54 protein-coding genes, 1 tRNA gene and 1 pseudogene are annotated in these 56,564 nt (G+C 57.9%); 26 read left to right on the top strand and 30 right to left on the bottom strand.

Annotated elements, in window-relative coordinates; all coding sequences use genetic code 11:
• Positions 1–62: 62 nt before the first annotated feature.
• On the top strand, positions 63–1,613 hold the full coding sequence (locus E1180_RS17775) for a DUF2235 domain-containing protein (RefSeq protein ID WP_155193218.1): 1,551 nt from the start codon (positions 63–65) through the stop codon (positions 1,611–1,613).
• 365 nt (positions 1,614–1,978) lie between these two features.
• On the opposite strand, the gene E1180_RS17770 is transcribed toward E1180_RS17775, so the two are convergent.
• The 5 genes from E1180_RS17770 to queC all read right to left on the bottom strand — a co-directional run bounded on the left by E1180_RS17770 (position 1,979) and on the right by queC (position 4,980).
• Positions 1,979–2,536 carry a thioredoxin family protein gene (locus E1180_RS17770; RefSeq protein WP_155193216.1) on the bottom strand — a complete coding sequence of 186 codons (558 nt, stop codon included), beginning with the start codon at positions 2,534–2,536 and terminating at the stop codon, positions 1,979–1,981.
• Between the two features lie 169 nt (positions 2,537–2,705).
• A complete protein-coding gene (gene queF, locus E1180_RS17765; RefSeq protein WP_155193214.1) occupies positions 2,706–3,173 on the bottom strand; it encodes a preQ(1) synthase in 468 nt (155 codons plus the stop codon).
• Between the two features lie 13 nt (positions 3,174–3,186).
• Positions 3,187–3,915, bottom strand: coding sequence for a 7-carboxy-7-deazaguanine synthase QueE (queE, locus tag E1180_RS17760; RefSeq protein WP_155193212.1), 729 nt, complete (start codon positions 3,913–3,915; stop codon positions 3,187–3,189).
• Complete coding sequence (gene queD / locus E1180_RS17755) at positions 3,912–4,298, bottom strand: 6-carboxytetrahydropterin synthase QueD (RefSeq protein WP_155193209.1); 387 nt, start codon at positions 4,296–4,298, stop codon at positions 3,912–3,914. The genes queE and queD overlap by 4 nt, the downstream gene beginning before the upstream one ends.
• Positions 4,291–4,980: a 7-cyano-7-deazaguanine synthase QueC gene (queC, locus tag E1180_RS17750; protein ID WP_155193206.1), complete on the bottom strand. Its 690-nt coding sequence runs from the start codon at positions 4,978–4,980 to the stop codon at positions 4,291–4,293. The genes queD and queC overlap by 8 nt, the downstream gene beginning before the upstream one ends.
• Positions 4,981–5,293: 313 nt before the next feature.
• Between queC and E1180_RS17745 the strand changes: the two genes are divergently transcribed.
• Positions 5,294–6,430, top strand: a complete 1,137-nt coding sequence (locus E1180_RS17745) for a hypothetical protein (RefSeq protein ID WP_155193203.1) — start codon at positions 5,294–5,296, stop codon at positions 6,428–6,430.
• Here the strand turns inward: E1180_RS17745 and E1180_RS17740 are convergent.
• Genes E1180_RS17740 through ispG form a run of 3 tightly spaced genes read right to left on the bottom strand, consistent with a single transcriptional unit; the run spans position 6,427 to position 9,339 of the window.
• On the bottom strand, positions 6,427–7,164 hold the full coding sequence (locus E1180_RS17740; RefSeq protein WP_283404570.1) for a DUF429 domain-containing protein: 738 nt from the start codon (positions 7,162–7,164) through the stop codon (positions 6,427–6,429). The two genes, E1180_RS17745 and E1180_RS17740, sit on opposite strands and share 4 nt — an antisense overlap.
• Complete coding sequence (gene pdxY / locus E1180_RS17735; RefSeq protein WP_155193200.1) at positions 7,157–8,059, bottom strand: pyridoxal kinase; 903 nt, start codon at positions 8,057–8,059, stop codon at positions 7,157–7,159. The genes E1180_RS17740 and pdxY overlap by 8 nt, the downstream gene beginning before the upstream one ends.
• A gap of 14 nt (positions 8,060–8,073) precedes the next feature.
• Positions 8,074–9,339 carry a flavodoxin-dependent (E)-4-hydroxy-3-methylbut-2-enyl-diphosphate synthase gene (gene ispG / locus E1180_RS17730; protein ID WP_155193198.1) on the bottom strand — a complete coding sequence of 422 codons (1,266 nt, stop codon included), beginning with the start codon at positions 9,337–9,339 and terminating at the stop codon, positions 8,074–8,076.
• Between the two features lie 213 nt (positions 9,340–9,552).
• Here ispG and E1180_RS17725 point away from each other — a divergent pair, with 213 nt between their 5' ends.
• From E1180_RS17725 to E1180_RS17700, 6 genes are all read left to right on the top strand, one after another.
• Positions 9,553–10,323, top strand: a complete 771-nt coding sequence (locus E1180_RS17725; protein ID WP_155193195.1) for a hypothetical protein — start codon at positions 9,553–9,555, stop codon at positions 10,321–10,323.
• A 215-nt stretch (positions 10,324–10,538) separates the two neighbouring features.
• Complete coding sequence (locus E1180_RS17720) at positions 10,539–11,327, top strand: hypothetical protein (RefSeq protein WP_155193192.1); 789 nt, start codon at positions 10,539–10,541, stop codon at positions 11,325–11,327.
• Between the two features lie 44 nt (positions 11,328–11,371).
• Positions 11,372–12,259 carry a 4-hydroxy-3-methylbut-2-en-1-yl diphosphate synthase gene (locus E1180_RS17715; RefSeq protein ID WP_155193190.1) on the top strand — a complete coding sequence of 296 codons (888 nt, stop codon included), beginning with the start codon at positions 11,372–11,374 and terminating at the stop codon, positions 12,257–12,259.
• A 107-nt stretch (positions 12,260–12,366) separates the two neighbouring features.
• Positions 12,367–13,149, top strand: coding sequence for a 3-hydroxybutyrate dehydrogenase (locus tag E1180_RS17710; RefSeq protein WP_155193188.1), 783 nt, complete (start codon positions 12,367–12,369; stop codon positions 13,147–13,149).
• 122 nt (positions 13,150–13,271) lie between these two features.
• On the top strand, positions 13,272–14,285 hold the full coding sequence (locus E1180_RS17705; protein WP_155193186.1) for a patatin-like phospholipase family protein: 1,014 nt from the start codon (positions 13,272–13,274) through the stop codon (positions 14,283–14,285).
• 431 nt (positions 14,286–14,716) lie between these two features.
• On the top strand, positions 14,717–15,547 hold the full coding sequence (locus E1180_RS17700) for a pentapeptide repeat-containing protein (protein ID WP_208997218.1): 831 nt from the start codon (positions 14,717–14,719) through the stop codon (positions 15,545–15,547).
• A gap of 164 nt (positions 15,548–15,711) precedes the next feature.
• Here E1180_RS17700 and E1180_RS17695 read toward each other — a convergent pair whose 3' ends face one another.
• Positions 15,712–16,512, bottom strand: coding sequence for a MipA/OmpV family protein (locus E1180_RS17695; protein ID WP_155193184.1), 801 nt, complete (start codon positions 16,510–16,512; stop codon positions 15,712–15,714).
• Between the two features lie 227 nt (positions 16,513–16,739).
• Here E1180_RS17695 and E1180_RS17690 point away from each other — a divergent pair, with 227 nt between their 5' ends.
• A complete protein-coding gene (locus E1180_RS17690) occupies positions 16,740–17,036 on the top strand; it encodes a YggT family protein (protein ID WP_155193181.1) in 297 nt (98 codons plus the stop codon).
• 75 nt (positions 17,037–17,111) lie between these two features.
• Here the strand turns inward: E1180_RS17690 and E1180_RS17685 are convergent, their stop codons facing one another.
• The 4 genes from E1180_RS17685 to E1180_RS17670 form a co-directional block, all read right to left on the bottom strand.
• Positions 17,112–17,303, bottom strand: coding sequence for a Trm112 family protein (locus E1180_RS17685; protein WP_155193179.1), 192 nt, complete (start codon positions 17,301–17,303; stop codon positions 17,112–17,114).
• Positions 17,304–17,328: 25 nt separating this feature from the next.
• A complete protein-coding gene (locus tag E1180_RS17680) occupies positions 17,329–18,006 on the bottom strand; it encodes an LON peptidase substrate-binding domain-containing protein (RefSeq protein WP_155193177.1) in 678 nt (225 codons plus the stop codon).
• An 83-nt stretch (positions 18,007–18,089) separates the two neighbouring features.
• Complete coding sequence (trxA, locus tag E1180_RS17675; protein ID WP_155193175.1) at positions 18,090–19,085, bottom strand: thioredoxin; 996 nt, start codon at positions 19,083–19,085, stop codon at positions 18,090–18,092.
• Between the two features lie 130 nt (positions 19,086–19,215).
• On the bottom strand, positions 19,216–19,737 hold the full coding sequence (locus E1180_RS17670; protein ID WP_155193173.1) for a prolyl-tRNA synthetase associated domain-containing protein: 522 nt from the start codon (positions 19,735–19,737) through the stop codon (positions 19,216–19,218).
• 243 nt (positions 19,738–19,980) lie between these two features.
• Between E1180_RS17670 and E1180_RS17665 the strand changes: the two genes are divergently transcribed.
• Positions 19,981–20,055: transfer RNA gene (locus E1180_RS17665), tRNA-Gly, on the top strand.
• Positions 20,056–20,401: 346 nt separating this feature from the next.
• Here E1180_RS17665 and E1180_RS17660 read toward each other — a convergent pair.
• The 3 genes and pseudogenes from E1180_RS17660 to ggt all read right to left on the bottom strand — a co-directional run bounded on the left by E1180_RS17660 (position 20,402) and on the right by ggt (position 24,183).
• On the bottom strand, positions 20,402–21,487 hold the full coding sequence (locus E1180_RS17660; protein ID WP_155193171.1) for a Gfo/Idh/MocA family protein: 1,086 nt from the start codon (positions 21,485–21,487) through the stop codon (positions 20,402–20,404).
• Between the two features lie 78 nt (positions 21,488–21,565).
• Positions 21,566–22,351, bottom strand: coding sequence for a ThuA domain-containing protein (locus E1180_RS17655; protein ID WP_155193168.1), 786 nt, complete (start codon positions 22,349–22,351; stop codon positions 21,566–21,568).
• Between the two features lie 111 nt (positions 22,352–22,462).
• A pseudogene (gene ggt, locus E1180_RS17650) lies at positions 22,463–24,183 on the bottom strand (gamma-glutamyltransferase).
• Positions 24,184–24,402: 219 nt separating this feature from the next.
• Here ggt and E1180_RS17645 point away from each other — a divergent pair.
• Complete coding sequence (locus tag E1180_RS17645) at positions 24,403–24,765, top strand: c-type cytochrome (protein ID WP_244314110.1); 363 nt, start codon at positions 24,403–24,405, stop codon at positions 24,763–24,765.
• Between the two features lie 16 nt (positions 24,766–24,781).
• On the opposite strand, the gene E1180_RS17640 is transcribed toward E1180_RS17645, so the two are convergent.
• Positions 24,782–25,756, bottom strand: a complete 975-nt coding sequence (locus E1180_RS17640) for an endonuclease/exonuclease/phosphatase family protein (protein ID WP_155193165.1) — start codon at positions 25,754–25,756, stop codon at positions 24,782–24,784.
• Positions 25,757–25,861: 105 nt separating this feature from the next.
• On the opposite strand from E1180_RS17640, the gene E1180_RS17635 reads away from it, so the two are divergent.
• Positions 25,862–26,251: a YchJ family protein gene (locus E1180_RS17635; protein ID WP_155193162.1), complete on the top strand. Its 390-nt coding sequence runs from the start codon at positions 25,862–25,864 to the stop codon at positions 26,249–26,251.
• Between the two features lie 125 nt (positions 26,252–26,376).
• Positions 26,377–26,937 (top strand): TetR/AcrR family transcriptional regulator, encoded by a 561-nt coding sequence (locus E1180_RS17630; RefSeq protein ID WP_155193160.1) that lies wholly within the window; start codon positions 26,377–26,379, stop codon positions 26,935–26,937.
• A 60-nt stretch (positions 26,938–26,997) separates the two neighbouring features.
• Here the strand turns inward: E1180_RS17630 and E1180_RS17625 are convergent, their stop codons facing one another.
• The 3 genes from E1180_RS17625 to E1180_RS17615 are packed head-to-tail and all read right to left on the bottom strand — an operon-like array spanning position 26,998 to position 32,916.
• Entirely contained in the window at positions 26,998–30,381 is a 3,384-nt protein-coding gene (locus E1180_RS17625; protein WP_155193157.1) for an error-prone DNA polymerase, read from the bottom strand.
• Positions 30,378–32,069, bottom strand: a complete 1,692-nt coding sequence (locus tag E1180_RS17620; protein WP_155193155.1) for a Y-family DNA polymerase — start codon at positions 32,067–32,069, stop codon at positions 30,378–30,380. Before E1180_RS17620 ends, E1180_RS17625 begins: the two co-directional genes overlap by 4 nt.
• Positions 31,951–32,916, bottom strand: coding sequence for an ImuA family protein (locus E1180_RS17615; RefSeq protein ID WP_155193153.1), 966 nt, complete (start codon positions 32,914–32,916; stop codon positions 31,951–31,953). Before E1180_RS17615 ends, E1180_RS17620 begins: the two co-directional genes overlap by 119 nt.
• Positions 32,917–33,232: 316 nt before the next feature.
• On the opposite strand from E1180_RS17615, the gene E1180_RS17610 reads away from it, so the two are divergent.
• Together E1180_RS17610 and E1180_RS17605 are read left to right on the top strand one after the other, a co-directional pair.
• On the top strand, positions 33,233–34,591 hold the full coding sequence (locus E1180_RS17610; RefSeq protein ID WP_208997217.1) for an oligosaccharide flippase family protein: 1,359 nt from the start codon (positions 33,233–33,235) through the stop codon (positions 34,589–34,591).
• Between the two features lie 441 nt (positions 34,592–35,032).
• Complete coding sequence (locus E1180_RS17605; protein WP_280115261.1) at positions 35,033–35,710, top strand: GNAT family N-acetyltransferase; 678 nt, start codon at positions 35,033–35,035, stop codon at positions 35,708–35,710.
• A gap of 19 nt (positions 35,711–35,729) precedes the next feature.
• Here the strand turns inward: E1180_RS17605 and E1180_RS17600 are convergent, their stop codons facing one another.
• The 3 genes from E1180_RS17600 to E1180_RS17590 form a co-directional block, all read right to left on the bottom strand.
• Positions 35,730–37,358, bottom strand: coding sequence for an AMP-binding protein (locus E1180_RS17600; protein ID WP_155193148.1), 1,629 nt, complete (start codon positions 37,356–37,358; stop codon positions 35,730–35,732).
• Between the two features lie 81 nt (positions 37,359–37,439).
• Positions 37,440–38,363: a site-specific tyrosine recombinase XerD gene (gene xerD / locus E1180_RS17595; RefSeq protein ID WP_155193146.1), complete on the bottom strand. Its 924-nt coding sequence runs from the start codon at positions 38,361–38,363 to the stop codon at positions 37,440–37,442.
• Complete coding sequence (locus E1180_RS17590; protein WP_155193143.1) at positions 38,363–38,506, bottom strand: hypothetical protein; 144 nt, start codon at positions 38,504–38,506, stop codon at positions 38,363–38,365. Before E1180_RS17590 ends, xerD begins: the two co-directional genes overlap by 1 nt.
• 130 nt (positions 38,507–38,636) lie before the next feature.
• Between E1180_RS17590 and E1180_RS17585 the strand changes: the two genes are divergently transcribed.
• The 3 genes from E1180_RS17585 to E1180_RS17575 are packed head-to-tail and all read left to right on the top strand — an operon-like array spanning position 38,637 to position 41,751.
• Positions 38,637–39,284: a shikimate kinase gene (locus E1180_RS17585; RefSeq protein WP_155193141.1), complete on the top strand. Its 648-nt coding sequence runs from the start codon at positions 38,637–38,639 to the stop codon at positions 39,282–39,284.
• Between the two features lie 5 nt (positions 39,285–39,289).
• Positions 39,290–40,432: a 3-dehydroquinate synthase gene (aroB, locus tag E1180_RS17580; protein WP_155193139.1), complete on the top strand. Its 1,143-nt coding sequence runs from the start codon at positions 39,290–39,292 to the stop codon at positions 40,430–40,432.
• Complete coding sequence (locus E1180_RS17575) at positions 40,429–41,751, top strand: HlyC/CorC family transporter (protein ID WP_155193137.1); 1,323 nt, start codon at positions 40,429–40,431, stop codon at positions 41,749–41,751. The genes aroB and E1180_RS17575 overlap by 4 nt, the downstream gene beginning before the upstream one ends.
• Positions 41,752–41,792: 41 nt before the next feature.
• Here the strand turns inward: E1180_RS17575 and E1180_RS17570 are convergent, their stop codons facing one another.
• On the bottom strand, positions 41,793–42,062 hold the full coding sequence (locus E1180_RS17570) for a BolA family protein (protein ID WP_155193134.1): 270 nt from the start codon (positions 42,060–42,062) through the stop codon (positions 41,793–41,795).
• 193 nt (positions 42,063–42,255) lie between these two features.
• On the opposite strand from E1180_RS17570, the gene E1180_RS17565 reads away from it, so the two are divergent.
• The 4 genes from E1180_RS17565 (at position 42,256) to E1180_RS17550 (ending at position 46,897) form a co-directional block, all read left to right on the top strand.
• The gene (locus E1180_RS17565; protein WP_155193132.1) at positions 42,256–42,846 is read left to right on the top strand and encodes a J domain-containing protein; all 591 of its coding nucleotides are present in this window, start codon (positions 42,256–42,258) and stop codon (positions 42,844–42,846) included.
• A gap of 66 nt (positions 42,847–42,912) precedes the next feature.
• A complete protein-coding gene (cobS, locus tag E1180_RS17560) occupies positions 42,913–43,899 on the top strand; it encodes a cobaltochelatase subunit CobS (protein ID WP_155193129.1) in 987 nt (328 codons plus the stop codon).
• Between the two features lie 7 nt (positions 43,900–43,906).
• Entirely contained in the window at positions 43,907–45,826 is a 1,920-nt protein-coding gene (gene cobT, locus E1180_RS17555) for a cobaltochelatase subunit CobT (protein WP_155193122.1), read from the top strand.
• A 27-nt stretch (positions 45,827–45,853) separates the two neighbouring features.
• Complete coding sequence (locus tag E1180_RS17550) at positions 45,854–46,897, top strand: esterase-like activity of phytase family protein (RefSeq protein WP_208997216.1); 1,044 nt, start codon at positions 45,854–45,856, stop codon at positions 46,895–46,897.
• 12 nt (positions 46,898–46,909) lie between these two features.
• Here the strand turns inward: E1180_RS17550 and E1180_RS17545 are convergent, their stop codons facing one another.
• Together E1180_RS17545 and rpmB are read right to left on the bottom strand one after the other, a co-directional pair.
• On the bottom strand, positions 46,910–47,593 hold the full coding sequence (locus E1180_RS17545; RefSeq protein WP_155193119.1) for a queuosine precursor transporter: 684 nt from the start codon (positions 47,591–47,593) through the stop codon (positions 46,910–46,912).
• A gap of 17 nt (positions 47,594–47,610) precedes the next feature.
• Positions 47,611–47,907, bottom strand: coding sequence for a 50S ribosomal protein L28 (gene rpmB / locus E1180_RS17540; protein ID WP_155193117.1), 297 nt, complete (start codon positions 47,905–47,907; stop codon positions 47,611–47,613).
• A gap of 347 nt (positions 47,908–48,254) precedes the next feature.
• On the opposite strand from rpmB, the gene E1180_RS17535 reads away from it, so the two are divergent.
• The 3 genes from E1180_RS17535 (at position 48,255) to E1180_RS17525 (ending at position 51,825) form a co-directional block, all read left to right on the top strand.
• The gene (locus E1180_RS17535; protein ID WP_208997215.1) at positions 48,255–49,085 is read left to right on the top strand and encodes a DUF3108 domain-containing protein; all 831 of its coding nucleotides are present in this window, start codon (positions 48,255–48,257) and stop codon (positions 49,083–49,085) included.
• Positions 49,086–49,291: 206 nt separating this feature from the next.
• The gene (locus tag E1180_RS17530; RefSeq protein ID WP_155193116.1) at positions 49,292–50,251 is read left to right on the top strand and encodes an acetyl-CoA carboxylase carboxyltransferase subunit alpha; all 960 of its coding nucleotides are present in this window, start codon (positions 49,292–49,294) and stop codon (positions 50,249–50,251) included.
• Positions 50,252–50,580: 329 nt separating this feature from the next.
• Positions 50,581–51,825, top strand: coding sequence for a L,D-transpeptidase family protein (locus tag E1180_RS17525; RefSeq protein ID WP_208997214.1), 1,245 nt, complete (start codon positions 50,581–50,583; stop codon positions 51,823–51,825).
• 14 nt (positions 51,826–51,839) lie between these two features.
• On the opposite strand, the gene E1180_RS17520 is transcribed toward E1180_RS17525, so the two are convergent.
• The 4 genes from E1180_RS17520 to E1180_RS17505 form a co-directional block, all read right to left on the bottom strand.
• Complete coding sequence (locus tag E1180_RS17520; RefSeq protein WP_208997213.1) at positions 51,840–52,448, bottom strand: HD domain-containing protein; 609 nt, start codon at positions 52,446–52,448, stop codon at positions 51,840–51,842.
• Positions 52,449–52,485: 37 nt separating this feature from the next.
• The gene (locus E1180_RS17515; protein ID WP_283404567.1) at positions 52,486–53,538 is read right to left on the bottom strand and encodes a MaoC family dehydratase; all 1,053 of its coding nucleotides are present in this window, start codon (positions 53,536–53,538) and stop codon (positions 52,486–52,488) included.
• A gap of 252 nt (positions 53,539–53,790) precedes the next feature.
• Positions 53,791–54,144 (bottom strand): hypothetical protein, encoded by a 354-nt coding sequence (locus E1180_RS17510; protein WP_155193113.1) that lies wholly within the window; start codon positions 54,142–54,144, stop codon positions 53,791–53,793.
• Positions 54,145–54,284: 140 nt separating this feature from the next.
• Positions 54,285–55,238 (bottom strand): LysR family transcriptional regulator, encoded by a 954-nt coding sequence (locus E1180_RS17505; protein ID WP_155193111.1) that lies wholly within the window; start codon positions 55,236–55,238, stop codon positions 54,285–54,287.
• Between the two features lie 71 nt (positions 55,239–55,309).
• On the opposite strand from E1180_RS17505, the gene E1180_RS17500 reads away from it, so the two are divergent.
• Positions 55,310–56,173: an NmrA family NAD(P)-binding protein gene (locus E1180_RS17500; protein WP_196220635.1), complete on the top strand. Its 864-nt coding sequence runs from the start codon at positions 55,310–55,312 to the stop codon at positions 56,171–56,173.
• The last annotated feature ends 391 nt before the right edge of the window (positions 56,174–56,564 follow it).

Here is a 56,564-nt window from a genome sequence, read left to right as displayed (position 1 = left end):
TTTAGGTTGCGAAAAATATTTTTGTTACATTTGATTGAGTTTTGAGGTGGGGAGGACGTCTCATGGCAAATCTGATTGTGTGCTGTGACGGCACTTGGGCAACTTATGACAAGACTGAAGGTGGCATTCCAACACCAACCAATGTCGCCAAGATCCATGGAGCGGTGGCGGATGCCGACGGCAACGGCATCGAACAGCAGGCTTATTATCACCCCGGTGTCGGTACGGATGGCGGCTGGTGGAACAAGATTGTCGGCGGCGGCATGGGCGCGGGCCTCGATGACAACATCAAAAGCGCCTATCGCTGGCTCGGGAGCCGGTACCGTGACGGTGACCAGATCTTTCTTTTCGGCTTCAGCCGCGGCGCCTACACCGTGCGGAGCCTCGCTGGCATGATTTCGGCATGCGGTCTTTTGGACCTAACGGCTGCCAACCTGTCCGACGATACCTTGTGGGAACGGGTGGAAAAGGTCTTTGAGAACTACCGCAAGAAACCTGAAGAGCGGAAAAGGCTGAAATCTCTCAGGTATCACAACACGGACAGCGGAAAGTCAGGCGCAGGCAAGACCCAAGTCCACTTCCTGGGCGTTTGGGACACCGTCGGAGCCCTTGGAATTCCGGATGAAGCGGAGCTGCTCAATCTCTTCGATGACCCGTCGAAGCACAGCTTCCATGATACAGAACTCGGGCCGATTATCCGGTACGCACGCCATGCCGTGGCGATGGACGAAACCCGTCAAACGTTTGCGCCGACGCTTTGGACAAAGACGTCGAATACTACCGATGAAAAACAGATCTGGTTTCCGGGCAACCACTCCGACGTCGGTGGCGGACATCTACAGACCGGCCTTTCCGACGGGGCGCTGGGCTGGATGATGGCCGAAGCCGCAGCCTGCGGCCTCGCTTTCCGGTCCGGTGCCGCGGAACAGGTGAAACCGGATCCACGGGGTGTCTTGCACAACTCGGTATCCGGCATTTATGCGAGCCTTAAAACCCGCCCACGCCCGGTGCCGTTTCTTTCCTTCGATGAACAGGCAACCAAGACATTCCACGCGTCTTCAATCGAGCGGGCCAAAAATCCGCCTTTGGCGCAACCTCATTTCTGGCCTTCCCGTCATCTTGATGTGTCTAAGCGGTATGAAACCGATGTGTTTGCCCAGGAAAAATGGAACCCGACGGGGTTGTTTCTGAAAAAGGGCGAGACCTACAGGCTTGCGGCCTCGGGTCAATGGAAGGATGCCTCTATCAAATGCGGTCCGGGCGGAACGGATGATGGAAAATTCAATCCTGCCGAACTCTTTCAAATGGCGGCATCTGCCTGGGGATCGGTCGAGAATTTCTACAAGCGCCTGACCGGCAATGAGCACGCCGATTTCGTGATGACCCGCCGTCACGAGGACTGGCCGTGGTTTGCATTGATCGGCGTGATATCAGACGGTTTTGGTGTCGGAAAGGATGGCCGTACGATCGAGCATACCGCTTTCCTGATCGGCGACGGCGTCGAGATCGACGTGAAGAGCGACGGCTATCTCTATTGTTATGCCAATGACGCCTGGCAGATGTACTTCAACAACCGGGGCAGCGTGCGTTTGACGGTTGAGCGCAAGAGCTAGGCTCAGGACCTATTAATTTGATCGAAATGGCGCAGCAAACGGCAATGAGCTGCAAGGAAAAGCGTGACAAGCGGGCTTCCTGCCCGGTTGAGCGGTTTGACGCAGCAGATCGACGCCGTTTTTGCGTCCCTTTGGGATAGGGCGTGTTTGCCCGGCAACGTTGTTGCAAACCTTTGCAAACCGGACGGTTTGCTGCAGTTTTGCGCCTTGTATCCGAACAAACCCATCCCTACCATTACTGTCAAATTAATAGGTCCTGAGCCTAGAGCATCGGGCGTCTTGTCAGAAACGCCCAAAGATGCTCGATCAATTCATACTCGATCAGCTTTGGGCGGTAAATCGAGTCCGATTTGGCGCCCGCTGATCTAGGCCGAAGCCCATTTGATAGAGCAGCCCATGGACGGGACCTGATGCGTGGGGCCTTGGCCGGTTTCCGCAATTTGCCGCATGGCGTTGACCAGTTCGGCCGTCCGATTGGAGGCATCGCCCATGCGCGCGTCATCGAGGCGGCCGCGATACTGGAGTTCCAAGTCCTTGTTGAGGCCGAAGAAGTCGGGCGTGCAGACCGCATCATATGCCTTTGCGACGCTTTGATCCTCGTCGATCAGATAAGGAAACGGGAATTTGTGCGCTTTCGCAAAGGCCGTCATGTTGTCGGGGCTATCGGCCGGGTAGGCCCGGTAGTCGTTCGACATGACCGCGATGACGGCGATCCCAGCCTCCTGAAGTACTCTTGCATCGTCTGCCAACCGATCCGCAATTGCTTTGACATAGGGGCAATGATTGCAGATGAAGGCAATGAGAACCGCCTTCTTTCCACTTGCCGTTTCTGACAAGGTCACAGCCCGGCCTTGCGGGTCCTTCAGTGTGAAGTCTGGTGCTTTCCAGCCGAAATCGCAGATCGGTGTATCAAGAGCTGGCATGACGTCCTCTGTGCTTGAACCGTTTCGATTGGCCTATCCTGTAGTTGGCGCCACGAAGATGATGCGCTTTTACCGTATCGCGATCATCCCTCTGCGCAAAGGCTGAGCGTATATCGCGCTTGGGCACTTTTCCGGGAGCATTTCTTCACAGATTTGCAGTTCGGCAGGCCTATCCGCGTCCACGATAGGGCTGAACGCCCTGATCCGGAATCCAGACACCGTCCGGCGCCGGGCCTGTCTGATAAAACACATCAATCGGAATGCCGCCGCGCGGATACCAGTAGCCGCCGATCCGGAGCCATTCCGGGTCAAGCAGGTCCACAAGACGCTTGCCGATGGAAACCGTGCAGTCTTCGTGGAAGGCGCCGTGGTTTCGGAACGATCCGAGAAATAGTTTCAAGGACTTGGATTCCACTAGATAGTCCTTCGGCACATAGTCGATCACCAGGTGCGCAAAATCCGGCGCGCTGGTCAGCGGGCATAGCGAGGTGAATTCAGGTGCCACGAACCGGACCATGTATTTGGTACCGGCTTGCGGGTTCGGGACTTTTTCCAGGACCGCTTCTTCAGGGCTTTGCGGTAGATCCGTTGCAGAGCCAAGTTGGGTTAGATTTTCATAGATACTCTTGTCGGACATGTTTTTCATAACCTCAAACGCCGCGCAGATTGCCCCACAAGAGGGTGTGCAGCTGCGGCAGGACAGTGGCGGAGTACCAGCGGTCGCCCGACACTTTGTCGGTTAGCCAGCGCATGCGCTCCAGGATTCCGGCCATATCAATAGGCGCATCAGCGGCCTCAGGCGACGGGGGAGTGTGGTTACCCGGTTGTAGATAGAGCGGCAGATCCGGATAGCGGCCCGAAAGATCGCGGGCATAAGCATAGTCGTCTTCGTCGAAGATGACCGTTTTCAGCACCGTTCTTGTCTCAGGGCCGGCCGCTTCGACACATTCGGCCAGCCTCTGCCAATTGGTGTCCATGCCGGAGGAGGGGGGTTTCGGGCTGAGGGTCAGAACGTCAAGCCGGGCAAACCAGTCTTTCGCAATTGAACCCTGTGTTTCGAGGGCAAACCGGTAGCCTTCTTGCGCGCCCAGATCGATAAGATGACCCAGAGGCTGTATGGCAGGGTTCCCGCCGGATAGGGAGATCATCAGCGGGACGCCGCCGGACAGAACCTCGATCTGCATCAAGATGGCCTGCGGCGTCATTGGCAGCCACTCGTCGCGATACGCGCTGTCCACGGCGTGGAGTGTGTCACACCAGGAGCATCGGTAGTCGCAGCCGCCTGTACGGACGAAGATTGTGGGTTGCCCAATCAGGGCTCCTTCGCCCTGAATGGTCGGCCCGAAGATTTCATTGACGCGGATGGTTTCCAGTGTCATTGGCGCGCCTCCACCGGGATATAGGTCAGTGGGCGGTATTCCGCGCAAGTCTTCGGAGTTTCCTTGACCCGCACTGCCGTGGTCTCCGCCCACTTTTCGATGCACCAGTCAAACAGGTGCTTGGCGAGCCGCTCCGCAGTCACGCAGTCGTCGCCCAAAACATCGTTGAGATGGCGATGATCGAGCGTGTCATCGATGTAAGTCTTCAGGGCTTTGAGCTCATTGTAGTCCCGGACAAAGCCGACCGAATTCAGTTCTGATGAGGCGAGTTCGACTTCCACAACGTAGTTGTGGCCGTGGAATCGTGCGCAAGGATGGTCGTCCGGAAGGCCGATCAGCTGATGTGAGGCGGAAAAGTGGAACTCCTTGGTGATCCTAAACATTGCAGGCCTCTTTCCAGAAATCAGGGTCTGCGTAAGTCGTCGGATCGTCCACGCCAGCCAGGTGGAAGGCTTCCCGCCGTTCCACACAGGTGCCACAGCGTCCGCAATGAATGTCGCCGCCTTTATAGCAGGACCAGGATTTGGTGTGGTCTACGCCCAGCCGTGCCCCCTCGGCTGCAATATCGGCTTTGCTGACATGTACATACGGTGTGTAGAGCTTGATCTCGCCCATGCCTTCCAGGGCGTGGCGCTGCATTTCTTCAAAGCTTTCCGTAAAGGCCGGTCGGCAGTCCGGGTATATAAAGTGATCGCCGCCATGAACAGCGGTTGCGACCGCCTCTGCACCGCGCGCAGACGCAATGCCGTAGGCGATGGTCAGCATGATCGCATTCCGGTTCGGAACCACGGTGATCTTCATGGTGTCTTCGGCATAGTGGCCGTCGGGCACATCGATGCTGTCGGTCAGCGCCGAGCCGGTCAGCTGGCGGCCGATATTCGTGATGTCGATCAGGATGTGCTCGGTTTTGAGCGTCTCGGCACAGGCTTTCGCATAGTCCAGCTCCTTATTGTGGCGCTGGCCATAGTCGAAGGAGATGAGGCCGATCAGTTCGTTTTCCTGCGCGATTTTATGCGCAAGGGTGACGGAATCCATTCCGCCGGAACAGATAACAAGTGTTTTCAACGTATTGGTCCCTTGTTTTCGCTGTGGACGTTCGTTGAAACGCCCGTCACCGGGTAGGCTGCGACCGGTGGCTTACCTTCACGGCAAGCGGCGCGCCTTATAACAGGCTTTAGCGAAAAGGGAAGTGGTGCTCATTGTCTCCCTGTACTGAATTCCCACTATTGCCCAAATTGGTCGAGGCTGCTTTACTTGGGGTTGTTGACAGCTTTCATGCACTTGTGGAGTCTATGTGATTGGGAGCAATCCGGAGCGAAGCCAGCCAAAGGGCGCTGCAACAAGGCGAGCGATTATCTTTGTGCCCGGCTTTCAGCGCGTGGAGCAGCTGGAAGGCAGAGATCTTTTGGTGGATTCGGTTTGTCACTACAGCGACGGCTTCATAACCAATGCAAAATCAAGCAAGATCGACAGTGACGGCTACAATTCCGTTGATATCGACACCGAGAGCCGGGAAACCGGCACGAAGCGAACGCTCACTATTTTTGAAGCCTATTGGTCGGACTTGATCCCGGATCGGGTTCAGGAAACGCCACTGACCAAATTCTGGCGGGCGACCAAGTTGCTTTTTTATTGGTTTACAGGCGGGCTTGCCCGCAATGTGTTTCGCTGGCCACCACGGTTCCCCTACCAGACGTCCATCGCCATGATCTGCATCGGGATTATGCTGGTTCTTTGGTATTTGTCGGTCGCCGCAATGTTGGCTGCTGCGATCGCGTCTGGAGACACAGTGGTCGCAGACTGGTTTACACAGCTCGCCAAATGGGTTGGCATTCCAGATAACTGGGCCTCCCAATTGGACGTCATCTTAAATTCTGCCTTTGTAGTGTTTTTGATCGGCCTGTTTGGTGTTGGGCGTTTGCAAGCCATCGCCGACATTTCCGATTTCGTGAAGAACTACCTCAGGGATGAACCGGGTGCGGCAAGTGGTGTTGGCTTACGAGCAAAACTCCGCAAGCGGGTCTTGGACCTTCTTGATCATGTGCACAGCGTTGATGAACCCTATGACGAAGTGTTTGTGGTTGCGCATTCCATCGGCGGGATTATCGCTTTGGATGCGCTGGCCGAATATGGTTCCCGTTTGGAGAAAATCAGTTTCCATACTTGGGGGTCGGCAATGGGGGCCTTGGCCAGCCAAGAGCCGTTGGTCGAAGCAGAGGTTCTAAAGGTCTATGACAACAAGACCCGGTTGAAGAGCTGGACGGATATTGTGTTTCGTGGAGACTTTATGGCTAGCCGCATTCCGGTTCCTGCCGGGCGAGACCCAATCTTTGCTCCAACTATCTATCCGCAAATGCCCGAAGGTGGGTTTATGCGCCAGCAGAAGCTGCATATGGATTACTTCCGCTGCGAGGAAGCAATCTTGCCTCTGCTGCAAGAAGTTAAGGTCCATGATATGGAGGCTGCAGCGGTACAGTCGGGTGAAGTATCGGGCGATAAGCCATTGACTGCCTAGGCCCAGATTGCCATGCGCAAGCCTTTGCCGTCCCGTTGATAGTCCTGTGGGAAGGGCGTCGCGTTGCCGAAGTGAATGCGTTCGGCAATCAGGCTGTTGGCAGCCGCGTCCAGCAGGTCGTCGCGGCCACAGCCCTTTGGCGGTTTTTGATCGAGAAGTTCCCGCGGTAATCCCTTGGTCAAAAGTAGATCACGGCGTTGATCCAGGCCGTCCGGGTTGGCGCGGCCTTTTACTTTTTTGGGAAGGTCTATTTCCCGTTCACCGTTGAGCCGCCAGAAGGCGAGTTCAGGATGCACCTCGTAGATCCGGTCCTCCAAAGACGGGGACATCAGGCCATCAATCTCGCGGATCTTTGGAAACAGGTAAAAGCACTGCTTTGAGACTTTGCGGGGAGGTTCTGACGATTTGAGCGAGGTCTCGCAGGCGGCCCAATAATCGACTTCATAAACGGACGCCCGGGAAGGGACGGAAAACACCGAAGACTGGCGCATGCCGAGATGCTTGCGCGCGGCTTTTTCTGCGCCGCGCCCGTCTGGTCCAAGGAGATCCGGGAGGCCAATCGGCATGTCGACTGCTATGATCTTCAGGATCGGAATATGGGACAGCAGATCCGAAAACCTGGGGAACAGCTTCAGCGTGATACCGGCCGGATCGTTGAGGTTCCGTAAGACAGCAATCCAACCCGCCTTGCAACCGTCAACACCGGCCACCCAGGTTCCTGCGCTCTCAGGCACGAGCCCTTGCTTCCATCACCCGGCGGGATGTGACAAGCGCCATGGCACGAACAACGGACTGCTGTTCTTCTGAAAACAGCAGTTCGTCCGCGCCTTTCTTGACGCTTCTGGCAACCAGCTCGAACACCGACGCAGACGCCCGCTTCAAGGCTTCCTCATCGGTGAGGCCTGCCAGGCTGTTTGCCAGGTAAAGGCCGGCCATCAAGTCGCCGGTTCCATGCGGTGGGCTTTCAATTGCCGCATGCTCCGCGGCAACGGCACCATTTGGTGTTACCAGAAGATTGGCAATGGCATTGCGCCGCAGGGCAGGGGAAGAGGTGACCAGAACCCGGTCATTGCCCAGTGCCCGCGCTGCAGCCAAGGCGTCGGGTTCGCTGGAGATCTCCATATCGGTGATCCAGCCAAGTTCGAAGGCGTTTGGCGTCACGATATCGGCCAGCGGCACCAGTTCGTCGCGAATGGCTTTGGCATTGATCTCCGGAATATAAAGACCGCCGCCTGAAGCTGAAAAGTGATCCCCCATAACAGGGTCGCAAAGATATGGAACCTCCGGGTTTACTGCCTTGATCGCCTTGACGAGTTGTGAGATGGCCGCAGCCTGGTCCGCATCACCCAGATATCCGGAAACGATGCCGCCAATCCCATCCAGTTTGGCGGATTGTGCCAGGTCGCCGGCAATTGCCGCGAAATCCGAAGACGATGAAACGATGCGTGTGCCTTTGCCGTGTCCCGGGTGCCAAGGCAGAAGGATGGTCGGCAAGAACCAGACATCATGACCGAGCCGTTGCAACGTGAAAGTCAGGCCGCGGCCACTGATACCGCCGCGCACGACCTGAGAGGTGATCACGAGGATTGACTTTTTTGCGTGTTCAGGTGCGCCCTGCGGCTGCGTCATGGGGAAAATCCGGATCAGGCGGCATCAGAGGACGACGGTGATTTTGCGCCGGTGCCGTAACGTTTTTCAATATAGTCAAGAACCATTTTCATGAATTCATCCGCGATGCCCTCACCGCGTAGCGTTGTCGCCTTTTCGCCGTCGATAAAGACAGGTGCCGACGGCGTTTCGCCGGTTCCGGGAAGCGAAATGCCAATGTCCGCGTGTTTGGATTCCCCTGGGCCATTCACAATGCAGCCCATCACGGCCACATTCAGACTTTCAACACCTGGATACTGCTCCCGCCATTTCGGCATGGAGACCTTGATATGGTCCTGGATGTCCTGTGCCAATTCCTGAAATGTCGTTGAGGTGGTCCGGCCGCAGCCTGGGCAGGCCGCCACGACCGGGACAAAGGCGCGGAATCCCATGACCTGAAGCAGCTCCTGGGCGACTTGCACTTCACGGGTCCGGTCTCCGCCCGGCTCTGGCGTCAGGGACACGCGGATCGTGTCGCCAATACCCTGCTGCAGCAAAATGCCCATGGACGCGGCCGACGATACAATTCCTTTTGTGCCCATACCAGCCTCGGTCAGGCCCAGATGAAGGGCATAGTCGCAGCGGCGCGCAAGGTCGGCATAGACGGCGATCAGGTCCTGAACCTGGCTCACTTTTGCTGACAAGAGGATCTTGTTCCGGGCCATGCCCAGATCTTCCGCACGTTCTGCGGATAACAGAGCCGATTGAATGATGGCCTCCCGCATGACCGCGTTTGCCGAGACCGGCACGTCGCTTTCCGCGTTCTCGTCCATCAGTTTTGTCAGCAGTTCCTGGTCAAGCGATCCCCAATTCACACCGATCCGAACGGGCTTGTCGTGTTTTTGCGCAATGTCGATGATCTGGGAGAACTGCGTGTCCCGCTTTGCCTTAAAGCCGACATTGCCGGGGTTGATGCGGTATTTGTCGAGAGCTGCCGCGCAGTCCGGATAATCGGCCAGAAGCTTGTGGCCAATATAGTGAAAGTCGCCCACCAACGGCACGTCGATGCCGATCCGGTCCAGCCGTTCCTTGATATGTGGAACCTGCTCTGCCGCTTCTGCCCGGTCCACAGTGATGCGCACCACCTCGGAGCCCGCACGGGCAAGTGCGGATACCTGGGCAACGGTGGCATCGGCATCCGCCGTGTCCGTATTTGTCATGGACTGAACGACAATGGGGGCGCCTCCGCCCACTTGCACATTGCCAACCATCACGCCGACGGAATTTCTGCGGGGCAAGGGCTTGGCAAAATCATCGATCATGGCGAACCAACCGTTAGGAGGACTGTCTGCGTCCTCATATGAGGGATATTCTGTCGTCTTTCCAGCATGTGAATAGGATTTTGCAGTCAAAAGGGCAATGGGGTCCAGCTCGCATTGCCAAGCATGCCGCCGCAGATTAATACCAACTTCAGTAAAAAAGAACTGATCTGATGGCGCTTCAGAGCGCAACTCCATAAACTTCAAAGGCAACCCATGCTGACACGATTGCTGACAGATTCCCTTTCACTCGTGTTCGGCCATCTGGAGACCGTCTTCAAGGTCTGCGGTGCCTGGTTCGGGCTGCAGTTCGTCCTTTCAATTCTGCTGCTCCTATCGACCGGTGGTCAGGCGTTTGACGGCGAAAACGATGTGATTTCACCGGCCACCGGGGTTCTGCTGATGGTGAACACAATTCTTGCCTTTGTCTCGGCAGCTTCAATCGCGGTCGCCTGGCACAGGTTCGGTCTTCGGGGTGATGATGTCGGGCCGATCCACTTGCGTTTTGGCCTCGTTGAATTGCTGTTCCTGCTGAAAATGGCTGTCATTGGAATTGTCAGTTCTGTTTTGCTCATCCCAATGATCTTCGTTGCCTTCATTCCCAGTGACACGCTGATGAGTGGTGTGCTGCTGGTTGCGATCCTTGCAGGTTTCTTCCTTTTGTTTTCCCTGGTCATGCGGTTCAACCTGGTGCTGCCCGCCACCGCAGTTGAACAGCCTCTTGGGTTCATGGAAGCCTTTCAGATGGGCAAGGGGCTCGGGTGGCGCATGCTGCTGGCCATTATCGCCCTGTCTTTGCCTTTGATTTTTGTCGCGCTCGGCCTTCAATATGTTTTGTCTCAGTTCTCGTTTGGTCTGCCCGCTCTGCTTATTCAACTGAAACTCATGGTGTTGAATGTCTTGTTGCAGATCATTCTCACGGTTCTTGGAATTTCGGTGATCACCTCGGCCTACCGGATGGCGCTGGAGCGCGCTGCGCGCCCCTGAGGGCGTCCGGGCGGGTAGCGTTTTTATATGACGGCCAAGTCTTGCTGCCGTCCCGATACACGCGGCGACTTGCTGACAGCCTGTCTTCAGCAGCTTTCAGGAGAGAGCCGCACAAGGCGCATAAGCGATTGAATTGCCTCGTCAGATCCAGGAATAGTTGCAGCCTGTCTGGGCAGCGGAGACCTTATCCTGATCCTTGAAGAGATTTTGACATCATGTTTATGACCCTTATCAAATCATCCCTATCGCTTGTTTTTGAAAACTTCAGCACCGTGATCCAGACCACATTGGCCTGGCTGCTCATTCAGCTTGTGGTGGCGGTTGCACTCATCTTTGGCATTGCCTTCTTCGCGACATCCGGTGCTGGCGGACCGCTCCTGATCACGGTGCTGCCGCTTCTTTCGGCCGTCATCGGATTGATAGCCATGTCCTCGATTGCCGTCACATGGCACCGGTTCGGCTTGCTTGGAGAGGGCGTGAACGGTGTAAACCTGAAATTCGGCGGCTTGGAGCTGCAATATCTCTGGCGGGCGCTTGTTCTTGGGCTGGGCTTCGGCCTTGTGGTCGCGGTGCCGGGCATCATCGGTACAGTGCTTGGCTCTCAGATTATTATGGCGGCCCTCACGCTGGCAGCAATTCTTCTGGCGTCGCCTATCCTTGCTCGGACCGGACTGGTGCTCCCAGCCGTTGCGGCCGGCGAGCCCTTGAGCTTCAAGGCGGCATATGATCTGGGCAAGGGATTGGGCTGGTGGATCATCCTGGCGTCTGTTGCCATTGCAATTCCATTTGCGATAGCCGGGGCCATTCTCCAGTTCGGCATCGGTGCAGTGACAGCAATTCTCCCGTCATTTGTTGGTCTGGTGCTGGGCGGTGCCGTGAATGTTGTGGTCCAGATGGTCGTCACGGTCCTCGCCCTATCGGTGGTCACAAACGCCTACCGCATGGCCAAATCGGGCGCAGCGGAAACAGCCGCGATGGCAGGCAACGCTGGCGCTGCAGCCTAAAATCAGTATTCTGCCCCGGATCGGGAGATGATCTGGGGCAGAGTATGTTTTTCACGGTTCTGGAACGGTCGCTGTCTCTGGCGCAACACAATATCGGGACGCTTTTCAAGACCGGCTGGGCTTTTATTCTAATCCTTGTTGCGATCAACTTCGCCATTGGCGCCAGTTTGATGCCGGAAACGGGTTTTCGCACGGTCTCCTATCTGACTGAGCCCGTCCAGACCGTTGATCAGGGCGCGCTCAGGGCACTGTCCAGTCTTTTGAACCTGGTTATCGGGTTTTCAATCGCGATTGCTTATGTGCGGCGTATCTTGATTGACGCGAATGATTTTCCGGTTGTGTTCGGAAGCCGCACGCTGAAAGTCCTGATCAATCAGATCGTTCTGGCGCTTATCGGCATTCTGTCTCTCATTCCACTTCTGATTGTCGCATTGCTTCTGGCGGCCGTTACCGGCGGTCTGGGACTGGTGCTGCTGTTCGCTGCCCCCTTTGTTGCCTTGATGGTGGTGCAGAAGTTCTCGGTTGTGCTGCCGGCCGCTGCCGTTGATGATCCGCTGACCTTCCGCGACAGCTGGCGGGCGACCCGCGGGCTAGGCTGGGCCATGTCCTTTTCTGCTCTGGTGATGAGCCTGCTGGCCGCTGTTCTCATCGGCTTATGGGCGCTCTTGCTCTATATCAGCGATGGTCTTCTGCCCGGAAACCTGATGTGGCAGCAAATCCGGTCCGCGGTTTTCCCGATGGGGACGATGCTGCTGTCGGTTTGGGTGTTTGCGAGCCTGCATGCAACGTTCTACGGCTTGATCCGAGAACGATTTGCAGCGCGGATCGGCTTGCGCGAACAAGACCTCGCCCAGGTCGAGGAAAGCCGCCAGGCTGTGAGGGACAAAGCCCGCAAGGCGCTGTCGGGGGTGCGCAATCTCAATCGGCGGTAACCCCGGTTTGATCTGCTTTCCAAATTTATCATCAGTGTCATGTTGCAGTGCAAAGAGAACTGGTGAAAAGTCCGTCCGGATATTTTTCCCGTTTTGAGGAGGTCTTCATGCTTGCCAATAAAACCGCCGTCGTCACCGGATCAACGTCAGGGATCGGGCTTGGATGCGCCCGCGCGCTTGCCGAACATGGGGCCAACATTGTCATAAACGGCCTTGGCGATACCGACGCGATTGAGAAAGAGCGGGCGGCAATCGAAGCGGACTTCAAGGTACGCTGCGTCTATTCACCGGCCAACATGCTCAAGGGCGATGAAATCGCGAACATGATTTCCTCGGCGGAAAAAGAGTTCGGCTCGGTCGATGTTCTGATCAATAATGCCGGCATTCAACACGTTTCGCCGGTTGATGAATTCCCCATCGAAAAGTGGGACGCGATTATTGCGATCAACCTGTCCTCTGCCTTTCATTCCATCCGCGCTGCACTTCCTGGAATGAAACAGCGTGGCTGGGGCCGCATCATCAATACGGCATCCGCCCATGCCCTGGTTGCCTCGCCCTATAAGTCTGCATACGTGGCAGCGAAACACGGAATTGCCGGCCTGACAAAAACCGTCGCCCTTGAGGTTGCCGAACAGGGCATCACGGTCAACGCGATTTGTCCGGGCTATGTGTGGACGCCTCTGGTTGAAGCGCAGATCCCCGATACCATGAAAGCCCGGAACATGACCGAGGAAGAGGTCAAGAAAGACGTTCTCTTGAAGGCGCAGCCAACCAAGCAGTTTGTCACCATTGAACAAGTCGCAGGTTATGCAGCCTTCCTGTGCTCTGACACGGCAGCCTCGATCACCGGCAGCATTCTGCCGATTGATGGGGGCTGGACCGCTCACTAAAGAGCAGCACGCTTTACCGGTCGCGGGAAGCATCGCATTTGCCGCCGGATCGTTCGTTTCCGGAGTGGCAATTTCGATCTTCCCCTATCCGTAGCCCTCACTTCAGGATCAGGTGATTTCCCATGGTGCAACCGAAAAAGATCAATCTTGCCCTTCAGGGCGGCGGCGCACATGGCGCCTTCACCTGGGGTGTATTGGACTGGTTCTTGGAGGATAGCCGTTTCCAGATCGACGGAATCACAGGCACGTCCGCAGGGGCGATGAATGCGGTGGTTCTGGCCAGCGGCATGGAAGCAGGTGGTGAGGACGGTGCGCGCGCGAGCTTGGAGGCCTTCTGGCGGGAAGTCAGCGAGCAGGCAATGCTCAGCCCGATCAAACGGTCCCCCTTTGACGTTCTGCTGGGCGAATGGAGCTTGGATCATTCGCCCAGCTATTTGTTCTTTGACGTTTTGTCCCGGTTTGCATCGCCTTACGAATTCAATCCGGTCAACATCAATCCGCTGCGCGACGTGGTGGAGCGCATCGTTGACTTTGAGAAGGTTCATTGTTGTTCCGGGCTTCGGCTCTTCATTGCCGCCACAAATGTTTTTTCCGGCAAGATCCGGGTTTTCAGCGAAAAGGAAGTCACACTCGACGCTGTGATGGCCTCCGCCTGCCTGCCGCAACTCTTTCACGCTGTTGAGATTGATGGAGAGCCTTATTGGGATGGCGGCTTCATGGGAAATCCGCCGCTTTATCCATTGTTCTATGAAACCGAAACACCGGACGTCGTGCTCATCCAGATTAACCCCTTGGAGCGGCGGGAAGTTCCGAAGACCGCACGTGAAATCGTCAATCGCCAAAATGAGATCACCTTCAATTCAACCTTGCTACGGGAGCTCAGGGCGATTGATTTTGTGACCCGTCTGATTGAGGAGGGGAAGTTGTCGCGTGAAGAATACACTCGAGTTTTCATGCACCGGATTTCTGCCGATGAACTGAAACCCCTGCAGGCATCGTCAAAGATGAACGCCGAGTGGGCTTTTTTGACAGAACTGAGAGACTTGGGCCGCCAAACGGCACGCGACTGGCTGGACATTCATTTCGATGACATCGGGACGCGGTCCTCGGTCGACTTGCGGTCCGAGTTCAGCTGAAAACCAGCGTCAGTTTTGTTTACCAATCGCTAACCCTGTTTGCAGCCGGCCTTGCAGAATGCAACGCACATCGGATGTGTAAACCTTTCATAAAAACAAGATGTTGTGTGCGGTTGTGATCAATGGCGGACATCTGCCATGAACGGCGATGAAAACCAATTGGCAAGGGTTTTGCTGTTGTGTGGGCAAGCTGATTGTCTGGTAGTGCGTCGTCAGCTCTTGAGTGGATGGAAGAAGCGGGCAATTGCGACCCCGCCCGTTTCTTTCCTCCGTCCCCTGCGCCAATGAGTATTCACGTCGACCGGGTGTGCGGTCTGAATGGTGCGCTGATCAGTATTTCTCAAACATTTTGATGTCTGTTGCGAGGTGCGCCCTTAAACTGGCGCAGTCAGTGCCTACCTCTTCAGGTAAAGGACGGCAAAGGAAGCAACATGAACATGGTTTGCAAAGGCATATTGGCCGGTGCCTCAGGATTGGCGGCTCTGTTCCTGACACAAATGCCAGTCTGGGCCGGAAGTGATGCCGAACGCATCGCCGAAATGCAGAAGACGGGTGGATGTCCGCGATGTGATCTCCGCCTCGCCGAGCTGCGCTTCATGAATTTCGAAGGCGGCGATTTTTCAAGGGCAAACCTGCGCGAAGCCGACATGAAGGAGGCGGTTTTGCCTCAAACCAACTTCATGCGTGCAGATTTTCGCCGGACGGAAGCCGAACGCGCAGACTTTCGTGGCAGCGACTTTTCCGATGCATCCATGCGGTCGGTCGATCTTGAAAAAGCCAGTTTGCGCGACGCCACACTTGCGGGAGCGGATCTGCGGGATGCGGATCTTAACGCAAGCATTATCGCGGGTGCGGTTTTCGACGGCGCCGACCTGCGGCATGCGATGCTGGTGCGGGCCGTCGGGCCAGGATCTAGCTTCGCCGGTGCCAAGCTGGACGGCGCTAATCTTGAGCGCATCGACCTTCAAAACGCATCTTTCAAGAATGCCCGTTTGCGGGATGCAAAGCTTGACCGGGCCCGTGCGGTGAACGCGGATTTCTCAGGTGCCGATTTGTCCGGGGTGCGCTTCGTGAGTGCCGATCTCAGCGGCGCCAACCTGACAAATACCGATTTTGAAGGGGCCCTGTTGAGAAACACCCGGCTGGTAGGCGCTGATCTGACCGGCGCGGCCAATCTGGACCAGGATCGTATTCTGAACGCCTGCGGTGACGACACGACGAAGCTTCCGCGGGGCATCACGCTTATGACCTGTTCGGAATAGGTTTCAAGGCAAAAAAAACGGGGCCAGACGGCCCTGATCTGCCCCGCTTTCTCTAAGTGTTATGCCATTGGACCAGCATTTAACCGGGCGAACTTGGCTGCCTGAAATCCGCGCTTTCAACGCACGGGCCAGAATGTCTTGACCCCGTTTAGCTGCGACACGTCTTAGAAAACGTCGAAAGCAAACCGATAGCTCAGTCCAACGCCAATGCTGAACTGGTCCTCACTGCCGACCTTCGCAATCGGGCTGTCCGCAGCATCTCCGATCAGCCGGTCATAGCCGCCCTGAATGTGAAGGCGGACATCATCGTTCCAGTCATAGCTTGCGCGTGCGGACAAGCCGACGCTTTTGAAACCAGCGCTTGGATCGAAACGGCTCAACCGTCCACCGCTATTGGCCGCCTCTGATGCCGTTACACCAAAATAGGTGTCCATGTATTCGCCCGAGGCAAAGTCCGCGCGCGGACCGAAGCTGACTTCCCATTTTTCAGCCGGATAGATAATCCCATCGAGCCCAAGCTGGCCCACCTGACCGGTGTGGCCATTGATGCCCTGCCGCAACTCGGCAAAGGCACGGAAGTGGTCGGTCCGGAAGCCGCCGCCAAGACCAAGCTCCAGCGCCCAGTCTACCGTGCGTGTGCCCGTCAAATCCGTGCTGTCGCTCGCCTTGCGTTCCCCGATGAAATTGAAAGCCGGGTAGAAAAAGATTCCACTGCGCCGGCGGCCGTCTACCACTTGGCCCAGCCCCGGGAGGTAGAACCGGCCGACCGAGATGATCGGAAAAGGATAGACCAGATAAGAGTCCGACGCCTCGTAACGCGGCTTGGCGATCGCGCCGACGCCCAAGTCGATGACGAATTGTTTCTGTGCGTCCTGAGCCGACAATTCGCCGGATTGCGCCATTGCCGAGCCGCTGCTCAATCCGGCGGCGAGTGCCAATGCGAGGCGCGAAATAAACTTGTACATGAAGGTCTCACCAAAGACTCTGATTTTCGGAAGCGAACATAGCACGAAGGCAGGTAACGCAAAGGCAAAGAAAACGCAGTTTTGCTGGAGTGTTGCATTTGGGCACCGCCGCAACGGCAGCGGGCGGCCTTCATAACCCGAAAGTGATCGCAGCCCTTGGACGGGTTGCAGCGGGCCTCTTAGGGAGCTACATCACTCATATCTCTTGAACGGCAACGGACCCGGAAATGACAGCCCTTCTCACAGTGATACTTATCGCGCTTCAGCTATATATGTATGTGATTATTGCCAGCGCGATCTTCTCTTGGCTCTATGCTTTCAACATCGTCAACCCGAGCAATCAAATCATATCGACAATTGGCCAGGTCTTGTACAACTTGACCGAACCAGCGTTACGGCCCATACGGCGCTTCATGCCAGACCTCGGCGGTGTTGATATTTCGCCGGTGATCCTTCTGCTCGGGATCATTTTCCTGCGGCTTATTATTTTGAACAACCTGATGCCGCTCTTCCGTGGGTTTTGACCTCATATACAAAAAACCCGGGCTATCGTCCGGGTTTTTTGTGATCTGTATGCCGCTTGAGCGTGTGCGGAAGCATCAATCTTCCAGCTTGCGCGCTTCGTCCGGCAACATGATCGGGATCCCGTTTCGGATCGGATAGGCCAGCTTGGCGGTCCTGGAGATAAGTTCCTGAGCCCCGGCATCATATTCGAGCGTTGTCTTGGTCAACGGGCAAACAAGCAATTCGAGAAGTTTGCGGTCCACCTGTCGTTCGGTCTGGTCGCTCATTCACATAATCCGGTTCATGTCGTCATCACTGAAGGGTGGTACCACCATCACTCTGTGATTTGGCAATATCCATTTCTGTAATTGCTATCAGGGTTTCTGCGCGGGTTTTCAAGTCCCGTGCTTCCAGGAGGGCCTGTTTTTCCTGCGGTCCGTAGGGGCACATCATGCAAAGGGCATTTACGAGCACTTCGGTATCGGCCTCCGATACGCTTTTCCAGTCCGCTTCAAGATTGTTTGCGTCCAGATAACTCCGAAGGGTCTTTAAAAGACCACTTCGATCGACGTCCTCTTCGCCCATGCCGCATTTGAGATCGGCTGCGAAGGGGGCAAAGTCGCACTCAATCTGCCGGAAGGCGGTGATGGCCTCCAGTTCCCTTGAAATCGTGAACCGGGATACGCCCTGCAGAGTGATGAGATAGCGGCCATCTCCGGTTTCCTGAAAGCTTGTCAACCGGCCGACACAGCCGACCTCAGATAAAGGCGCAGGTGATGTGCCGCCACTAGCGTGATCGTCCTTCGGCTGAACCATTCCGATCAACCGGTTGCCGGAAAGGGCCGCGTCAATCATGGCGATGTAACGCGGCTCGAAAATATTTAACGGCAGCTGTGTCCGGGGCAGCAAAAGAGCGCCGGGAAGCGGAAACACGGGCACCACCGGTGGCAGGTCTGCAATGGTTTCATAAATAGCATTTCCCGCCTGCATAACTCCGCCTTCTTCTTGTTTTCACTACGCTATGATCTGCCAGCACTGTGCTTTACCCGTATGTGTGGCAAATCTCGCCAGCGTCAAGAAAACAAGACAGCGGAAAGTTTGCGCCGGCCGTAAGCGCTGGCCGGATCCTTGAAGCCCCAAGCCTCGAAAAACTGCAGCAGTTGCTTGCGGGCGCCGTCCTCGTTCCAGTCGCGGTCCCGACGGACTATTTCAATCAGCTGGTCGACAGCACCGTTCTTGTCGCCTTTGCCGTTCAAGCCAAGGGCGAGATCGAACCGTGCCTGGAGGTCCATCGGGTCCTTGGCGATGCGGTCCTGAAATTCTGCAAGATCGCCGAGGGATGCGGCCTGCTCGGCAAGTTCCAGTGCAGCCTTTGCCGCCAGATAGGCCTCATCGGACCGCTTGTCCTCCGGCACCATATCCAGGGCCTGAGCCGCCCGTTCCAGATCGTCGGCGCCGATATAGCATTGGGCAAGACCCGACAGGGCCTTCGGGTTGTCCGGCTCCATCTGCATAACGGCGCCGAATAGCTGCGCTGCCTGTCCGTATTCCTTGGCAACAAGCAGTTCTTCGGCCTGTTCAAGGAAAGTGTCTGTCTGGTTGACCGGGGCCGGGCCGCCGACCTTCTCGATGAATGCCTTGATCTGGCTTTCCGGTTGCGCGCCCATGAAACCGTCGACCGGTTGACCGTCTTTGAAGGCGATAACTGCCGGGATCGATTGTATGCCCATCTGCCCCGGAATTTCCGGGTTGTCATCGATGTTCATCTTAGCAAGCTTCACGGTGCCGCCAGCTGCCTTCACCGCCGCTTCTAGGATCGGCGTGAGTTGTTTGCAAGGGCCACACCATGGGGCCCAGAAATCAACGAGAACGGTCTGGTGCCGCGAGGCTTCCAGGACGTCCGCCATGAAGGATTGCGTGGTGACATCGAATATGAGGCCTGCATCTGGCCCGCCAGATCCGTCGTCGCCGCCACCAAAGCCGCCGCCCTGGCCACCATAACCACCGCCCATGTCTGCGCCGAAACCGCCACCAATCTGACCGCCCATGGTATAGTTGCCGTTGCTCATTTTGACTGTCCCGTGATGTTTGAAAGGGCTCCCGCGATCGCATCGATCATTCTCGGAACCATCTAAATCCAATCTATGCCGCCCATAACATGGCGCCAGCCGTCATGCATTACAAATACAACCCCACGACTTATGGGGCGGCTGCGATCGCCTGTCCGCTGACAGCGAGCACCTGCGGTTCGTGTCCGCAAGCCTTGGCAAAGGCCAAGAGGTCCTCTGACGATATTGCCGTCGTGGCATCGTTCTTCAACGGATGATAGTTCAAAGTGGCATGTTCCATCATGGCGGCATCGAAGACCGGTGTTACACGATGGGTATCCCGGTCATTAATGAGCGAGAACGGTGTAACCGATCCAGGTTCTACGCCGAGAACCTCCATGAGAAGCTCAGCATTTCCGAACGACACGCGGCCCTGTGCGCCGATAATCTGATGCACTTTTTTCAGATCAATTTCGGCATCATGCAGCGCCACAATCAGAAAAAGCCGCCCTTTCTTGTCTTTTACAAACAGGTTCTTTGTATGGCCGCCCGGTATGCGGTCGTGCAGATCACCCGATTCTGCGACGGTGAAAACCGGGTCATGATCAACAGTGGTCACTACGATACCGAGTTCGCTCAAATAGCGCATGAGGTCGTCACGGGTTGCTGGCATGCATTTTTCCAAAAAGTTTGTTTATCTTGATTGATGTCTAGCCCGGTTTCAGGCGTGCGCTCAAGCTGAAACCTGTTCCAAAAACCTTTTTAAACTGCCGTTCTAAGGTCCAATGTGGTGGTGGAATCCACTGCAAAGACAGCTAAAAAAAATTCTGAAAATTCCTTGTTGCAATCCGCTCTGGCTTAGTCCATATACTGCGCCACCGACGACGAGGCACATCGCCGAAACGCCGGGCACTATGCGGGTGTAGCTCAGGGGTAGAGCACAACCTTGCCAAGGTTGGGGTCGTGGGTTCGAATCCCATCGCCCGCTCCAATTCGGCCGAATGGCTCCAAAACCAGTGATCTGAAAAGATCACTGGTTTTTTGGTTTTGGGGAAAAGGCGCCAAATCCGGCACTCTTTTGCAGCGGTAGATCAAGGCTGCGGAGGATGGTCACCTGTTACAATTCTCATACGCGGAATTGTCGAGGTAACTTAGTCTAAAAATTGAAAAAAAGCCGATCAGCAACCTGAAGAAAGTTGCAGGACCTTGTTTGTATCTTCGAAGCTGCAATGTCAGGAGGGGCGCCGAGTGGGCGGCTTAAACGGCATCGCAAATGCCTCAAGTACCAAACTTGACTGCAGCGGGACGGTGTCCCGCTGCAGTTTTTTAGAGACCTCTCAGCCACTTGTTGGCGATGCGAGCCTCAAAAAAGCGCCGTTTTGTTCGTGCGAACGCTCTGCCAAATCGAGAGCGGCTTGAAGACTTGCGCCGTCTTCAAAGCCCGGCGCTTCTGGGCCTTCTCCGCGGATGGCTGCTGCAAACCGCTGGTAAACTGTCGGGACCTCAGGCGTTTCCACGTCTTCCCAATGGGCGCTTGTCAGGTTTGGCCCACGGCAAATTCTCAGGCCGCTGGTGCGATTTTCAAAGAGCACCTCAAGGCCTCCCTCGTCGCCATAAAGGCGCAATCGAAGGTCATTCAAGTGGCCAGAGGCAAAGCGGGTTGCTGAAATTGTCCCGATCGCGCTATTTTCAAGTTCGGCTTGCAGCGTAAAACTGTCATTCGCATCAAGCTTATAGTCGCCAATGCGTCCGCCGTCCGACTTGTCGAATGTCTTCAGCCGGCAGGACAGGTCCTTCACGCCGCTACCGGCAGCAAAGACCGTAAAGTCCAGAATGTGGATGCCCACGTCGCCAAGAACGCCGTTGGAACCATGCGCTGTCGACAAGCGCCATAGCCATTGACTTTCAGTCCGCCAATCGCCCCAGGCCGGCTGCGTCAGCCAGCTTTGCAAATAAGAGGCCTCAAAATGCCGCAAAGCACCTATCGCACCGCCACGGACTAGCTCCGCAGCCTTTTGCAAGGCGGGCACGTCCCTGTAGCTCAAGTTGACCATTCCGATCAGGTTCCGGGCCCTTGCAGTATTTGCCATGTCCCATGCATGTGACGCGTTGGTTGCAAGCGGTTTTTCGCACAGGACATGTTTTCCCGCTTCCAGCAGCTTCATGGTTGTCGGGTGGTGGGCAGCATCCGGTGTGACGTTTGTGGCCGCGTCAAAAGCGTTCCAATCCAGTGCCGCATCCAGCGTTTCAAAAGTCTGGGGTATGGAAAACTCGCGTGCAAATGCGCTCAAAACGTCGGCACGTTGGTCAACGGCGGCAACCAGATCGACGTCCTCAATCCTGCGGAAGGCATCCGCATGGCTGCGGGCCATATTTCCGGTGCCAAGGATGAGAAGCCGGACCGGCTTTTTGTCTGCGCTCATAAGGGTCTGCCTATGACAGGGGGAGCCACGGGGGCAATGCGCCAAAACCCATGATTTAGTGGTTTTTGCGCGTTGGGATTACCGGAAGCCGTCTTCGCCTTCTGCATGGAGTTTCGGTCCACGCTCCTCGATTTTTTCAGGTGCTTGCTCCACAGGAACGTTCGGGGCCGCATTCGGGTCAGCTATGCGGGCGAGCGGATTGAAGGCCCATTTGACACCGTTTTTCAGGACAGTCTGGACATTGGGATTGTAGTAGGTCGGATAGGTTTCATGGCCGGGCCGGAAGTAGAATATGTTGCCTGCACCGCGCTTGTAGGTCAGGCCGGACCTGAAGACCTCGCCGCCCTGAAACCAGCTGATGAAGACCGTTTCGAGGGGTTCGGGAACGCCGAACGGCTCGCCGTACATTTCTTCCATCTCAAGTTCAAAACTGTCGCCGAGCCCTTTGGTAATCGGATGATTGCGGCTGGTTACCCACAGGCGCTCGCGTTCGCCTGCCTCACGCCAGCTCAAATTGCACGGCGCGCCCATAAGGCGTTTAAACGGTTTGGCAAAATGTGCCGAATGCAAGAACACCATGCCCATCCCGGACCAGACAGCATCACACACGCGCTCGACAACTTCATCGCTCACGTCGCCGTGGGCAGCGTGCCCCCACCAAAGCAGAACATCCGTCTCTGCAAGGCGGTCCTCCGAAAGGCCGTGCTCCGGTTGTTGCAAAGTGGCGGTTGACGCCGAGATGTCCGGGTCGGTGTTCAAGGCATCCGCAATGCACTGATGCATGCCTTTGGGATACAGCTCTGCAACGATCCTGTTGTTTTGTTCGTGAACGTTTTCACCCCAGACTAAGGCCCTGAGCGTCATGCTGGCTCCTCTGGCAGGCGCTGAACCGGTGCCGGTTCAGCTTTTATTCAAAGCGCTTTGAAAAGCGGTATCACCGGGTTTTCAGGGTGTCAATCTACCGATCACGGCGGGTCAGTAACCAGCTGTCAGCGCGCCGTCGCGTCTGGGGTCAGAAGATCCCGCCAGTTTTCCGTCGATTTTCATAATGGATTGGGGGAGCCCATGGCTTTTTTCGTTTCGACCTTGTGACCGCGCGCCTCCAGAAGCTTGATTGTATCCGGCGAAATGCCCTCTTCGATGCGGATTTCATCCGGGTACCATTGATGATGCGTGCGGGGGGCGGCCGTTGCCTCGGCGATGTTCATTTGATGGTCAATGACATTCAAAATGATTTGCAGCGTGGTTGTGATGATCCGGCTGCCGCCGGGCGAACCCGTCACCAGATAAAGGTCACCATCCTTGAAGACCAATGTCGGACTCATGGAAGAGAGCGGGCGTTTGCCCGGCTCAACGGCATTGGCTTCCCCTCCGATCAGGCCATAAGCATTCGGAGCGCCCGGCTTTGCCGAAAAATCATCCAGCTCATTGTTGAGCAGGACGCCCGTGCCGTCCGCCGTCAGTCCCACGCCGTAGGAGAAATTCAGCGTGTAGGTGTTGGAGACGGCATTCCCGTCCTTATCGACAACAGAAAAGTGCGTGGTTTCATTGCTTTCGAAAGGCAACGGATTCTCGGGGCCGATTTGCGAGGAAGGCGTTGCTGTGTCCAGGGCGATTGTTTCAACAAGCGATGCTGCATAGTCCGGATGGGTCAGCCCTGTGACCGGTATTGGTGCAAAGTCGGGGTCGCCGAGGTGTTTCGACCGGTCGGCGTAAGCCCGGCGTTGCGCTTCCGACATGATGTGGATCGTGTCAGCGGAGTTCAGCCCGAACTCAGCAAGCGGGTATTTTTCCAGCATGTTCAGGATCTGAACAATATGGACACCCCCGGATGAGGGCGGCGGCATGGAAGCGATCTCGTAACCGCGATAGGTGCCCGTAACAGGGTCGCGCCAGACCGGCTTGTAGGTGTTCAGGTCCTCAACGGTCATCCCGCCCCCGGCTGCTTGCACCTTCGAAGCAATTTTTTCGGCAACATCGCCAGTGTAGAATCCAGCTGGTCCATCTTCGGCAATTTTTCTGAGTGTTTGGGCGAGGTCTTCCTGTACCAGGAGATCACCGGGGGAATAGGGTATCAGCCCCGGCTTGTAAAAGATGCTCGCAGTGGCGGGGTCATTGCCGAGACGCGTTATTCTGGAGGCCAGCGATGCCGAAAGATCCGGTGTCACTTCAATCCCGTTCTCAGCAAGCGCAATGGCCGGTGCGACCAGCTCCGCCCAAGTCAGCACGCCACTGCCGTGCTTTTCATAGGCTGCGGCAAAGCCTGCAACTGTTCCGGGGACACCGATTGCCAAGCCTGAAAATCGGGACTTGGTGTTATCGGGCTCACCATCCTCGCCGAGAAACATATCCTTAAACGCCGCGGCTGGGGCTTTTTCCCGGTAGTCCAAAGCTTCGGTAGCTCCCTCCTCCGCCATGTGGATGACCATAAAGCCGCCGCCGCCCAGATTTCCGGCTCTTGGCAATGTCACGGCAAGAGCAAAGCCGGTCGCAATGGCTGCATCGACGGCGTTCCCGCCGGCTTGAAGGGTGGCGACGCCGATCTTCGTTGCAATGGCCTCTTGGCTTGCCACCATACCGTTTTCGGCTTGCACCGGATGGAAGCGGTCCAGACTGGAGTAAATTGGCGCCTGTTGCGCCATCGGGCTCACGACGGCCACCGCGGCCAAGGCAAGCCCACTGCAAGCTGCAATCATTATTTTGTTGTAGGGTTTCATTGGCGTTGCTCTCCAAGCGGCGGTGACGTGTGTTTGCAAAGTCTGCATGATTAGTAGCTGCGCGACAAGGCTGACACTCATAGGTAGTATTCGGGTTTTGCGGGCTTTGATACATGACAAGGCACAGGGCGCCGGAGCACGCAATGCTGGGTTTGAAAGACCCGGTCAAAGATCCGCCAGAGGATTGAGGAGATCTAGATGATGCAGCGCTGTTCACGTGGTGGAACCAAAACGGTTTGCCCGCTTAAACTCATGACATTCTCGGTTGCGGCGATTGCCGCCGGAATGGTCGCTCTAAGCCCTGCTCAGGCTGCGGATCCGGATGCCGGGAAGGCATTGGCCGTTCAGTGGTGCTCATCTTGTCACCTCGTATCGGACGATCAGCCCACAGCCGCCAGCGCGTCAACACCCAGTTTTTATGATATCGGCTCAGATCCTGATTGGACCGTAGAGAGCATCGCGACCTTCCTGGCCGATCCGCACCCCAAGATGCCGGATATGTCGTTGACGACCATTGAGACAACGAACCTCGCCAGTTACATCAAGTCGCTGGCCCGCTAATACCAAAGACAATTGATTATGTGAGATCAAAGTCCGCGCACATCGCCGCATGAAAGGACCCGGCGAAATCCGGGCCGCCATCATGCAGAACTTCATCCGCCAGATTGGCGTTGAACACACGCACGCCCTGGACCTTGTCCGTCAGGGAAGGGCTTGTCAGGATGTGATCAAGCGCCTGACCTTTTCCCCGGTGCAGAACCGTCTGGCGCTGTTCTGGAGCAAGAGCGGCGTCCAGCTGGTAAAGCCGCCTGTGCGCGAGCGCAGGCGAGCCCGTGTCATCTGGGTCCGCACGCAGCAATCTTAAAGTGCTGGTGTCCCCAGTTGCATTGAAGTCTCCGGCAAGCACGATTTGGGCGTCGCTGTCCTCATCAAACAGCCTTTCCACCGCAAGCCGAAGCTCCAGCGCCTGCGTTGTCCTTTGAAATACGGAGAGCTGATACCCTTCCGCCCAGGCGGAGATAGATCTCCAGGTTCTATCTGCGTTTTTACCGCCCGGTATCATGGCTGCGATGGGGGCGCGCAGATGAACGGCAAAGACGTGCAGCGGCTTCGGCAAACCGAGATCAATGACCGTTTTCAAAACCGGCCGTTCGAATGTAACCGGTGCTGCTGCTTTAGCCATTGGGATCGCTGTTGTTGGTTGCCATAGCGCCGGGTGTGCGTGGGTTTGATAGTGGCTTTCGGCGGACAGGATCGGGTATTTCGACAAGACGACGAGATTATGCCGGTCCCCTGGCCCCTTGCCGGACGGCCGGAGCGATGAGGCAAAATGGTAAGTGGCGTAAGGCGTGTCTTCCAACAGATGCCTGAGGGCGTTGAACGACCGGATCTTTACGCCTTTCGGCTTTTGCGCATTCACCTCCTGGAGGCAAAGAATGTCCGCGTCTAATTCCAGGAGCTGTGGTCTCAGGGCTGAAATTCGAGGCGCTAGACCATCTGGGTCGAGCCGGTCGTCACCAAAGGATTCAATGTTGAATGTTGCCAGTCTCATCTATGCCGGGCACCAAGGAGGATCGTCGGCTGACAATAGCTTCGCGGACTGTCCAGTGATAGAGAAATCAACCCGGCTTCTGCCCACTTGAATGAAAGCTTCAAAATGAACGCGCTTTGCCCTTGCGGCTCAAGTCTAGAGTTTAGGGAGTGTTGCGGCCCGTTTTTAAACGATGCGCAGCTTCCGCAAACGGCGGAGGCGCTCATGCGCTCGCGTTACACCGCCTACACACGCGAAAACATCGCATATTTGAAGCAGACGCTTTGGCCCAAGTTCCAGCCAGGGTTTGATTTCGCAGGAACAGCCAAGTGGGCTGCAGACAACCATTGGACATCGCTATCCGTTCTCTCCACTGAACAAGGAGAGCCGGAGGACCGCGACGGGGTTGTCGAGTTCGAGGCAAAGTATCTGTCGGCAGGCAAGCTTTGTGTTCATCATGAAAGAAGCCGCTTCCGCAAAAAATCAGGCCGTTGGTATTATGTCGAGGCTGTTTAGGGGCCGCCAGCATTGACAACCCTGCCGCTCCGTTTTGGGGTGTTCCGCCCAGAAAACTGGCGCAAGACCGGGATTGTATATCCGAATGCGTGGGCCTATCTATCAATCGGTAGAAGGGAGGCGGCATGCGGAATGCAGCGGTAACCGAAGATAAAATCCTGGACCTAGCGGAAAGCCTGATCCGTAAGAACGGATATAACGGCGTCAGCTTTCGCGAGATTGCATCCGGGGTCGGGGTGAAGAGCTCAAGCGTTCACTACTATTTTCCGGCGAAGAAAGATCTCGGTGTGAAGGTCGCCCGCCGGTATGCGGACAGGTTTTTGGAAAAGCTCGGCGATCCTTCAGACGCCCCGGACAAAGCGGACGATGTTTTGAAGCTGGTGCATCGGCTTTTTGTCGAGGCGATGGGGGAGGATGGCCGCATGTGTCTGTGCGGTGTTCTGGCCGCAGAATCAGCCGGGCTGCCAGAACGTGTTGCTGCCGAGGCGCGGGTCTTTTTTGATCGGACCCTGTGTTGGCTCGTGGATGCCTTGCGCGGAACCATCTGGGGGGCGGTTAAGTCAGAACGTGAGCTCAACGCCCAGGCTCTTGCGGCCATGTCCCAGCTCGAGGGAGGGCTTTTGATGGCGCGTGTTTACCAGAAACCCGCACTTTTGAAGCAGATGAAACTGCAGCTCATCAGTTAAGATCTGCAAGGCGGTAAATCTGACCCGATTTACCGTCCAAAGCTGATCGATGATCGCTATTTAGTGGAAGTTCCGGCCTCCCGGCAGCGCTCTCAAAGATTGCTTCTCAAGTGCCGCTGCCTTGTGCGGCTTATGCCTGGCAAGGTCCTCATGTAACTCCGGAACGTCTTGAATGAGCTGGACAAGACGGCTTGCCGGTTTGATTTTTTCCGTCAATTCAATGACCGGGCGCCTGACCTCATCGGCCCGTGCCAGACCGGCATCATTCAAGGACTTGTCCGAGATACTGCTCAAGAGCCCTGTGACGTCCTCGACATGCTCGGCCACCACGTGAATGACGTGGTCTTCACTTTGAAGCCGTCCGGTCACTTTCAAAAAGCGGCTGCCCAGAATGAGCGGGCGGTATTTTTCAAACGCCGTTGGCCAGACAATAATATTGGCGATGCCGCCTTCATCTTCGAGGGTGAGGAAAATAACCCCCTTGGCTGACCCCGGGCGCTGGCGCACCAATACTAGACCCGCAACGGACACGCGGCGCCCGGACCGGACCTGGTCCAGATGCTGGCACGGGAGGATCCCTTGCCGGTGAAGGGCGGGCCGGGCAAAGGCAACCGGATGGGCCTTCAACGACAGGCTCAAGGCCTGATAGTCGGCCATGACATGGGCGCCAGGCAGCATGGGGGGCAGGTCTGCGTCCGGTTCCGGGCGTAAATCTTCCAGGAACGTTTTATCAAAAAGCGGAAGCCGGTCCCGCGCGCTGCCGTCATCCAGTGCTTGTGCCGCCCAAACAGCCGCGCGCCGGTCGAGGCCAAGAGACCGGAAGGCATCCGCCTCGGCAAGTTTCAAGATGACCCCACGCCCCAGACCGGTTCGCAGCCAAAGATCGCGGACACTGTCATAGCCATCGCCGCGCACGGCAATCAGGCGTTCCATATCATCTTCGCGCAGGCCCTTGATGAGACGGAAACCAAGCCGGACGGCATGAGTGGTTCTGATGATGGGCTTCATGTCCCTGTGACGGGGATGAAGATGGTTGGCGGCCCGCCAGCCCGGCTCAAGTGTCGAATCCCAACTGGACAGATTGACGTCGGCCTCCCGGATATCCACGCCATGCTCGCGCGCATCGCGGACCAGCTGGGCAGGCGCATAAAACCCCATGGGCTGGGCATTAAGAAGCGCGGCGCAAAAGACATCCGGATAGTAAGCCTTAATCCAGGACGAGGCATAAACAAGCAGGGCGAAGCTGGCCGCATGGCTTTCGGGGAAGCCATATTCGCCAAAGCCTTCAATCTGACTGAAACAGCGTTCGGCAAAGCCGCGGTCATAGCCGTTCTTGGCCATGCCCTCGATCATTTTGGTTTGAAACGTTCCGATCGTGCCCACCCGGCGGAAGGTTGCCATCGCCCGGCGCAGCCGGTCCGCTTCGCCCGGCGTGAAGTTGGCCGCCACGATGGCGATTTTCATGGCTTGTTCCTGGAACAGCGGCACGCCGAGTGTCTTGCCGAGCACGTCTTCAAGCTCGCGGCTCGGGTAGGAGACCTGTTCCTTGCCCTGGCGGCGGCGCAGGTAGGGATGCACCATGTCCCCCTGGATCGGGCCGGGCCGCACAATCGCCACCTCAATCACGAGATCGTAAAAAGCTTGCGGGCGCAAGCGCGGCAGCATGGTCATCTGAGCCCGGCTTTCGACCTGAAAAACACCAACGGAATCGGCCCGGCAGAGCATGTCATAGACGGGTTTTTCCTCGGCCGGGATGGTCGAGATCGTGAGGTCCTCGCCATAGCTGTCCGACAGCATGGTGAGTGCCTTGCGAATGGCGGACAGCATGCCGAGCGCGAGAATGTCGATTTTCAAGATGCCAAGCGCGTCGAGGTCATCCTTGTCCCATTCCACCACGGTACGCTCTTCCATCGCCGCGTTCTGGATCGGGATGACTTCGTCCAGGCGCCCGCGTGTGATCACGAACCCGCCAACATGCTGGGAAAGATGGCGGGGAAAGCCGATCAAGATGCGGGCAAGCTCCAGCATCTGGGCCAAGAGCGGATCGGTGGGATCGAGACCCGCCTCCCGGACCTGCGCCTCCTCCGTGCCTGCGGACGCCCGGCCCCAAACTGTTCCGGCAAGCGATGAGATGGCGTCTTCGGACAGGCCGAACACCTTGCCGACCTCCCTAAGGGCGGAGCGGGAGCGGTATGTAATCACGGTGGCAGCCAGGCCAGCGCGTTCGCGGCCGTATTTGGCGTAAATATACTGAATAACCTCTTCGCGGCGTTCGTGTTCGAAATCAACGTCAATGTCAGGCGGTTCGCGGCGCTCGGGTGAGATGAAGCGTTCAAACAGCAGATCTGCGCGCACCGGATCGACTTCCGTGATGCCAAGGCAAAAGCACACGGTGGAATTGGCTGCCGAGCCGCGCCCCTGGCACAGGATGCCGCGTTCACGGGCAAACCGGACAATGTCATAAACGGTCAGGAAATACGGGGCGTAATCAAGGTCGGCGACCAGCTTTAATTCATGCGCCATGGTCTTGTGAACCTTGTCCGGGATCCCTTGCGGGTAACGTTTGCGGGCGCCTTCATGCGCCAGCCGCTCCAGCTCGGCTTGGGGCGTTGCGCTGGTGCCGGCCGGTTCTTCCGGGTACTCGTAACGCAAGTCATCGAGTGAAAACTCGACTTCCTCCAAAATGGCCAGGCTTTCGCGCAAAGGGGCCGGATCATCTGAAAACAGGTGCAGCATGTCAGCGGCCGGCTTCAGATGACGCTCGGCATTTTGCTGAAGCCGATGACCCGCCGTCTGAAGTTTTTCGTGAAGCCGGATGCAGGTCAGGACATCCTGCAAGGGGCGCCTTTCGGGCGCATGATAGAGAGCATCGTTGGTGGCAAGAAGGCGCAGGCCGGTTGCGTCCGCCAGGTCTTGTGCCAATTGCAGACGGCGGCGGTCGTGGCTGAGACGGTGCAAGGAGACCGCAAGCCTCAGCCTTTGGCCGAACCGGTCTTTCAAGTTGGTCAGGACAGGTATCAAGGACGCGGGGTCCGGCAGCCCGGCGGGCAGGACAAGTGCCATCGGCGATTGGGTGTCCAGCATGGAAAGATCATCGAAAGTCAGATGGCATTCGCCCTTGTTTGCCCGGCGGTTGCCGATGGTCAGCATGCGGGTGAGCTTGCCATAGGCGGCACGGTTCCGTGGCCAGGCAAGAAGATCGGGCGTGCCATCCAGAAAGGCCAGACGGCAGCCGGGCACAAAGGCAAGACCGGTTTCCTTGGCAGCCATATGGGCGCGGACAACCCCGGCCATGGAGTTCCGGTCGCAGACTGCAATTGCCTTCAAATCAAGGGCAACGGCGGCAAGGGCGAGTTCTTCGGGATGTGAGGCACCTTGCAGAAACGAAAAATTCGTTGCCGCACACAATTCGGCAAAGCCGGGCGCCTCTCCGCCCGAGGTCATGCGAACAGTCCCTGCACGTACCAGCGGGGCTGCGCGGTTTCCCGGCCATAAAGACCTTCGCGGTAAAGCCAGAAACGGCGGCCCTCCGTGTCCTCGATGCGGAAATAATCCCGGGTCACAACTTCCTTGGTTTCCAAAGGCTGCCCAACCGCGCCGATCCACCAGGGTGGGGCAATCCTTTCAGGGCCTTCGGAACGGGCGACCTGATAAAGGCTGCGCCGCCAGCGGAAACGCAAGGGCGGGCCCTCCGGTACCATGGCAAGGGCTTCGACCAGTTCTGCCGGATCGATCAGGCGCAAGGGGCGCGCCAGAAAGCCGGAGTGGCTGCTGACCGTCTCTGACGTGCCGGTTCCGGAAAATCCGCTCAAACTGTTGTGCGGATTGCCTGCGGGCGGACCAAGTCCAAGGTCTTCCCCGCCAAAGCCGATCCAGGACAATGCCTCTTCCCGGGCAAGGGCGGCCGGGACCTGCTCCGTCTGCCATTCCGGAAGGTGCTGCCCAACAGGGAGAAGCCGTGTGATCCGTTCAATTCCGAGCCGTGCCCCCAGCCGGTCCACCAGGGTTTCCAGGGCCGCCTGTGTTTCCTGAACGCCCCGGCCGTCAAGACTGGCCTGGGCGGACGGTGCGCTGTCGGCGGCAATGACCCCCAGCCGGATCAGGTCATACCCATAGCCGGCATCCAGGACACTTTCATCGGCCTTCAGTTTTTCATCGAAAAGCCGCAGGATTCTTTTGGGATCACGCAAGGCAGCGCTGGTGCCGACCATGAGTTTTTGAACCGCGCCATCGGCCCGGAACAGGAGCAGTTCAAAGGCGCGGCCGCCTTCCAGCCGGCGCTCCAGGGCTGCGCAAACCTGCCCGGCAAGAGACAGGGCAACCGCCTTGATATCGTCAAGCTGTCCAATGGGTTCGAAAAACCGGCGTTCGGCGGAGACGAGCGGCGCCTCGAACCGGGGTGAGATTGGCTCTCCCTCCCGCCCGAGTGCCTGATCAAGCCGGCGCATCAGATCCGGCCCGAACCGCCTGGCAAGTGGGGCACGGGGACGGTCCAGCACCTGACCGATCCGGGTTAACCCAACGCGGTTGAGACCGGCGGCCGTTCCGGCATCAATGCGCAGGGCAGCAACGGGTAAGGCGCTGAGCAAACCGGCTTCGTTGCCGGAAGGACTGGTGCCGCCGTCACCGTAACGGGCCGCGGCCCAGGCTGCCCCCGGCGTTCCGGCAATGGCGGCCTTGAGTTGAAAGCCCTGGCGCTGCAGACGCCCGGCAATGTCTTGAAGCAATTGGTCTTCGCCCCCGAAAAGATGGGCGCAACCGGTGATGTCGAGGAACAGGCCATCAGCACCGTCCAAGGCCACCAGGGGGGTGTAACGGTCACACCAGTCCGCCACGGCTTCTAGAAGCAAGCGGTCCTTGCCGGGCGCTGCATCCTCGCACAGGAGGTGCGGAACACGTGCTTTGGCATCGGCCTCTGTGTCTCCTGTTTTCAAGCCAAAAGCGCGCGCAGCCGCATTCAGGGAAGTGATCCGGCGGGCATTTTGGACCCTGTCCAGAACGGCAAGCGGCGGCTCAGCTCCGCGCGCGGAAGGGGATGAGGCGGTCCTCAACGGGCGCAGAATCCGGTCGGCGGGCAGATCCCCGAACCAGATCGAGAGAATGCGCTGGTGCGGCAAGTTTTCTCTCGGCATGACGCCACTCCACGGTTTCATGGCCGGACCGGCCATCTCGGTTTCTTGTCAGTTCGATCCGCCAGGCGGACACCCCGAGCCCTTGATGGGGCCCATACTTGATCAGGTCCGGCGGGGCGGAGACATTTGGGCTCACCTGCCAGCGGGTCAGGGCCGCGGTCGGTTCCCGCTCGGCGCCGTGCCGCAGCAAAAAGACTGGGGCTTGACTGCGTTCAGCGCGCAGGGCAAGGCGCCGGGTCGCCGTCAGATCCAAAAGCCGGTGCGGGCCCTGCACCTCGCCAAGGGCCGCTGCCAAGGCGGGACAGCCTGCCGCTTCTTCCAGGCTCCACAAAAGGTCTTCCATCCGTCTGGGCCGAACGATGACCAGCCGGGCCGGGTCGATGCCGTAGGCAAGCAGACCGGGGCCGTGGAGCTGGCCGGCTTCACGCAGGGCCCGCGGGTCCTGCACAATCACAACAGGTCCGGTCCTGTCCTTCAAAAGCCTTGCCAGAAGCGCAAAGGCAAAGCCGCTCAAAGCACCGGCCTGCCGGCTCTCAGCGCTGACCACTTCGTGCAAGGCGCCATGTTTCAGCCCCTGGCCGGAGGCAAACAGGTCATCCAGTTCCGCCAGCCCAAGGGGACTGCGGGCTGTGTTGTCCATCTGCGCCGTTTGGTTCGCGTCCCCTGGCCGGGGGCTTTGAAAAATGTCCGGCCCCTGCGGATTGGCGGCGGGTGCAGGGGCCGGAGCAAACTGCGTCTCTGAGGGGAGGCGGCCCTCAAGATCCGCAATGCGGCGACGCAGTTCGGCAACAGATGTGCTATGCTTGATCCTCTTCTGGGCAGCATCATGCACGGATGTTCCAATCACGTTCTTATTTGTTCTCTTTATGTTCTTATTGATTCCGGAGAACGGGGCTGGAGTCAAGCGCCTTGTTTTCCGAATTTTCCGGCAGGCCTTTCGCCGCCTCTCTCCGGCTTCAGGCCTTGGGGCGGTGTGCCTGTTTTCTTCTGGAATTTGAAGCTGTTGCACCTCGCGCGCTTACCGGCCGGTCTTCACGGAAGGTTTATCGGGCAACAAACGTGACGGAATATTAGGGTGTGAACCCGTAAACCCCTCATGTCATAACTACGAAGGGCCATCTTTCCCGGAAGGCGGCCGACATAAACCCATCGAAGGCCAGCCCGTGCAGTCATTGGCAAATTCCTGGATCAAGCGCCTGCAAGCGGTTGCCCGGCCCGCCGCCGGGCGCATGGCCGTGTCAACGCTTGCCATCCGGATTTGCGGGGCTGCTCTTGCCTATGTGTCACAGATTGTTCTGGCCCGTCTTCTTGGGGCGCATGACTATGGCATTTACTCGGTGGCTTGGACCTTTGTGATCGTTCTCGGGGCCATGGCCTGCGGGGGATTTTCCAGTTCCGCCAACCGGTTCATTCCGCAATACCGGGAAAAGGCGGATTTTGACGGGCTGCGCGGTTTCTTGCGCACAAGCGGCCAGGCCGCTTTTGCCATGGGCCTCGGGATTGCCGTTCTCGGCATCGGGTTGATCCTGCTTTTGCGGCCTGTGATTGACCCGTCCTATGTAATGCCGCTGATCATGGTCTTTTCGATCTTGCCGCTGGCGGCCTACTCGCTGGTGCAGGAGGGAATCGCCCGCAGCTATGACTGGGCCTTTCTTGCCATGTTGCCGATCTACATCTGGCGGCCGCTTGCCATCCTTGTCTTCCTGATTGTTCTGATCGCGGCCGGAATGACCGCAACCGCCATTACCGCAGTCCTTGCGGCAATGGCAGCAACACTGCTGATTGCCGCCTATCAGTATCTGCATGTGCGCCAAAAACTGGCGCCAAGCGTGCCGAAGGGGCCGCGCCGGGTCGAGCTGAAGACCTGGCTCCTGATTTCCCTGCCCATGCTGATGGTTGACGGGTTCTTCCAGCTGATCACCAGTGCCGATGTCATCATGGTCAGCTTTTTCGAGGATCCGGATGCCGTTGCCGTCTATTTCGCAGCATCCAAAACGCTGGCTCTCGTCCACTTCGTCTATTTCGCCGTCCGGGCAGCGTCCGCCCATCGCATTTCCGCATTTACCCACGCCGGCGATTCGGCCGGGCTGGCGGCCTATATGCGCCAGGCGACCATCTGGACATTCTGGCCCTCTGTTGCTGCAGGCGCTGGCCTCCTGGTCATTGCGCCGCTGCTTCTTTCCCTGTTCGGTGAGGGGTTTGAAAGCGGCTATGTTCTGATTGCGCTCTTGCTGGCGGGCGTTCTGGCAAGAGCATCGGTCGGGCCTGCGGATGCCTTGCTGACCATGACCGGGCACCAGAAAACCTGTGCCGCCATTTACGGGCTCACATTCGGGCTCAATGTGGTGCTCAACTTGACGCTGATCCCGTTTCTTGGCCTGCCCGGTGCGGCCATAGGTACAAGTCTTGCGATTGTTTTTGAGGCAGCCACACTTGCACTTGTGGCCAAACGCAAGCTCAATGTCACAACCTTTGTCCTGCCCCTGCTGATCCGACCCAAGGACCTGCCGGTTGACCGCTGACCCCAAAATGTCCTCCTCACTGGAAGTGTTTTCCTTAAATCCCCTTAAGGCGGGGCCGCACGAGACGCTTTGGCAGGAGCTGGCGGACACGTCGATCGACCCGAATCCGTTTTTTACGCCCGGATTTCTTCAGGCATACTTGCGAGACATGTCCGTTTCTCCTGTCCGGCTGGTGGGCGTACGGGACAAGGTCTCTTCGCGCTGGCTGGCCGCCGCGCCGGTGGGCCGCCGCCGCAACGGTCTTGTTCTGCCAATGACCGGCACATGGGCAACCGAATACGCCCCTCTTGGAACACCGCTTCTGCATGATCAGGCAAACGAAGCGGTCCTTCGTCTTTTTCTGGAAGCTGCCACGGGGCAGTCAGGGACCCTGGCTATCCCCTATCTTCCGGTGACATCCAAGACGGCAACACGCTTCAAAGACGCCTTTCAGAACGGGGCTTGCTGGTCTGTGCGAGCGAGCGCGCGGGCCAAATTGGCGGCGCCGATGAGGCCGTTAGTCCGACCGCCGGTCTCAGCGCAAAAAGGCGGAAGGAAATGCGCCGTTTGCTCCGGCGGTTGGAGGATCACGGCAGGGTCACGTTTGACAGCCTTGTTGCCGGCCAAGCCATTGCTGGATTTGAGGCTTTTTTGACGCTGGAAGAGGCCGGCTGGAAAGGCAGGATTGGAACAGCGCTCAACAGCCGGCCGCAAACCGCAGCCTTCGCCCGGTCCGCCATCCGCGCGAAGGCAGAGAACGGCGGTGTCCGCATCGATCAGTTATGGGCAGGCGATACCCTGGTGGCGGCTCTGGTGCTGTTTGTCGAGCAAGGGCAGGTCTACTCTTGGAAGATCGCCTTTGACGAGCGGTTTGCCAAATATTCGCCAGGGGCGCAGATCGCTGTTTATGCCGCCCGCCAGAACCTTGGCCTTGAAGGCTTTCAAGGGGCGGATTCGCTGGCTGTTTCCGGGCACCAAATGATCGAACCCCTATGGCGCGGACGCGTTGAAACCGGAACACTGCTTATCGGCTCCGGGCCGCTCACACGCCTGCGGCAGACTGCGCTTGGCGCGGACTTGGCGGTCAATCACAAACTCCGCAAAATCGGCCGCTCCCTTCGCAAGAAGCTGCAACCTTAAGAACCTCGAACCAGTCCGTTCAGCTGGTTTCACGCGCCTGTTCGCGCAGCTTGCGCCGGATGATCTTGCCCGTTGTTGTCATCGGAAGGGCTTCAACAAACTCGATCTCGCGCGGATATTCATGGGCGGATAACTTCTGGCGCACGAATGTCTTGATGTCTTCGGTCAGTGTTTCGTTTGCTTCGGCGCCGGGCTTCAAGACGATGAATGCCTTCACGATTTCGGTTCTCAAAGGATCCGGCTTGCCGACCGCAGCCGCAAGCGAGACGGCTGGATGCTGCAACAGGCAATCCTCAATTTCGCCGGGGCCGATCCGGTAACTTGCCGATGTGATGATGTCGTCGTCGCGGCCGGTGAAATGAACATAGCCATCTTCGTCCATCACGCCCTGGTCACCGGTGGTCATCCAGTCGCCGGTGAATTTCGCCGCTGTGGCCTCCGGCTTGTTCCAGTATTCCAGGAACATCACCGGGTCGGGGCGGCGGACAGCAATCTGGCCAAGCGTTTCACGCGGCAATTCGTTGCCGTTCTCATCGATGATCGCCACGTCATGGCCCGGGAGCACCCTGCCGATGGCGCCAGACCGGCCGACGCCGAGCGCGGCTGACGATCCGAGAACGGCATTGCATTCGGTCTGGCCATAGAACTCATTGACTTGAAATCCGAATTCTTCTGCAAACCAGTCAAAGGTTTCCCGCCCAAGCGATTCACCTGCCGAGCCGACGCTGCGCCAATTGAGGTTGAACCGGGCGCCCGGCCGGTCGACGGAGCGGAGCATTTTCAAAGCTGTCGGCGGGATAAAGGCGTTGCGGATTCCCTCGTTTTCCAGAAGCGCAAAGGCGAATTCGGGATCAAACTTCCGCCCCGCATGACAAACCATGGCTACGCCAAGGCTGAGTGCTGGAAAGAGGGCGTTCAGCAGGCCGCCAGCCCAGGCCCAGTCGGCCGGTGTCCAGAACATATCGCCTTCTTGTCCAAGAAAATTCTGCGACAGTTCAATGCCCGGCATGTGGCCAAGGAGAACCCGGTGCCCATGCAAAACCCCTTTGGGCTGGCCTGTCGTTCCGGACGTGTAGATCATCAAGGCCGGATCATCCGGGGATGTTGCCAGGGTCGCAAAGTGATCGGAGGCCTGGCGGCTCAGGGCGTCAAGGCTCTCCACCCCGGTTTCCGGGCCATCGACGGACAGAACCAGCTCAAGACCGGGCAAGTCGTCTTTGATAGCGGCGAGTTTCTCAAGGCCCGCCGTGTCTGTTACCAGGCAGCGGGCGCCCGAATCCGCAAGCCGGTAGCGCAGAGCTTCAAGGCCGAACAGCGCTGCAAGCGGAACAGCAATCGCCCCCATCTTGTAGGCAGCCAGATGGGCGATCGCAGTTTGCGGAATTTGCGGCAAGAGCAAAGCAACCCTGTCGCCACGCTTCAGCCCCTTGGCTTCTAAGACGTTGGCCAGGCGGTTGGCCGCCCGGTTGATATCGAGATAGCTCCAGTCCTGCCGTGATCCATCGTCTTGCACATGCCGGATCGCCAGCCGGTTTGGATCCCGTAGAGCCCAGACATCGCTCACGGCTTCTGCGATGTTGTACCTTTGCGGTTGCGGCCATTTGAAACGGGCCGTCAACATGTCGAAATCGCTGACAATCTGCAGCATTTTTTGGGTGTCCGGTGCTGAAAATTTGGGCAGCGGAGTGTATGTCTGGCGATGCTGCAGCGCAATAGGCCTAATGCCGGCCTACTTCATGGCAAGCGGATGGGCGCTTTCCACAAGCTCCCGGAGGCGCTCATCCAGAACATGGGTGTAGATCTGTGTCGTTGAAATATCCGCATGGCCCAGCAGCTGCTGAACAACCCTCAGGTCCGCTCCGTTCTGCAGCAGGTGTGATGCAAAGGCATGCCGGAGAACGTGCGGGGAGACTTTGGACGAGTCCAGCCCCGCACTTGCGGCAAGCTCCTTGAGTTCTCGGGCAAAATGCTGCCGGGTCAAATGACCGCTGTCTCCATGGGAGGGAAACAGCCAGGGACTGTTTTCATAAGCGTCTTCTGCTGAACGCAGCCCGACATATTCCTTCATTGCACCTTGGGCAGCATGGGACAGGGGGACCAGACGTTCTTTCCCGCCCTTGCCTTTGATCTCGATGAGCCGGGCATCCCGCATTGCAGCCGTGACCGGGAGCGCCACCAATTCGGACACCCTGAGCCCGGTCGCATAAAGAACTTCGATCAGGGTGTAGATGCGCTGGGCGCGGAGCCGCTTTGCCCTGCTCGGTTGCGGCTTCAAGGTTTCAAGCCGTGCCTGTTCGATAAGCCGGTCGACTTCTTCTATCGACAGGATCTTCGGCAATGGCGCCGCCTTCTTGGGAGCCGAAAAGGTCCGCGTCGGATCATCTTCGCGAGTGCCTTCGGCGTAGAGGAACTTGTAGAATTGCTTCAGCGCCGAGAGGCGGCGGGCCTGGGATGTTTCTGCAAATCCACGGCGGTTCAGATCGCTCAAATACCGGGACACATCCGCGGAACCTGCCTGCACCAAGGGTGTTTTTCCAAGAAACGCGGAAAAGTCTTCAAGATCGCGCCGGTACCCGGCGAGTGTGTTTTCAGCCGCCCCGCGTTCGGCCGCGCACATCTCCAGGAAGTTTTCCAGATCAAAGCCAGACGCCATTACCGTCCAAACCCATCCTTTTTCACCCGCACCGTGATTTCCCGCTCGCCCGGCTCGACGAATGTCGCAAGGGCGTAGATTGCGCCATAGCCGAGACCGCCCAGTAGCATGAGTACGAGAAGGAGGCGGGTGAGGGTGGGCACGGAAAGTCTCCAGCGGCGAATCGGATGGTCAATCTTTTCAAATATCGGGGCCGGTGCGCAAGTTGATAGAAGCGAATGACAACAGCAGTTGGCCCCGTGTCTTTTTTGACGAATATGTTAAAACGCGGCCATGACAGAGAACGACAAAACGCAAAGTGCGGCGCAAGACCTTGAGGGTCATCACCTGCCCCCGTTCGATATTCCTCACCTTCTGGAGGTTTTGGGCGGCCGGTCCATCGTGCTTGTCGGGATTATGGGCTGCGGCAAGTCAACGGTCGGCAAACGTCTTGCCCACCGGTTGGGCCTTGAATTTGTGGATGCCGATACCGAAATCGAGCGCGCGGCAAACATGTCTGTTTCCGAAATCTTTGCCACGCATGGCGAACCCTATTTCAGAAGCGGAGAAGAACGTGTCATTGCCCGGTTACTGGGTGAAGGACCGCAGGTTTTGGCAACAGGGGGGGGAGCTTTCATAAGTCCGGCAACGCGCAATGAAATCAATGCCCATGGCCTGTCCATCTGGCTGAAAGTGGATTTCGACACGGTGATGGCACGGGTGAGGCGCCGGTCGACCCGCCCACTTCTGCAAAACCCTGATCCAGAGGGCACAATGCGCAAACTGATGGCAGAGCGTGAGCCGGTTTATGCACAGGCTGCGCTGACGGTCATGTCGAAAGATGTGCCGCACGAAAAGGTGGTTGACCAGATCCTCATGGCGTTGACTGATCATTTGCTCTCGCCCGCCGACACCAACACTCCCCAGATGACATTGAAGTGACGACCATGGCAGACACACTGGTTGCAGAGCAGGCTGCAAACCGAACAACGGTCCAGGTGGATCTCGGCAGCCGCAGCTATCCGATAAAAATCGGCAGATCTCTGCTCGCCGAGGCTGGTGCCGAAATCGCCAATGTTCTCCCCGGAGCGCGTCTTGCGGTTGTCACGGACGAAACCGTTGCGCGGTTTCATCTGGATGCCCTGCGAACGAGCCTGGATGCGGCAAGCCTTGATCATACCGTGATCACGGTGCCGCCCGGCGAGAGCACAAAGTGTTATGCCGAATTCGAACGGGTATGTGATGAGGTCCTGGCAGCCCGCTTGGAGCGCGGCGATGCCGTGGTTGCCCTTGGCGGCGGCGTTGTCGGCGACTTGACGGGTTATGTGGCCGCGTCCGTACGGCGCGGAATGGTATTTGTTCAGCTGCCGACAACACTGCTGGCTCAGGTGGACAGCTCGGTCGGCGGGAAAACCGGGATCAACTCACGCCATGGCAAGAACCTGATCGGCGCCTTCCATCAGCCCGCACTGGTGCTTGCCGATACAGGCATCCTCGACACGTTGCCGATGCGCGATTTCCGGGCCGGGTATGCGGAAGTGGTCAAATATGGCCTTTTGGGCGATGCCGCGTTTTTTGCGTGGCTTGAGGACAACTGGCAAGCGATCTTCTCTGGCGGGCCGGAGCGGGAAGAGGCCGTGGCAAGATCCTGCCAGGCAAAGGCGGATGTGGTTGCCGCCGACGAACTGGAATCGGGGCGCCGGGCTCTCCTCAACCTTGGGCATACTTTCGGTCATGCGCTGGAAGCAGCTGTCAGCTACGAAACATCCCGGCTTGTCCATGGTGAGGGCGTTTCCATCGGCATGATGCTGGCCCATGAATTTTCCGAGCGGCTTGGGCTGATTGGCCCGGAGACGGTTGAGCGGGTTCACAAGCATCTGAGTGACGCCGGCCTTCCGGTCAAGATACAGGATATTCCCGGGCAACTGCCGCCTGCGGAAACGTTCCTCGACATCATTGCCCAGGATAAGAAGGTGACCCGTGGCGCGCTGACTTTCATCCTAACGCGTGGCATTGGGGAAGCATTCGTCGAAAAGGGTGTCGAGCCCGCGCTCGTTACGGACTTCCTGAAGGAGAAACTGGTCCCATGACCGATACGGCCCTTTGGTTATCGATTGCTGCGGTTTTCCTGCTGCTGTTTTTGTCCGGTTTCTTTTCCGGGTCTGAAACCGCTTTGACGGCTGCGTCGCGGGCCCGTGTTCACCAGCTGGAGAAAACCGGGGACTGGAAAGCGAAAATTGCCGCGCGGCTAATCGCCTCTAGGGAGCGGTTGATCGGAGCCCTTTTGCTTGGCAACAACCTCGTCAACATCCTGGCGTCTGCCCTGGCGACAACCGTTTTCCTGAACCTGTTCGGGGAAGCCGGTGTTGCGATTGCGACCCTGGTGATGACCGCGCTTGTTCTTGTTTTTGCTGAAGTGCTTCCGAAAACCTGGGCGATTTCCAACCCGGAACGCTTCGCTTTGACCGTGTCCCCGATCGTGCGCTTTGTTGTTGCGGTTTTCGGGCCGATTGTCGCCGGCGTCGAAGTCATTGTCCGCCTGCTTTTGAAAATGCTCGGGGTGAAGATCGGCGATGAGGCTGGGCTGCTCTCCGCGCATGACGAACTGCGCGGTGCCGTCGACCTGCAGCATATGGAAGGTGGCCTTGAAAAGCATGACCGGGACCGGTTCGGCGGCCTTCTGGACCTTGCCGAGCTTGAAGTCTCCGATGTCATGGTGCACCGGACCAATATGCTGGCGCTCAATGCCGACGAGAATCCCGCCTATATCGTGGAGGCTGCGCTGGCCGCCCCCTATACCCGCTTGCCGCTTTGGCGCGGGGAAACGGATAACTTTATTGGTGTCCTGCATGCCAAGGATCTTCTCAGGGCCATGCACGCTGCGGGCGGGGATGCGACCAAGATCGACATTCTGGAGATTGCGGCTCCAGCGCGGTTTGTGCCCGACACCACCACCTTGCAGGACCAGTTGAACGCATTCCTGCGTCACAAGGCCCATTTTGCCCTGGTTGTGGACGAATACGGTGAAGTGATGGGGCTGGTCACGCTGGAAGATATTCTGGAGGAAATCGTCGGCGAAATCGCGGATGAGCATGATGTGGAGCTGGAAGGCTTGCGCCCGCAGACGGATGGTTCCGTCATTGTTGATGGTTCCGTTCCAATCCGCGATCTCAACCGTGCCGCGGACTGGAGCCTGCCGGATGACGAGGCAACCACAATCGCGGGTCTCGTGATCCACGAAGCGCGCATGATTCCTGAAGAGCGCCAGATCTTCACTTTCCACGGCTTCCGCTTCACCGTGTTGCGCCGGGAGAAGAACCGGATCACACGGTTGAGGATTATGCCTCTTGGAACCGGGCGGGTAGCCCCATCTGCAACACCGGCCGTTCCGGCGCAGGCAGCCGGTTGAAAACCCGGACATCTGTTATCTGTCCGGGACTGTCCCGAAAATCAGCCGGCATCGCTTCGTCTGACTTCAATAGCAAGCGCGTGGACCCGGTCGGCCAACTCGTCCGCCAGAACGTCGTTGATGGCCCGGTGCTGATTCACCCGTGTCATGCCGTCGAGAGCGGATGCGGCAATTTGTACCCGGAAATGGGTTTCCCCGCCTTCGCGCCAGCCGCCATGCCCATGATGCTGGTGCGATTCGTCAATTACATTCAGGAAGCTGGGGGCAAACGCACTGGTCAGCTTGCCGGTCATGGTCTCTTTTACGCTCATAATTGGTCCGCTGGTCAAATGATTCCAAAGGTCAAGTCTTTAACGCTCGCAGCCTGACTGATAATGTCTCGGGCTGTTCGCCGTTCGGCAGGAGGCGGTTCGACATTAGCCGCCTTCGCCGGATACATGCAATCTTCTGTGGCCGCGGGAGTTTCCCGGTCCGCAGTCCCGTCAACTCCGAATATCTGGCCGCATGAAACTGGATTCGAAACTCTTTGATAGCATCCGCGTCAAACCGGACAAGGAGCGGATGGAAGAAGACCGCCACCCGGTCTGCGAGCATCCGGGGTGCAACCGGCCAGGTCTGCATAAGGCGCCCAAGGGCCGTGACCGCGAAGGCCAGTATTTCCGTTTCTGTGTCGATCATGTCCGCGAGTACAACAAGTCCTATAACTATTTTAATGGCATGGGCGACGATGATGTCCGCACCTACCAAAAGGACAGCCTGACCGGGCACCGCCCAACCTGGAAAATGGGTGTCAACCGGCAGGCTGCCGACGGCCCGGATGGATATGATCCAAGGGCTAACATGCGGGAAAATGCTCAAGCCAAGGCCGAGCGCGTCCGCAGGCCGCGGCAAAGAAAATTGCTAACGCTTGAAAAACGGTCGCTTGATGTGCTCAATCTGCCGTACACAGCCCGTGGCGAAGAAATTAAGGCGCGCTATAAAGAGCTTGTAAAATTGAACCATCCGGACGCCAATGGCGGTGACAGGTCTTCCGAAGACCGCCTGCGGGAAATTATTCAGGCCTATAACGTTCTGAAAAAAGCCGGTTTCCTCTAAGCCTGCAGGGTCCTGCAAGCTTTATCCCAAAACACCCATCCCGGTTTACGGGACTGTGGAGGACTGATGACTGAAACGACGACTGCGGCGATGGCCATGCCGGATACCGAGATTTCTGTTGAAGAGGTTTTTGGCTTCAAGTCGGATCTCAAGGTTCCTGCCTTCTCCTCGCCGTCAGAGCATGTGCCGGAGCCCGATCCCGATTATCTGTTTGACCGGGCAACCACATTGGCGATCCTTGCAGGGTTTGCGCATAACCGCCGTGTGATGGTGACCGGGTACCACGGAACCGGCAAGTCCACCCATATCGAGCAGGTTGCCTCGCGCCTTAACTGGCCCTGTATCCGTGTGAACCTCGACAGTCATATCTCCAGGATTGACCTTGTTGGCAAGGACGCCATCGTCATCAAGGAAGGCCAGCAGGTCACCGAGTTCAAGGACGGCATTTTGCCTTGGGCCTATCAGCATAACGTCGCGCTTGTCTTTGACGAGTACGACGCAGGCCGTCCGGACGTCATGTTCGTTATTCAGCGGATCCTGGAATCATCCGGCCGCCTGACCCTTCTCGATCAAAGCCGGGTAATCCGCCCGCATGCGGCTTTCCGCTTGTTTGCAACGGCAAACACCGTCGGTCTTGGAGATACGTCCGGGCTTTATCACGGGACCCAGCAGATCAACCAGGCCCAGATGGACCGCTGGTCCATCGTGACAACTTTGAACTATCTGCCGCATGACAATGAAGTGGACATTGTTCTGTCCAAGGCGAAGCATTTCCAGAATGACGAGGGCCGGAACACCGTGTCCAAAATGGTGCGTTTGGCCGACATGACGCGGAACGCCTTCATAAATGGCGACCTGTCCACCGTCATGAGCCCGAGAACGGTCATTACCTGGGCCGAAAATGCGGAAATCTTCGGGGATGTCGGTTTTGCATTCCGGCTGACTTTCCTCAACAAATGCGATGACATGGAGCAATCGCTCGTGGCTGAATTCTACCAGCGTTGCTTTGGCGACGAGCTGCCGGAATCCGCCGTCAACGTTGTCATGAGCTGAGGGTACCATGGCGCCGAGGCCAGGCAGTAATTCCGTCCCGGGCAACAAGCCCGCGCCGTCCACCGAGCCGCTCAAGCAGTCGGTTGCAGGCACCATGCGTGCCATTTCCGGAGAGGCCGAGCTTGAGGTCATCTTCTCTGGTGACCGGCCTGGCCTGAGCGGCATGTCGGCGCGGCTTCCGGAGCCTTCGCGCAAAGTCAGTGCGCGCGAAGTTGCGGTAACCCGCGGAATGTCCGACTCCATGGCTTTGCGCATCGCCTGTCATGACAAGGCGCTGCATGCCAAGAACATGCCTCAGGGAACAGACGCGCGCGCCATCTTCGAGGCTGTGGAACAGGCACGCTGCGAAGCGGTGGGCGCCCGGCGGATGCAGGGTGTTGCCGACAATCTGGCAACCATGCTCGAAGACCGTTTCCGCAAGAATGGCGCCCCTGACATCAACAGCCGCGAAGAAGCGCCCCTGCAGGACGCGCTCTCTTTGATCGTGCGCGAGAGACTGACAGGGGCAAAACCGCCGCAAAGTGCGGAAAAACTCGTCGACATGTGGCGCGACTGGATTGAGGGGAAAGCGTCCTCCGAGCTGGATCTGCTGGAAGCCGAAGTCGAAGACCAAGGATCTTTTGCAACCAGGCTGCGCGATGTCCTGAAATCCCTCGATATGGCTGATGAAATCGGTGATCAGGACGAGGACATGGATCCTGATCAAAACGAGGATCAGGGCAACAACGACGAGGCTGAGACCGGCGACGAAAACGAGGAAGACAGCGGCCAGGAGGAAGCGCCTCCTCAGGAAATGGACATGTCCGGCGAAGAGCAGGACGCAGGCGAGACGGAAGCGTCCGAAATGGACATGGAGGACATGGCCGATCAGGACATGGCCGATGATTCCGATGAGCCAGGCGAAAGCGACCGCAAGGACACGTCGTTGTCCAACCGTCCTGAAACGGATTACCGGGTATACACGCACCAGTTTGACGAAACCACAACTGCCGAAGACCTGTGTGATGCGGCGGAACTGGACCGCTTGCGCGGGTTCCTGGACAAGCAGCTGACCCATCTTCAAGGCGCCGTGGCCCGCCTCGCCAACCGCTTGCAGCGCAAGTTGATGGCGCAGCAGAACCGGGCCTGGGACTTTGATCTGGAAGAAGGCCTTCTGGACACGGCGCGTTTGACCCGGGCCGTCACGGACCCGATGTCGCCGCTTGCTTTCAAACAGGAGCGTGACACCAATTTCCGCGATACGGTCGTGACATTGCTTCTGGACAATTCCGGTTCGATGCGCGGCCGGCCAATTACTGTGGCTGCGACATGTGCGGATATTCTGGCCCGGACGCTTGAGCGGTGTGGTGTCAAGGTCGAGATCCTCGGCTTTACCACCAAGGCCTGGAAAGGCGGTCAGAGCCGCGAGTCCTGGATTGGCGCGGGCAAACCGCCGTCCCCTGGACGGCTCAATGACCTCCGCCACATCATTTACAAGTCCGCGGACGCGCCCTGGCGCCGGGCCCGCCGCAATCTCGGTCTGATGATGCGGGAAGGGCTTTTGAAAGAGAATATTGACGGGGAAGCGCTGATTTGGGCGCATGACCGGCTCATGGCCCGTCCGGAGCAGCGCCGCATTTTGATGATGATTTCCGATGGGGCACCTGTCGATGACACGACCTTGTCCGTCAATCCCGGCAATTATCTGGAGCGGCATCTCCGCTATGTGATTGAGGACATCGAGACCCGGTCTCCAGTGGAGCTGATCGCCATTGGGATCGGCCACGATGTGACCCGCTACTACCGTCGGGCCGTGACGATCGTTGATGCCGAAGAACTGGCGGGTGCCATGACGGACCAGCTGGCCGATCTGTTTGACGACGAGGTGCCTCAGGATTTCAACGGACGTGGCGGTGGCCGTGGCCGCCGGCGCGCTGGCCGGCGCTGAGGCTGCGGCAAGGTGATGGAGCGGTGGGTGCCGGTGATCTCAAGCATCAACCCCCTAACTCATAACGTCCTTGCGGCGGTCATCCTCGCGCTCGTTTGGACGTGCCTTCCAGGGGCATCTGCCGCGCAAGACCTTTTGACCCAAGCCGAACCCGTCAAAGTGCGGGCAAAGCCCATCCCGACCTTCCATATTGGCAGCGCCGAGACGCGTTTTGGTCCGCTCACCTTTCTTGGTGGATTGGAAATCCTCGGATCTGACCGGAAAATTGGCGGCCTGTCGGGCTTGGTCAGTCTGGATGAAGGGCAACGGTTTCTGGCCGTGACCGACAATGGCCATTGGGTCACTGGTGACGTCACTCAAGGGCCAGACGGACGTCCGGATGACATATCAAACGTCCGTTTTGCGCCCTTGCTCGGTTCGGACGGAAAGACGCTCAGGGCCAGATGGGGACATGACACGGAAGCTTTGGCGCTCAGCGAGCCGGAGCTTTATGTAACGGCCGAAACCCGCAATGCGGTCTACCATTATCCTTGGCCGCTTCAGCTCGGTTCAGAGCGTATGGTCGGGCAATTGGCGCTGCCGGAGGACGTCCGCTCCCTGCCGCGCAACTCCGGCCTGGAGGCCTTGGCGGCGGCCCCGGCCGATGGCCCTCTTCAAGGAGCTCTGGTCGCGGTCGCAGAATCCTCGCCCAGTGATGCCCATGACTTGCAAGGGTTCATCTTTGACCCAACCGGCACGAAACGCTTTTCCATCAAGCGCCGCGACGGTTTTGACGCAACGGACGCCGTGTTTTTGCCGGACGGCGATTTTCTGCTCATGGAGCGGCGGTTCAATTTGCGCAATCTGATCGGCATGCGCCTGCGCCGGTTTGACGGAGAAGCGCTCACGCCCGGTGCGGTGCTGGATGGTCAGCTGATCCTCGAAGCCGATTTCAACACGCAAATTGACAATATGGAAGCCATGTCCGTCCATCAGACTGCGGCGGGCGAGACCATCTTGACGTTGGTCTCTGACAACAACCGCTCGCTTCTTCAGCGAACGGTTTTTTTGCGGTTCCGCTTGGATGGATAAGCCTGGAAAAGACTACGCAGTTTCCTTTGGCGTGGGCTGAAAATATCCTAGGACAATCCGGTAGGGCGCCAGCAGGGCCACGGCGACCAGCATCTTCACAAGGAAGTCGCCCGCGGCAAGCGAGACCCATAACAGGGACTGCGTGCCGTCGCTGATGCCGAGGAACGGAACCGGAAAAGCCAGCGAGCCGTCTTCCATGCCGAAGATGCCGTCGATGAAGGCGAAGCTTGCGGCAAAGGCGATGCCAAAGAACAGGACCGTGTCGATAACCGATCCGATGAGCGACGATGTCATCGGCGCTTTCCACCAGGCGAGTTTGCGCAGCCGATCGAAAATGGTGACATCGAGAAGCTGAGCAACCAGGAAGGCCGTTCCCGACGCAATCAGGATGCGCGGTGTCGTAAAGGCCTCATCGGCTGTCCAGAACAGCATGGGCACGACAATTGCCAGGCCGAAGCCCGTGATCACCACCCGGCGGGCGGCACTGGCGCCGAAACGCCGGTTGGTCAGATCGGTGACGAGGAAGGCAACCGGATACGTGAACGCTCCCCACGTCAGTGTATCGGCCAGATTGATGCCGCCGACGACATGCTCGACCGGAAACTGAACCAGGAAATTGGAGGCTACAACGACAAGCGCCATCGCGAGGACCGCGATGGCGTAGTGAGCCACGGAGAAACTCCGGGTATCCGTCATGTCTAATCCTTTACGGATTAAGCAGCAGCAGCTTCTGCCTGCTTGCGCTTGATGCTGACCTTGATTTTGCGGGCCGCATCGGACAGCTGCGCATCAGATGCTTTCAGCAGATACGCATCGAGACCACCGCGGTGTTCGACGGAGCGCAGTGCATGTGCGCTGACTTTCAGCTTGAAAGCTTCGCCCAGAGTGTCGCTGATGAGGGACACGTTGCACAGGTTCGGCAGGAACCGGCGGCGGGACTTGTTGTTTGCGTGAGAGACGTTGTTACCCGTCATCACATCTTTGCCGGAGAGTTCGCAACGGCGTGCCATGATATCACCTTTTGTTTTCGTGGCTGGGCCGTTACATGGAACCCAGCAAGACCAACCGAAGGCGGCGCGGACCTGAGGGCCCGGCGACGGCGTCTCCGGCAATTCTCGGAAAAAAGTTGCCCCGCTATAATGGGTGCTGGCGGCAACGTCAAGACATCTCCGCCGGTTTGGCGAGAATCTGTGCTCAAATCCAAAGACCCGCAAAACGTTAACCAGAGAGTTACCATAATTTAGAAAAATTGACAGCGTTTCGCCGGAGGAAATCGTGTTACAGTCGATTCCCACGGAACACTTTGGCGCGGGGGCGCGATTTCGCTGCTTTAGAAGGCGGTCCGGAGGTTTTGAAAGTGTTTGGTTTATTGTCTCTCGGGCGCTTCGCCGCCTTGCCTGTGATTGCAGGCGCTTTGTTGGTGACGCCGGTTGAGGCGAAAAAGAGCAGTGTCGGCGGCCTCTATTCGATCTCGATAGCCGGGTTCAAGGTTGGCCGCGGAACCCTGTCGCTGGTCATGCAAGGCAATGCGTATTCCGCAAAGGTCGGCCTCGAACCGGCCGGCATCGGGACCTTGTTCTCAACCGGCAAGGGCGGGGCTGAATCCGCGGGCTGGCTGGTTGGCTCCAAAGTCGTTCCATCCAAGTACCGGATGGCCTCTCACGCCGCCAATCTCGATTTCTATGTCAATCTCGCGCAAGGCTCAGGGCATATCCGCTCATCGGAAGCTGCGCCCAAATTCAAGCCAAATGCAGAACGCATCAAGGTGACGAACCGGCACAAACGCAATGCCATGGATCCCTTGAGTGCGGCACTGATGCCGGTGCGTACCTCCAAGGATTCGCTTGGACCGAAAGCCTGTGCCCGGAAACTCCCGATATTTGATGGCTGGACCCGGTTCGACATCAAGCTGAGCTATGCGGGAACCCAAGATGTCTCGGGCCGTGGTTATGATGGCCCGGTCGTTGTCTGCAAAGCCAAATGGGTGCCTGTCGCCGGCCACCGCCCTTCAAAAGCGTCGGTGAAATACATGGCCAAAGCAGACATGGAGGTCTGGCTTGCCCCCATGGGCCGGGAAACCGTTCTTTTGCCCTATAAAATCTCCATGCAAACGAAAAACGGCCGTCTTGTCGTGGAAGCGAAAAAACTCAACATTGACGGAACGGGAAGCGACCAGGCGTCCCGCTAGCGCCTGCCGGACATTGACGGGTTGCCTTTGCAATAGGGCCGGGACCGTCTTACATCATCGGCGCAGGATGGGCTGAGGCTTGCGCGCCCTTGCGTCTCTTGGTACAGCCGGTCTCAAAGTGTTGTCGGAGCGCTTAGGAGCATTCCGAACCCAAATTCCCGCTGGTGTGCCTCCCTGGACACCGGCGCTTTCAGGTAAGCGAGTAAATGCACAGCTATTTGGATTTCGAAAAACCCGTTGCGGAAATCGAAGGCAAGATCCAGGAATTGCGGGCTATCGCCGCAGAAGATGGTGAAGCCGTCAATGTCGAGGGTGAAATCGACCGGCTTAAAACCAAATCCTCGCAAACACTGAAAGACCTTTATGGAAAACTGAGCCCTTGGCAGAAGACACAGGTTGCCCGGCATCCGGACCGTCCGCACGCGCTTGACTACATCGCAGGCCTCATTGAGGACTTTACCCCGCTTGCCGGCGACCGCAAGTTTGCCGAAGATCATGCCATGATCGCTGGGATCGGCCGGTTCCGGGGGCAGTCCGTTGCTGTGCTGGCCCAGGAAAAGGGGCATGACACCGAAACCCGCCTGAAACACAATTTTGGTATGGTCCGCCCGGAAGGCTACCGGAAAGCGGTCCGTGTGATGGAAATGGCCGAGCGGTTCGGTCTGCCGCTGATCAGCCTCGTGGATACATCGGGTGCCTACCCGGGCCGCGGGGCAGAAGAGCGCGGGCAATCTGAAGCCATTGCACGATCCACCGATGTCGGCCTTGGCCTTGCCACGCCTTCAGTTTCCGTTGTGATTGGCGAAGGCGGATCGGGCGGGGCGATCGCGATTGCGACAGCCAACAAGGTCCTGATGCTTGAGCACGCCGTTTACTCTGTCATTTCGCCGGAAGGGGCCGCCTCAATCTTGTGGCGGGACAGTGCCAAGGCCCAGGAAGCGGCAACTGCATTGAAAATCACGGCACAGGACTTGAAAGAGCTAGGGGTGATCGACGGCATTATCGACGAGCCTGTTGGCGGTGCGCACCGTGCACGTGAAATCGTCATTGATGCAGCCGGATCCGCGGTGGAATCAGCCCTGAAAGAACTCGATGGGCTGTCCTCGGATGAGTTGCGGAAGCAGCGCCGCGAGAAGTTCATCGCGATTGGCCGGACACTTTCCTAGATCTTCTTGTGATCATTAGATTGGGCCTTTGATTTGCCGCCGGACGAAACCGTCCGGCGTTCTGCGTGTTTTTCCTTGGCCCTTTGCCATTGTGTGGCCAGAATTGGGCGTCATTGAAGCCGCAAAGCGCTCGTAATGCGTTCTGAGCGGTAGATATACTTGTTGCTATCACTCAATTGTTGATCGCAGCCATGCGCTTTGCGCAGTAACTTGTCGTCAACCATCATTGCCTTAGCCTGAATAACGGGGCGAAGCGTTAGGGCCGGATGTAATTCTTCTGCAGGAGATCTGCAGGATCCGGCATGCGCTATTGAGTTTGGGATAGACACATGGCCATTTGGCGCTTCGTGAAATCGGCAGCTATGAAGCATAACGACATACCGCGCGGCTCGCAGCGGCGGGCGGTAAAGATCGGCGCTGCTGTTCTGTTGGCAGGCTTTCTGGCTGCCTGTCAGGCGGACGAATATGGTGTTGGGCCAAAGCACCTGCGGCCGGTAAGCGCAGATATCAAGCGCAAGATGTCCGATCTCAACATGAGCAAGACCTCTCCGATTATGATCCGGATCTTCAAGGAAGAATCCGAGCTCGAAGTCTGGAAACAGGCGCGGACCGGCAAGTTTGAACTGTTGGAAGAGTTCGAAATCTGCAAATGGTCCGGCAAACTCGGTCCGAAATTCAAGGAAGGGGACCGCCAGGCGCCGGAAGGTTTTTACGAAATCACGCCCGCCCTTATGAACCCCAACTCAAGTTATCATCTGGCCTTTAATCTTGGATACCCGAACCCTTATGACCGGGCGCATGGCCGTACCGGTTCGCATTTGATGGTCCATGGCGCCTGCTCGTCCCGCGGATGCTATGCCATGACCGACGAACAGGTTCAGGATATCTACGGTCTGGCCCGCGACAGCTTCAAGGGTGGCCAGCGTTCGTTCCAGGTTCAGGCCTTTCCGTTCCGGATGACGCCGGAAAACATGGCCAAGCACCGTGAGAGCGAGCATCTCGATTTCTGGAAGATGCTCAAGACCGGGTACGACCACTTCGAAGTGACGAAGACCCCGCCGGTGGTCTCGCATTGCGAGAAAAAATATGTGTTCGATGCCACTACCCTGGTAGAGGGCGTGCCGTTCCGGGCCAGTGGCAAGTGTCCGCAATATGAAGTGAATCCGCGGATTGCGTCGGCAGTCGCAGCCAAGCAGCGCAAGGACGACGAGAAATTCCAGATGCTGGCTGCGCGCTTTGATGCCCGCGAAGAGCGTCAGCAACGGTGGGAAGAGCGTTCCAACCGGTTTGCCAATGTCCTCGGCGGCGGCGGGGCCGACGAAGAAACCGTAACCTCCGCACCCGTAGATCAGGCAGCTCCGCAGAGCACACCGGTGGAAACGGCCGCAACACCGGAAGCTGCGCCAAGCCGCCCGGGGGCAGCTGTTGAAACCGCTTTTGCCCCCAAAGACCAATCCGCAATTGGTGCTGCTGGAAGCTTCTTTTCCCGGCTTGTGCCTTTTGGTGGCAAGGACAAGCCTTCAGCCAATATAGGCCCGATCGAAACGGAGGCTGTTCCGGCGGCCAAGCCTTAAGTCTATTTTCGGATTTACTGCACAGGCGCTGGAGGCAAGCCTCCGGCGTAACCTTCCCTGACCACAGCGGGGTCATAGGCCTTGCGCGCAAACACCTGCCGGACCATCGGTGTGAATGTCTCCAAGGGCTCAGTTGGATAGTCCGGATCGAATGAGGACTGGTCCCAGCGTTCGCAAAAATCCGAACACGCTTTGAAGTGCGGATGATCCTTGAACCGGTCGCGGGCGTCCGCATCCCAGTTGTAGTGGTGGGCATAATAGATCATCTGGAAAATACCATGATGCTCGACCACCCAGGCGACTTCCTCACGCACGAATGGACGGATGACTTCCGCTGAAAACCGGTCATGGTTTTGAGGCGCCAGCCCGTCTCCGATATCATGCAGAAGCGCGCCAACGATCCAGTCGATATCCGCCCCGTCTTTCAGCGCCCGTGTCGCGGATTGAAGGCCGTGTTCCATGCGGGTGATCTTGTAACCGGTCATGGTGTCCTCGCCCTGCCGCTGCAATTCGGCGAGAATCCGGTCTGCGGTCAAGGCGTGATAGGGCTGTTCCGCGTTGGCCAGGAGGTCGTAGTCCTCTTTGGTTCCGTCCTTCATTTGTGTGAATGATACGGTTTTCATCACCCTCTCCCTCAGCTCTGCCGGTCTCGAAAACACATCACATCGGGATCAAGGCCCAATAGTCGAAATCGAGGATGACGTTCTCCAGATAGGCGCCTTCGTGATCCTGTGCCGGGAAATCGTCGCATGGCCTGTTCTTCGTCGCAACGAGGCGCAGGCGCAGGGCGCCGACATCCGTGCGTCCTTCAATCTCGGACCGGTCCAGCACCTCGGACCAGGCATAAACCGTATCCCCGGCGAAAAGCGGCCCAACATGGCGGCCACCGTTGACGGCGGCCACATGGAACGCATTGGCAAGGCCATTGAACGATAGGGCTCTTGCAATTGAAATCACATGGCCGCCATAGACCAGCCGGTGACCGAACCGGCTATGGGCTTCCGTGTGCTGATTGAAATGCACCTTCGCCGTGTTCTGATAAAGCCGAGTGGCAAGCTGATGCTCGGCTTCCTCCACGGTCATGCCGTCGACATGGTTGATTTTCTCGCCGATCTCGTAATCGGCAAACCGGTAGTCCGCGCCGGACAGGTCGTTGTCCCATTTGGCTGTATCGAGCAGTGGTACCGCACTGCCAAGCGCCTGGGGATCGAGGGCTGCGGGCAATTCAGGAACAACTGGATCGGGCGCTGGGCTTGTGGCATCGCGCTTGTTCACCATCACCCAGCGGACATAGTCGAGGACTTCGGTGCCGTCGGACTTGTAGCCCGTGGACCTGACATAGACGACACCGGTGCGCCCGTTGGAGTTTTCCTTCTTTCCGATCACCTCGGAAACGGTTGAGAGCGTGTCACCGGGATAGACCGGAGCCAGGAAACGGCCGCCCGCATAGCCCAGATTTGCAACCGCATTGAGGGAGATGTCGGGGACGGTCTTGCCGAAAACGATATGGAAGATCAGAAGATCATCGACCGGGGCATGGGCATATCCAAGGGCCTTTGCAAAGGCGTCGGAGGATTGGACCGCAAAGCGGGGGCCATAGAGGGCCGTATAGAGCGCTTGGTCGCCGCTTGTAACCGTGCGCGGCGTGGCGTGGCGGATGACCTGCCCAACCTGGAAGTCCTCGAAAAAATTACCCGAACTGGTTTTGCTCACCGCTGCCTCCCGCCTTTCAATTGTATGACGCAGATTTAGCCGCGTGCAGCGCACACAAGCAAGTGAGACGTTTTGCCGATCCTTTAGGGAAGGCCGGATTTTCCGTGCCAAGCCGGTCAGCCCGCAGGACGGGGCGCCCGTTATCTGCAAGTCTCGGCAAGACGATCGGGGAACCGGACTACCCTTGTCCCAGCAGGTTTCCGGTGGAAACGGACAAGAGACAGGCCGTATACTTGCAGCCCCATTACACCGTTAATCGACGACCCGGAAGCGGACGCCTTCGGAACTTTCATAGCGCCCATCGCCAAGCCGTTTGAAGCTGACACAGCTGGTGCCTTTTGCCGGGCCGCTCGGAAATGTCGAACAAATCTGGTTGCCGCGTGCCCGCCAGGTGCCGTCAACCGATCCAAGAAGGGCCCTTGCGGAGACGACTCCGCCCGGCATGTAGCGCATGGTGATGCGCATGCCGAATTTGCGGGTCACGATGGTCTTGTTCAGCATCTCTGCCTGGATTTCCCGCGCTGTCAGTGTGTTCGCATCGGCGGGGGCTGCTGCGAAAAGAACGGCCAGCAACAGACTGCCGGCAATTGCCAGATGGGGTCTCATAATGTGCTGCCTCTTGGTCAGAGCGGCTTTCCCGCGCGGTCATCATCAAAATCGGGTTGACCAGGAAGGTAGCGCCCGTCCCATCCGGTTCAACGGTGAGGCTATGCGGCCGGGATTGGTCGATCATGTTTCCACCGGCCTTAGGGTGCCGCGAACGCAGCCTGATTTTGACAGGCCGACTTGATCATCCGCCGGAGCCATTGGTGGGCCGGGTCCTTGGTGAAGCGCTCATGCCAAATCTGCGAGACGTTGAAAAGCGAGGGCCCCAGCTCCATTGGTAAAGGCGCGATTTCAAGCGCGTCACTCATCACCTGTCTGGCAAGCATTTCCGGGACGGTCATGATCAGGTCCGTCGGTGCCATCACGGCGCCGATTGTCATGAAATGCGCAACCCTGAGGGCAATCCGTCTCTTTAGCCCATGTTCGCCCAAAACGGTGTCCACCCGGCCCCCGCCTTTGCCCGTGATGCTGAGCAAGGCGTGGGAAGCGCCGGCGTAAGCTTCCAGCGTCAACTCCCTTTTCAAGAGGGGATGACCCTTTCGCATCAGGCAGACCTGGCGGTCCTGGAAAAGCGCCTGGCTGGCGACATTTTCAAGCACCGGGCCGTCTTCCACAACGCCGAAGCCAAGCGAGACTTTCCCTTCACACATCTGGGCAACCCCGGCTGCCGACAGGTTTTCAATGTCGATCTCAACACCTGGGGCCAGGTTGATCACCTGTCCCAGCACCGGCGGCAGCAGGCTTTGCGCCAGATAATCCGGAGCCATGATCCGGAAATGATCCTCCGCCTTGGACGGATCGAAGACCTGCGGCGCGAACACTGCGGAGACCTGCGCCAAGGCGTCCCGAACGGGTGCCTGGAGGGCTTCGGCGCGGGGCGTGAGCACCATGCCGCGCCCGGACCGGACCAGGAGCGGATCCTTGATGACATGCTGAAGCCGGTTGAGGGCGCGGCTCATGGCCGGTTGCGACAGGTTCACCTGATCGGCGGCCTTGCTGACGCTCCCGGTTTCCAGCAGGGCGTTGAACGCCTTCAGGAGATTGAGGTCGATGTTTTGAATATTTGTCTGGCGCATGAATAAGATATAAATCATGCATTAGAAGTATGCAAAGCCAGTCCTTAGGTTTGCGGTATCGAAGTGACCCAAGCCAAGGAGATTGCATCATGTTTGTCATTTCAGGTGTTACCGGAAACACAGGTTCCGTCGTTGCTCAAACGTTGCTCGATCAGGGCCAGCCGGTTCGCGTGATCGTCCGGTCAGCCGAAAAAGGAGCCGCGTGGACGGCCAAGGGCGCGGAGGTCGCCGTTGCCGATCTTCTTGACACTGCCGCTCTGACCCAGGCTCTCGAAGGGGCGAGCGGCGCCTATTTCCTGCTGCCGCCGGACTTGGCCAGTGCGGATTTTCTCGGCGATAGCCGCAAGCGCGCCGAATCGATCGTCGCAGCTGCAAAAGCGGCCCGTCTGCCCCATGCGGTTATCCTGTCTTCCGTCGGCGCGCAGCATGCGGATCGCGTTGGCCCGATTTCCACGGTTGCTCACCTGGAAAAGCTGTTCATCGCATCCTCGATCCCGCTTAGCGCGGTGCGGCCTGGATATTTTCTGGAAAACATCCAGGATGTGATGCCGGCGGTTCAGCATGAAAATGTCTTCCCGAGCATGATCCTGCCCCTTGATTTCAAGATCGACATGGTGGCGACCCGGGATATCGGCCTGACCATCGCTGAGGCCTTGATGACCCCGCCTTCCGTCGCGCACCGTGTGATCGAGCTGAAAGGCGCGGCTCAATATTCTGCCGAAGATGTTGCGGCCGCACTCTCCAAGTCCCTGAACCGGACCATCACGGCGGTGCCTGTCCCGCAGGAAGCCTGGATCGGTACGCTGACACAGAACGGTCTGTCCCCGCAATCGGCTGACGCAATCGCCGAGATGCATGAAAACATCAACAACGGCCGTATTGTTTTCACCGATCAAAACGCCCGCAAAGGTTCGATTGACCTTGAAACCTTTGTCGACAGGCTCGTTGCCTGATCGTGTTGCCCGATTTTTGGTGCTTGAAGAGCGGCCGTCCGGGCCGCTCTTTCGCCGATTGATCTTCTGATCAGACCGGAACAAGCACCAGACAACACCAGCTGGACACTTACCAGCACCTAAAGCGCCGCGAGGTTTCCCTCCGGCGTTTGGTTCAAAAAGGCTCCCGTTTGGCACAGGAGCGGCGGAGCGCAGCAGGCTTTGCCTTGCGCCACTTGTTTAAATTGTTTCTTCGGCAAAAGCTGTCACGCCCCGCCCGGGCTTTTTCTCATGGGCTTCATCCCCGGCCATCGAACAGACGCGTATCAGGCTGTTACCAGCCACCGCCGAACGCCCGTCCGCTTCCGAAGTGCCCACGCGGATCATGCGGCCTACCCTCGGGTCCCGCCCA

Origin of the sequence: Roseibium denhamense, assembly GCF_009711415.1 — a bacterium.
Lineage (GTDB): Bacteria > Pseudomonadota > Alphaproteobacteria > Rhizobiales > Stappiaceae > Roseibium > Roseibium denhamense.
Note: the sequence above shows the minus strand (reverse complement) of the source record. Positions and strands in the feature narration are given on the sequence as shown.

Excerpts from the sequence above, each read along its gene's own strand:
- E1180_RS17775 (WP_155193218.1), top strand. The coding sequence starts at position 63 with ATGGCAAATCTGATTGTGTGCTGTGACGGCACTTGGGCAACTTATGAC.
- E1180_RS17770 (WP_155193216.1), bottom strand. The coding sequence starts at position 2,536 with ATGCCAGCTCTTGATACACCGATCTGCGATTTCGGCTGGAAAGCACCA.
- queF (WP_155193214.1), bottom strand. The coding sequence starts at position 3,173 with ATGTCCGACAAGAGTATCTATGAAAATCTAACCCAACTTGGCTCTGCA.
- queE (WP_155193212.1), bottom strand. The coding sequence starts at position 3,915 with ATGACACTGGAAACCATCCGCGTCAATGAAATCTTCGGGCCGACCATT.
- queD (WP_155193209.1), bottom strand. The coding sequence starts at position 4,298 with ATGTTTAGGATCACCAAGGAGTTCCACTTTTCCGCCTCACATCAGCTG.
- pdxY (WP_155193200.1), bottom strand. The coding sequence starts at position 8,059 with ATGACGCAGCCGCAGGGCGCACCTGAACACGCAAAAAAGTCAATCCTC.
- ispG (WP_155193198.1), bottom strand. The coding sequence starts at position 9,339 with ATGATCGATGATTTTGCCAAGCCCTTGCCCCGCAGAAATTCCGTCGGC.
- E1180_RS17725 (WP_155193195.1), top strand. The coding sequence starts at position 9,553 with ATGCTGACACGATTGCTGACAGATTCCCTTTCACTCGTGTTCGGCCAT.
- E1180_RS17720 (WP_155193192.1), top strand. The coding sequence starts at position 10,539 with ATGTTTATGACCCTTATCAAATCATCCCTATCGCTTGTTTTTGAAAAC.
- E1180_RS17715 (WP_155193190.1), top strand. The coding sequence starts at position 11,372 with ATGTTTTTCACGGTTCTGGAACGGTCGCTGTCTCTGGCGCAACACAAT.
- E1180_RS17710 (WP_155193188.1), top strand. The coding sequence starts at position 12,367 with ATGCTTGCCAATAAAACCGCCGTCGTCACCGGATCAACGTCAGGGATC.
- E1180_RS17705 (WP_155193186.1), top strand. The coding sequence starts at position 13,272 with ATGGTGCAACCGAAAAAGATCAATCTTGCCCTTCAGGGCGGCGGCGCA.
- E1180_RS17700 (WP_208997218.1), top strand. The coding sequence starts at position 14,717 with ATGAACATGGTTTGCAAAGGCATATTGGCCGGTGCCTCAGGATTGGCG.
- E1180_RS17695 (WP_155193184.1), bottom strand. The coding sequence starts at position 16,512 with ATGTACAAGTTTATTTCGCGCCTCGCATTGGCACTCGCCGCCGGATTG.
- E1180_RS17690 (WP_155193181.1), top strand. The coding sequence starts at position 16,740 with ATGACAGCCCTTCTCACAGTGATACTTATCGCGCTTCAGCTATATATG.
- E1180_RS17685 (WP_155193179.1), bottom strand. The coding sequence starts at position 17,303 with ATGAGCGACCAGACCGAACGACAGGTGGACCGCAAACTTCTCGAATTG.
- E1180_RS17680 (WP_155193177.1), bottom strand. The coding sequence starts at position 18,006 with ATGCAGGCGGGAAATGCTATTTATGAAACCATTGCAGACCTGCCACCG.
- trxA (WP_155193175.1), bottom strand. The coding sequence starts at position 19,085 with ATGAGCAACGGCAACTATACCATGGGCGGTCAGATTGGTGGCGGTTTC.
- E1180_RS17670 (WP_155193173.1), bottom strand. The coding sequence starts at position 19,737 with ATGCCAGCAACCCGTGACGACCTCATGCGCTATTTGAGCGAACTCGGT.
- E1180_RS17660 (WP_155193171.1), bottom strand. The coding sequence starts at position 21,487 with ATGAGCGCAGACAAAAAGCCGGTCCGGCTTCTCATCCTTGGCACCGGA.
- E1180_RS17655 (WP_155193168.1), bottom strand. The coding sequence starts at position 22,351 with ATGACGCTCAGGGCCTTAGTCTGGGGTGAAAACGTTCACGAACAAAAC.
- E1180_RS17645 (WP_244314110.1), top strand. The coding sequence starts at position 24,403 with ATGATGCAGCGCTGTTCACGTGGTGGAACCAAAACGGTTTGCCCGCTT.
- E1180_RS17640 (WP_155193165.1), bottom strand. The coding sequence starts at position 25,756 with ATGAGACTGGCAACATTCAACATTGAATCCTTTGGTGACGACCGGCTC.
- E1180_RS17635 (WP_155193162.1), top strand. The coding sequence starts at position 25,862 with ATGAACGCGCTTTGCCCTTGCGGCTCAAGTCTAGAGTTTAGGGAGTGT.
- E1180_RS17630 (WP_155193160.1), top strand. The coding sequence starts at position 26,377 with ATGCGGAATGCAGCGGTAACCGAAGATAAAATCCTGGACCTAGCGGAA.
- E1180_RS17625 (WP_155193157.1), bottom strand. The coding sequence starts at position 30,381 with ATGACCTCGGGCGGAGAGGCGCCCGGCTTTGCCGAATTGTGTGCGGCA.
- E1180_RS17620 (WP_155193155.1), bottom strand. The coding sequence starts at position 32,069 with ATGCCGAGAGAAAACTTGCCGCACCAGCGCATTCTCTCGATCTGGTTC.
- E1180_RS17600 (WP_155193148.1), bottom strand. The coding sequence starts at position 37,358 with ATGCTGCAGATTGTCAGCGATTTCGACATGTTGACGGCCCGTTTCAAA.
- xerD (WP_155193146.1), bottom strand. The coding sequence starts at position 38,363 with ATGGCGTCTGGCTTTGATCTGGAAAACTTCCTGGAGATGTGCGCGGCC.
- E1180_RS17585 (WP_155193141.1), top strand. The coding sequence starts at position 38,637 with ATGACAGAGAACGACAAAACGCAAAGTGCGGCGCAAGACCTTGAGGGT.
- aroB (WP_155193139.1), top strand. The coding sequence starts at position 39,290 with ATGGCAGACACACTGGTTGCAGAGCAGGCTGCAAACCGAACAACGGTC.
- E1180_RS17575 (WP_155193137.1), top strand. The coding sequence starts at position 40,429 with ATGACCGATACGGCCCTTTGGTTATCGATTGCTGCGGTTTTCCTGCTG.
- E1180_RS17570 (WP_155193134.1), bottom strand. The coding sequence starts at position 42,062 with ATGAGCGTAAAAGAGACCATGACCGGCAAGCTGACCAGTGCGTTTGCC.
- E1180_RS17565 (WP_155193132.1), top strand. The coding sequence starts at position 42,256 with ATGAAACTGGATTCGAAACTCTTTGATAGCATCCGCGTCAAACCGGAC.
- cobS (WP_155193129.1), top strand. The coding sequence starts at position 42,913 with ATGACTGAAACGACGACTGCGGCGATGGCCATGCCGGATACCGAGATT.
- cobT (WP_155193122.1), top strand. The coding sequence starts at position 43,907 with ATGGCGCCGAGGCCAGGCAGTAATTCCGTCCCGGGCAACAAGCCCGCG.
- E1180_RS17545 (WP_155193119.1), bottom strand. The coding sequence starts at position 47,593 with ATGACGGATACCCGGAGTTTCTCCGTGGCTCACTACGCCATCGCGGTC.
- rpmB (WP_155193117.1), bottom strand. The coding sequence starts at position 47,907 with ATGGCACGCCGTTGCGAACTCTCCGGCAAAGATGTGATGACGGGTAAC.
- E1180_RS17530 (WP_155193116.1), top strand. The coding sequence starts at position 49,292 with ATGCACAGCTATTTGGATTTCGAAAAACCCGTTGCGGAAATCGAAGGC.
- E1180_RS17525 (WP_208997214.1), top strand. The coding sequence starts at position 50,581 with ATGGCCATTTGGCGCTTCGTGAAATCGGCAGCTATGAAGCATAACGAC.
- E1180_RS17520 (WP_208997213.1), bottom strand. The coding sequence starts at position 52,448 with ATGAAAACCGTATCATTCACACAAATGAAGGACGGAACCAAAGAGGAC.
- E1180_RS17510 (WP_155193113.1), bottom strand. The coding sequence starts at position 54,144 with ATGAGACCCCATCTGGCAATTGCCGGCAGTCTGTTGCTGGCCGTTCTT.
- E1180_RS17505 (WP_155193111.1), bottom strand. The coding sequence starts at position 55,238 with ATGATTTATATCTTATTCATGCGCCAGACAAATATTCAAAACATCGAC.
- E1180_RS17500 (WP_196220635.1), top strand. The coding sequence starts at position 55,310 with ATGTTTGTCATTTCAGGTGTTACCGGAAACACAGGTTCCGTCGTTGCT.